At 56.4% G+C, this 57478-nt stretch carries 57 protein-coding genes and 1 tRNA gene (1 of these 58 cut by a window edge); 20 read left to right on the top strand and 38 right to left on the bottom strand.

Annotation, left to right across the window (positions count from 1 at the left end; translation table 11 throughout):
* The 15 genes from lepA to PQR63_RS02705 form a co-directional block, all read right to left on the bottom strand.
* Positions 1 to 617: the 5' end (the start) of a translation elongation factor 4 gene (gene lepA / locus PQR63_RS02775; RefSeq protein WP_408165466.1), read on the bottom strand. It extends 1183 nt beyond the left edge of the window; 617 of the gene's 1800 nt are visible here — the first part of the coding sequence; the start codon lies at positions 615 to 617; its stop codon lies off the left edge, out of view.
* A gap of 265 nt (positions 618 to 882) precedes the next feature.
* Positions 883 to 1146 (bottom strand): glutaredoxin family protein, encoded by a 264-nt coding sequence (locus PQR63_RS02770; protein WP_408165465.1) that lies wholly within the window; start codon positions 1144 to 1146, stop codon positions 883 to 885.
* A 118-nt stretch (positions 1147 to 1264) separates the two neighbouring features.
* Positions 1265 to 2767, bottom strand: a complete 1503-nt coding sequence (locus PQR63_RS02765; protein ID WP_408166122.1) for a DegQ family serine endoprotease — start codon at positions 2765 to 2767, stop codon at positions 1265 to 1267.
* 16 nt (positions 2768 to 2783) lie between these two features.
* Complete coding sequence (locus tag PQR63_RS02760) at positions 2784 to 3809, bottom strand: MucB/RseB C-terminal domain-containing protein (protein ID WP_408166120.1); 1026 nt, start codon at positions 3807 to 3809, stop codon at positions 2784 to 2786.
* Between the two features lies 1 nt (position 3810).
* A complete protein-coding gene (locus PQR63_RS02755) occupies positions 3811 to 4479 on the bottom strand; it encodes a sigma-E factor negative regulatory protein (RefSeq protein ID WP_408165463.1) in 669 nt (222 codons plus the stop codon).
* A gap of 122 nt (positions 4480 to 4601) precedes the next feature.
* Positions 4602 to 5204 carry an RNA polymerase sigma factor RpoE gene (rpoE, locus tag PQR63_RS02750; RefSeq protein ID WP_007881448.1) on the bottom strand — a complete coding sequence of 201 codons (603 nt, stop codon included), beginning with the start codon at positions 5202 to 5204 and terminating at the stop codon, positions 4602 to 4604.
* Between the two features lie 113 nt (positions 5205 to 5317).
* Positions 5318 to 5803, bottom strand: a complete 486-nt coding sequence (locus PQR63_RS02745) for a protein YgfX (RefSeq protein WP_408165461.1) — start codon at positions 5801 to 5803, stop codon at positions 5318 to 5320.
* 56 nt (positions 5804 to 5859) lie between these two features.
* Entirely contained in the window at positions 5860 to 7101 is a 1242-nt protein-coding gene (gene fabF, locus PQR63_RS02740) for a beta-ketoacyl-ACP synthase II (protein ID WP_094564723.1), read from the bottom strand.
* Positions 7102 to 7131: 30 nt separating this feature from the next.
* The gene (gene acpP / locus PQR63_RS02735; RefSeq protein WP_007881445.1) at positions 7132 to 7371 is read right to left on the bottom strand and encodes an acyl carrier protein; all 240 of its coding nucleotides are present in this window, start codon (positions 7369 to 7371) and stop codon (positions 7132 to 7134) included.
* Positions 7372 to 7494: 123 nt separating this feature from the next.
* Entirely contained in the window at positions 7495 to 8268 is a 774-nt protein-coding gene (gene fabG, locus PQR63_RS02730; protein WP_408165459.1) for a 3-oxoacyl-ACP reductase FabG, read from the bottom strand.
* On the bottom strand, positions 8265 to 9197 hold the full coding sequence (fabD, locus tag PQR63_RS02725) for an ACP S-malonyltransferase (RefSeq protein ID WP_408165457.1): 933 nt from the start codon (positions 9195 to 9197) through the stop codon (positions 8265 to 8267). The genes fabG and fabD overlap by 4 nt, the downstream gene beginning before the upstream one ends.
* A 53-nt stretch (positions 9198 to 9250) precedes the next feature.
* Positions 9251 to 10237 carry a beta-ketoacyl-ACP synthase III gene (locus PQR63_RS02720; protein WP_408165455.1) on the bottom strand — a complete coding sequence of 329 codons (987 nt, stop codon included), beginning with the start codon at positions 10235 to 10237 and terminating at the stop codon, positions 9251 to 9253.
* Positions 10234 to 11325, bottom strand: a complete 1092-nt coding sequence (gene plsX / locus PQR63_RS02715; RefSeq protein WP_408165454.1) for a phosphate acyltransferase PlsX — start codon at positions 11323 to 11325, stop codon at positions 10234 to 10236. The genes PQR63_RS02720 and plsX overlap by 4 nt, the downstream gene beginning before the upstream one ends.
* A gap of 145 nt (positions 11326 to 11470) precedes the next feature.
* Positions 11471 to 11653 (bottom strand): 50S ribosomal protein L32, encoded by a 183-nt coding sequence (gene rpmF / locus PQR63_RS02710; RefSeq protein ID WP_006463510.1) that lies wholly within the window; start codon positions 11651 to 11653, stop codon positions 11471 to 11473.
* Between the two features lie 108 nt (positions 11654 to 11761).
* Positions 11762 to 12256, bottom strand: coding sequence for a YceD family protein (locus PQR63_RS02705; protein WP_408165452.1), 495 nt, complete (start codon positions 12254 to 12256; stop codon positions 11762 to 11764).
* A 104-nt stretch (positions 12257 to 12360) separates the two neighbouring features.
* Between PQR63_RS02705 and PQR63_RS02700 the strand changes: the two genes are divergently transcribed.
* A complete protein-coding gene (locus PQR63_RS02700) occupies positions 12361 to 12990 on the top strand; it encodes a Maf-like protein (RefSeq protein WP_408165450.1) in 630 nt (209 codons plus the stop codon).
* 96 nt (positions 12991 to 13086) lie between these two features.
* Here the strand turns inward: PQR63_RS02700 and PQR63_RS02695 are convergent, their stop codons facing one another.
* The 4 genes from PQR63_RS02695 to PQR63_RS02680 all read right to left on the bottom strand — a co-directional run bounded on the left by PQR63_RS02695 (position 13087) and on the right by PQR63_RS02680 (position 15667).
* Positions 13087 to 13752 (bottom strand): cysteine hydrolase family protein, encoded by a 666-nt coding sequence (locus PQR63_RS02695; protein WP_408165448.1) that lies wholly within the window; start codon positions 13750 to 13752, stop codon positions 13087 to 13089.
* Positions 13753 to 13815: 63 nt separating this feature from the next.
* On the bottom strand, positions 13816 to 14007 hold the full coding sequence (locus PQR63_RS02690; RefSeq protein WP_408165446.1) for a DUF1289 domain-containing protein: 192 nt from the start codon (positions 14005 to 14007) through the stop codon (positions 13816 to 13818).
* Between the two features lie 242 nt (positions 14008 to 14249).
* Positions 14250 to 14372 carry a hypothetical protein gene (locus PQR63_RS02685; RefSeq protein WP_408165444.1) on the bottom strand — a complete coding sequence of 41 codons (123 nt, stop codon included), beginning with the start codon at positions 14370 to 14372 and terminating at the stop codon, positions 14250 to 14252.
* A gap of 95 nt (positions 14373 to 14467) precedes the next feature.
* Entirely contained in the window at positions 14468 to 15667 is a 1200-nt protein-coding gene (locus PQR63_RS02680; RefSeq protein ID WP_408165442.1) for an HPP family protein, read from the bottom strand.
* A gap of 140 nt (positions 15668 to 15807) precedes the next feature.
* On the opposite strand from PQR63_RS02680, the gene PQR63_RS02675 reads away from it, so the two are divergent.
* Positions 15808 to 16233 (top strand): MarR family winged helix-turn-helix transcriptional regulator, encoded by a 426-nt coding sequence (locus PQR63_RS02675; protein ID WP_408165440.1) that lies wholly within the window; start codon positions 15808 to 15810, stop codon positions 16231 to 16233.
* A gap of 46 nt (positions 16234 to 16279) precedes the next feature.
* Here the strand turns inward: PQR63_RS02675 and PQR63_RS02670 are convergent, their stop codons facing one another.
* Positions 16280 to 18007 carry a GGDEF domain-containing protein gene (locus PQR63_RS02670; RefSeq protein ID WP_408165438.1) on the bottom strand — a complete coding sequence of 576 codons (1728 nt, stop codon included), beginning with the start codon at positions 18005 to 18007 and terminating at the stop codon, positions 16280 to 16282.
* A 302-nt stretch (positions 18008 to 18309) separates the two neighbouring features.
* Positions 18310 to 18399 (bottom strand) — tRNA-Ser (locus PQR63_RS02665).
* Positions 18400 to 18644: 245 nt separating this feature from the next.
* Between PQR63_RS02665 and PQR63_RS02660 the strand changes: the two genes are divergently transcribed.
* Positions 18645 to 20537, top strand: a complete 1893-nt coding sequence (locus tag PQR63_RS02660) for a GGDEF domain-containing protein (RefSeq protein ID WP_408165436.1) — start codon at positions 18645 to 18647, stop codon at positions 20535 to 20537.
* Positions 20538 to 20631: 94 nt separating this feature from the next.
* Here the strand turns inward: PQR63_RS02660 and serS are convergent, their stop codons facing one another.
* Entirely contained in the window at positions 20632 to 21930 is a 1299-nt protein-coding gene (gene serS / locus PQR63_RS02655) for a serine--tRNA ligase (protein WP_408165435.1), read from the bottom strand.
* A 192-nt stretch (positions 21931 to 22122) separates the two neighbouring features.
* Here serS and PQR63_RS02650 point away from each other — a divergent pair, with 192 nt between their 5' ends.
* Positions 22123 to 22725 carry a hypothetical protein gene (locus tag PQR63_RS02650; RefSeq protein WP_408165433.1) on the top strand — a complete coding sequence of 201 codons (603 nt, stop codon included), beginning with the start codon at positions 22123 to 22125 and terminating at the stop codon, positions 22723 to 22725.
* Positions 22726 to 22747: 22 nt separating this feature from the next.
* Here the strand turns inward: PQR63_RS02650 and PQR63_RS02645 are convergent, their stop codons facing one another.
* Entirely contained in the window at positions 22748 to 24040 is a 1293-nt protein-coding gene (locus PQR63_RS02645; protein ID WP_408165431.1) for a replication-associated recombination protein A, read from the bottom strand.
* A 200-nt stretch (positions 24041 to 24240) separates the two neighbouring features.
* Between PQR63_RS02645 and fdxA the strand changes: the two genes are divergently transcribed.
* Positions 24241 to 24576: a ferredoxin FdxA gene (gene fdxA / locus PQR63_RS02640; protein WP_094564737.1), complete on the top strand. Its 336-nt coding sequence runs from the start codon at positions 24241 to 24243 to the stop codon at positions 24574 to 24576.
* A 28-nt stretch (positions 24577 to 24604) separates the two neighbouring features.
* On the opposite strand, the gene lolA is transcribed toward fdxA, so the two are convergent.
* Positions 24605 to 25240, bottom strand: a complete 636-nt coding sequence (gene lolA / locus PQR63_RS02635; RefSeq protein WP_094564738.1) for an outer membrane lipoprotein chaperone LolA — start codon at positions 25238 to 25240, stop codon at positions 24605 to 24607.
* Between the two features lie 57 nt (positions 25241 to 25297).
* Positions 25298 to 27628 (bottom strand): DNA translocase FtsK, encoded by a 2331-nt coding sequence (locus PQR63_RS02630; RefSeq protein WP_408165429.1) that lies wholly within the window; start codon positions 27626 to 27628, stop codon positions 25298 to 25300.
* 360 nt (positions 27629 to 27988) lie between these two features.
* On the opposite strand from PQR63_RS02630, the gene trxB reads away from it, so the two are divergent.
* The 3 genes from trxB to PQR63_RS02615 all read left to right on the top strand — a co-directional run bounded on the left by trxB (position 27989) and on the right by PQR63_RS02615 (position 30033).
* Complete coding sequence (trxB, locus tag PQR63_RS02625) at positions 27989 to 28942, top strand: thioredoxin-disulfide reductase (protein WP_094564740.1); 954 nt, start codon at positions 27989 to 27991, stop codon at positions 28940 to 28942.
* Between the two features lie 84 nt (positions 28943 to 29026).
* On the top strand, positions 29027 to 29341 hold the full coding sequence (locus PQR63_RS02620) for an I78 family peptidase inhibitor (RefSeq protein WP_408165427.1): 315 nt from the start codon (positions 29027 to 29029) through the stop codon (positions 29339 to 29341).
* Positions 29342 to 29376: 35 nt separating this feature from the next.
* A complete protein-coding gene (locus PQR63_RS02615; protein WP_408165425.1) occupies positions 29377 to 30033 on the top strand; it encodes a Smr/MutS family protein in 657 nt (218 codons plus the stop codon).
* Between the two features lie 39 nt (positions 30034 to 30072).
* On the opposite strand, the gene PQR63_RS02610 is transcribed toward PQR63_RS02615, so the two are convergent.
* Entirely contained in the window at positions 30073 to 30960 is an 888-nt protein-coding gene (locus tag PQR63_RS02610) for a LysR family transcriptional regulator (protein WP_408165423.1), read from the bottom strand.
* A 138-nt stretch (positions 30961 to 31098) separates the two neighbouring features.
* On the opposite strand from PQR63_RS02610, the gene PQR63_RS02605 reads away from it, so the two are divergent.
* Positions 31099 to 32100 (top strand): aldo/keto reductase, encoded by a 1002-nt coding sequence (locus PQR63_RS02605; RefSeq protein ID WP_408165422.1) that lies wholly within the window; start codon positions 31099 to 31101, stop codon positions 32098 to 32100.
* A gap of 40 nt (positions 32101 to 32140) precedes the next feature.
* On the opposite strand, the gene PQR63_RS02600 is transcribed toward PQR63_RS02605, so the two are convergent.
* The 4 genes from PQR63_RS02600 to PQR63_RS02585 all read right to left on the bottom strand — a co-directional run bounded on the left by PQR63_RS02600 (position 32141) and on the right by PQR63_RS02585 (position 36631).
* Positions 32141 to 33319: a PA0069 family radical SAM protein gene (locus tag PQR63_RS02600; RefSeq protein WP_408165420.1), complete on the bottom strand. Its 1179-nt coding sequence runs from the start codon at positions 33317 to 33319 to the stop codon at positions 32141 to 32143.
* A gap of 79 nt (positions 33320 to 33398) precedes the next feature.
* Positions 33399 to 34463, bottom strand: a complete 1065-nt coding sequence (locus PQR63_RS02595) for an ABC transporter substrate-binding protein (protein ID WP_408165418.1) — start codon at positions 34461 to 34463, stop codon at positions 33399 to 33401.
* Positions 34464 to 34569: 106 nt separating this feature from the next.
* Entirely contained in the window at positions 34570 to 34908 is a 339-nt protein-coding gene (locus PQR63_RS02590) for a P-II family nitrogen regulator (RefSeq protein ID WP_007881397.1), read from the bottom strand.
* 109 nt (positions 34909 to 35017) lie between these two features.
* Entirely contained in the window at positions 35018 to 36631 is a 1614-nt protein-coding gene (locus PQR63_RS02585; RefSeq protein ID WP_408165416.1) for an NAD+ synthase, read from the bottom strand.
* A gap of 76 nt (positions 36632 to 36707) precedes the next feature.
* On the opposite strand from PQR63_RS02585, the gene PQR63_RS02580 reads away from it, so the two are divergent.
* Positions 36708 to 37865 (top strand): GNAT family N-acetyltransferase, encoded by a 1158-nt coding sequence (locus PQR63_RS02580; protein ID WP_408165414.1) that lies wholly within the window; start codon positions 36708 to 36710, stop codon positions 37863 to 37865.
* 65 nt (positions 37866 to 37930) lie between these two features.
* Here PQR63_RS02580 and ppa read toward each other — a convergent pair whose 3' ends face one another.
* The 5 genes from ppa to hemC all read right to left on the bottom strand — a co-directional run bounded on the left by ppa (position 37931) and on the right by hemC (position 42839).
* On the bottom strand, positions 37931 to 38470 hold the full coding sequence (gene ppa / locus PQR63_RS02575; protein ID WP_094564749.1) for an inorganic diphosphatase: 540 nt from the start codon (positions 38468 to 38470) through the stop codon (positions 37931 to 37933).
* 178 nt (positions 38471 to 38648) lie between these two features.
* The gene (locus tag PQR63_RS02570; RefSeq protein ID WP_408165412.1) at positions 38649 to 39848 is read right to left on the bottom strand and encodes a heme biosynthesis protein HemY; all 1200 of its coding nucleotides are present in this window, start codon (positions 39846 to 39848) and stop codon (positions 38649 to 38651) included.
* Between the two features lie 17 nt (positions 39849 to 39865).
* Positions 39866 to 41059 carry a uroporphyrinogen-III C-methyltransferase gene (locus PQR63_RS02565; RefSeq protein WP_408165410.1) on the bottom strand — a complete coding sequence of 398 codons (1194 nt, stop codon included), beginning with the start codon at positions 41057 to 41059 and terminating at the stop codon, positions 39866 to 39868.
* Positions 41056 to 41838: a uroporphyrinogen-III synthase gene (locus PQR63_RS02560; RefSeq protein WP_408165408.1), complete on the bottom strand. Its 783-nt coding sequence runs from the start codon at positions 41836 to 41838 to the stop codon at positions 41056 to 41058. The genes PQR63_RS02565 and PQR63_RS02560 overlap by 4 nt, the downstream gene beginning before the upstream one ends.
* A 47-nt stretch (positions 41839 to 41885) precedes the next feature.
* Positions 41886 to 42839, bottom strand: a complete 954-nt coding sequence (hemC, locus tag PQR63_RS02555; protein ID WP_408165406.1) for a hydroxymethylbilane synthase — start codon at positions 42837 to 42839, stop codon at positions 41886 to 41888.
* 166 nt (positions 42840 to 43005) lie between these two features.
* Here hemC and ppc point away from each other — a divergent pair, with 166 nt between their 5' ends.
* The 4 genes from ppc to PQR63_RS02535 all read left to right on the top strand — a co-directional run bounded on the left by ppc (position 43006) and on the right by PQR63_RS02535 (position 48780).
* Positions 43006 to 45903, top strand: coding sequence for a phosphoenolpyruvate carboxylase (ppc, locus tag PQR63_RS02550; RefSeq protein WP_408165404.1), 2898 nt, complete (start codon positions 43006 to 43008; stop codon positions 45901 to 45903).
* A gap of 188 nt (positions 45904 to 46091) precedes the next feature.
* Entirely contained in the window at positions 46092 to 47021 is a 930-nt protein-coding gene (locus PQR63_RS02545) for a DMT family transporter (RefSeq protein WP_408165402.1), read from the top strand.
* A 57-nt stretch (positions 47022 to 47078) separates the two neighbouring features.
* A complete protein-coding gene (locus PQR63_RS02540; protein WP_408165400.1) occupies positions 47079 to 48029 on the top strand; it encodes a dienelactone hydrolase family protein in 951 nt (316 codons plus the stop codon).
* A gap of 262 nt (positions 48030 to 48291) precedes the next feature.
* Positions 48292 to 48780, top strand: coding sequence for a GNAT family N-acetyltransferase (locus PQR63_RS02535; protein ID WP_408165398.1), 489 nt, complete (start codon positions 48292 to 48294; stop codon positions 48778 to 48780).
* Between the two features lie 79 nt (positions 48781 to 48859).
* Here the strand turns inward: PQR63_RS02535 and PQR63_RS02530 are convergent, their stop codons facing one another.
* On the bottom strand, positions 48860 to 49687 hold the full coding sequence (locus PQR63_RS02530) for an HDOD domain-containing protein (protein ID WP_408165396.1): 828 nt from the start codon (positions 49685 to 49687) through the stop codon (positions 48860 to 48862).
* A gap of 395 nt (positions 49688 to 50082) precedes the next feature.
* Here PQR63_RS02530 and argH point away from each other — a divergent pair, with 395 nt between their 5' ends.
* The 6 genes from argH (at position 50083) to PQR63_RS02500 (ending at position 56564) form a co-directional block, all read left to right on the top strand.
* Positions 50083 to 51474, top strand: coding sequence for an argininosuccinate lyase (argH, locus tag PQR63_RS02525; RefSeq protein ID WP_408165394.1), 1392 nt, complete (start codon positions 50083 to 50085; stop codon positions 51472 to 51474).
* A gap of 408 nt (positions 51475 to 51882) precedes the next feature.
* Complete coding sequence (locus PQR63_RS02520; protein ID WP_408165393.1) at positions 51883 to 53058, top strand: ABC transporter substrate-binding protein; 1176 nt, start codon at positions 51883 to 51885, stop codon at positions 53056 to 53058.
* Positions 53059 to 53286: 228 nt separating this feature from the next.
* The gene (locus PQR63_RS02515) at positions 53287 to 54168 is read left to right on the top strand and encodes a branched-chain amino acid ABC transporter permease (RefSeq protein ID WP_408165391.1); all 882 of its coding nucleotides are present in this window, start codon (positions 53287 to 53289) and stop codon (positions 54166 to 54168) included.
* A 4-nt stretch (positions 54169 to 54172) separates the two neighbouring features.
* Entirely contained in the window at positions 54173 to 55072 is a 900-nt protein-coding gene (locus tag PQR63_RS02510) for a branched-chain amino acid ABC transporter permease (RefSeq protein WP_408165389.1), read from the top strand.
* A complete protein-coding gene (locus PQR63_RS02505; protein ID WP_094564761.1) occupies positions 55072 to 55833 on the top strand; it encodes an ABC transporter ATP-binding protein in 762 nt (253 codons plus the stop codon). The genes PQR63_RS02510 and PQR63_RS02505 overlap by 1 nt, the downstream gene beginning before the upstream one ends.
* A 2-nt stretch (positions 55834 to 55835) precedes the next feature.
* Positions 55836 to 56564 (top strand): ABC transporter ATP-binding protein, encoded by a 729-nt coding sequence (locus PQR63_RS02500; RefSeq protein WP_408165387.1) that lies wholly within the window; start codon positions 55836 to 55838, stop codon positions 56562 to 56564.
* Between the two features lie 128 nt (positions 56565 to 56692).
* On the opposite strand, the gene PQR63_RS02495 is transcribed toward PQR63_RS02500, so the two are convergent.
* Both PQR63_RS02495 and PQR63_RS02490 read right to left on the bottom strand, forming a co-directional pair.
* The gene (locus PQR63_RS02495; RefSeq protein ID WP_408165386.1) at positions 56693 to 57139 is read right to left on the bottom strand and encodes a GNAT family N-acetyltransferase; all 447 of its coding nucleotides are present in this window, start codon (positions 57137 to 57139) and stop codon (positions 56693 to 56695) included.
* A gap of 74 nt (positions 57140 to 57213) precedes the next feature.
* On the bottom strand, positions 57214 to 57478 hold a 265-nt coding region (locus PQR63_RS02490), incomplete at its 5' end, for a hypothetical protein (protein WP_408165384.1).

The raw sequence follows: 57478 nt of genomic DNA, 5'->3' as shown, positions 1-57478 counted from the left end.
ACACCGACGTAGTTATCGAACCAGGAGTCGATGATCAGCGCCTGCAGCGGTGCATTGGGGTCACCTTTTGGAGACGGCACCTTGGCAATCAAGGCCTCGATGACGTCTTGCACGCCCAAGCCGGTTTTGGCCGAGCATGGCGTCGCGTCGGAGGCGTCGATACCGATGACTTCTTCAATCTCGCTCTTGGCGTTGTCAGGATCAGCGGACGGCAAGTCGATCTTGTTCAGAACCGGCACAACCTCAACACCCAACTCCAGCGCGGTGTAGCAATTGGCGACCGTCTGCGCTTCCACCCCTTGGGATGCGTCCACAACCAGCAACGCGCCTTCGCAGGCGGACAGCGAGCGGCTGACTTCATAGCTGAAGTCGACGTGGCCCGGCGTATCAATCAGATTGAGATTGTAGATATTGCCGTCAAGCGCCTTGTACTGCAACGCAGCGGTTTGCGCTTTGATCGTGATGCCACGTTCGCGTTCGATGTCCATCGAGTCAAGCACCTGAGCTTCCATCTCACGATTGGAGAGGCCGCCGCAGAGCTGAATGATGCGATCAGCAAGCGTGGATTTGCCGTGGTCAATGTGGGCAATGATCGAGAAATTACGGATATTGTTCATTAAATTGCGGAAAACGATGAAAAAAGGCGCCCCAGAATGGGAGCGTCCCCCAAGTGAGCGCCTTTACAACAGCTTTTGTACAACCCAGCATTCTACCGGATTTCAGGGGCTAAAACCCGAATCACCATTGACGAACCGTCATCAGCGCAGATTCTTTCCGTCATTAGGGCTTTGAAGAAGGTGTTTGCCGGGAATAGCCGATTTACAACCCAAAACGCCCGATGAATATGCTGCTTGCCCAAGTGGTGCCAAATTCAACAAACGATTAATTTCCATCGAGCAAGAACTGTTTTACTGCCGACACATCAAGAAAGTAATGACATAGCTGCACAGGCGGCTGCCCCTCCTTCTTCCCGACCAATACCGGAACCAACTCATCATAAAGCGCGACCAGCGCCTCATCCGCGTCGACATCAATCATTTCGACGTTGAAGTCACAATCAGGGCGCAATGCCTCCAGAGCATTCGCCATGTCTTCGCACAGATGACAATACGACCGGGAATAAACGATGAAGTGAGTGGCTGACATCAAACGCCTCAATCTGCGACAGATAAAAGGCTGCATGCCGTGAAGCATGCAGCCTTTACCAAAATCAAATTACCAGACCAGCCTGAATGAGGCCTGTCCTAGATTGCCCTAACTATCCTTAATTGCCGCTAGTGCTGGGGCGCAATGGAACAAACTGCGACGAATCACCGCGGCGCACCAGCACAGCTGCGCGCTTCTTCGGATCCAGCTTGGCAACCAAACCATTGAATTGCTTGGCATCCTTGATATCGATATCGTTCAGCCGCTGCACGACGTCACCTGCACGCAGACCGGCTGCAGCAGCCACGCCGACAGCAGATTCGACCAGTACGCCGTTTTCGATCTTCAGCTCTTTCTTTTGCGCATCGCTCAAATCACTGACGATCAGGCCCAGGGAATTAGGGACAGCCTCTTGCTTTGGCTTCTTCTCTTCGACCTTGGCAGGCTTGTCCGCCTCAAGTTCCACGACAGTCAGGCTGACGTCACGTGCGCTACCTTTACGCCAGACGTTGACGGTCGCACGCGAACCCGGCTTGATGTTTCCGACCATGCGCGGCAGATCGCTTGGCTTTTCAATTGTGGCGCCGTTGAATTTGAGAATGATATCTCCGGCTTCCAGACCGCCCTTATCAGCAGGACCGCCCGGCTCGACGCGTTGCACCATCGCACCTTGCGCCTTGGCCAAGCCCAGCGACTCAGCGACATCTTTAGTCACTTCGCCAATTTGCACGCCAATGCGACCGCGCGTCACGCGTCCGCTCGCCTTCAACTGATCGGAAACCCGCAGCGCCTCGTCAATCGGCACTGCGAAGGAGATTCCCATGAATCCGCCGGAACGACTATAGATCTGCGAGTTGATACCGATGACCTCCCCCTTGAGATTGATCAACGGACCACCGGAATTGCCGGGATTCACAGCGACGTCGGTTTGAATCAATGGCAGATAGTCGCCGGTGTCACGCGCCTTGGCAGAAATAATCCCTGCTGTCACGGTGTTTTCCAAACCAAACGGAGAACCGATCGCCAACACCCATTCGCCTGCGCGGATTTTGTCCGAATCGCCAATTACCAGACGCGGAAGGTTGGAACCATCAATCTTGAGCAACGCCACATCTGTACGCGTATCAGAGCCAATGATCTTGGCCTTGAACTCGCGCTTGTCGGTCAAGGTGACATACACATCGCTTGCCCCCTCAACCACGTGCGCGTTAGTCATGATGTAACCATCAGCCGAAATGATGAAGCCGGATCCGACACCACGCGGCACTTCTTCTTGCTGCACATTGCCGCCCTTACCCTTATTTCGCGGCGTATTCGGGGTGTTTGGTGTATTGGGTGTATTAGGCTGCTGACGAGGCATTGGCACGCCGAAGAAGCGGCGGAAAAATTCCTGCATTTCTTCGTCATCAGCGCCCGCTTGAGGCTGACCTGTTTTGACGCGCTCCGTGGTGCGAATATTAACGACACCCGGGCCGGTACGATCAACGATGTCTGCAAAATCCGGCAAGCCTGCAACGGCCGGTGCGGCAACTACAGCGCTCAAGCCAAATAGCGAAGGCGACAACGCAAGAACCGACGCACTCAGAAGCGACGACAACAGGACTTTCTTTGCGGGAATCATCATGTGGATTTTTGTATTATTTGGATTTGAACTCTATTGAGTTTGACACTTGTCGAATCGCTGCACCGGGCACTTCACCAACAACGGTGAGCCAATAGTCGCCTTGACGGCGACCAACAATATTCATGGCACCCTGTTGCATGGAACCTTCAGTACGGCTTTGCGAGCCAGGCTCGATGAATACCGAAATCGCAGCAAGACCATCCGAAAATACGATCTGAGAGACTTCACGCTGCGTCGTCACCCCATGCTGAGTTGCAGAAGTACCTGTATTTTGCGTATCGGAGATCAGGCGCTTTACTTCTTGAATCTTCTTGAATCCCGGTGGCGGCGTCACCGCCCAGCCAGAGAGGTTGACCTGACTCATGACGGAGTTCTCAATATGCCAGCCACTGGTATTGGTGAAGGTCGGCTTCACGCGGTTGTGATCGATGTTGCCGATTTCGATTTGCGTGAAGGAGATTTGCTCCACCACCTCATTCTTTCCATCAAAAGTCTGCGCGCGCAATAGCAGCCCGGTAGCCTTGTCCGCCCAGAGCTTGTAGCCATAGCGCAGCTTGTCTTTTGGTTCGAGGATCACTGCCTGGCAGTCATGACCGGCAACGCGCCCGGTTTCACCCATTTTGACGCTGTAGTAATCAACCAGATCGGTGGGATTGGCTGCCAGAATCGCCGGAAATACGTCTCGGGTAATGCGTTTTTCGATCAGAACCGTCTTCGCTTCCGGCACATAACAAGCGACATCATCATTGTTGCGAATGTATTCGCGTGGCTTGCCGTCGAGGACTTCCAGCTTTTCGATTTCATTCTTGCCGGACAGAATGTGCGTGATACGCGACGTACGGATCTGGTTGGACTGCTGATAAACGAAGGTACCGGAATAATTTAACCGCTGAGCAGCGGATTGGATTTTTTTAAGTAAGACCTGCGCGTCCTGATTGTTGCTCACTTTTGCCGGCAGTGCATTCTCCGCCCGAGCGGAGAATGCCATGAATGCCGAAAGGAAAAGAACGACCCGGAGCAAACCTTGTGTCTGCCGCATATTATTTATCTGAGTCAATTGCAAAAGCCGCCGAACGGGCATATTGGACCGAACTGTACATGGAAGGCGAGAAACGCTGGTGGGCCAGCAAATAATCGTCAATACGAGGATCGCGAGCGACCTCGCCCTGTTGCGCCAGGCTGCTGACTTGCGCAGCACTTTGAGGCGCTGAAGTCGCAGCAACTGTCGTAATGCCAGACGGCGCCACGATTGCCGATGCTGCAGTGCCAGTGGCACCACCGTTATTGGCCATCGTCGTAGGCTGCTGCGGAGAGGCCACAAAAACAACCGCCACAACTGCTGCCGCAACCGCCGCACCCGGCATTGCAAAACGTCGCACGAAGCGTCTGCGCATCGAACCACCGTTTGCGGCAGCGGCAGGAACAATGATCTGCTCCGCCGCGACCGTATTCAACTGTGGGGCAATGTGCGGAGCAATAATTACCGGCTCGGCATCCAGAAGTGCGTGCATTTTCGCAGTGAATCCTTCACTGAGTGAAAATGCCATTTCATCGGAGCGCAGAACGTCGCCAATCTGATGATACAGATCCCATGTGATCTGCTCCTCAGGCTGACGCAACACGGCTAATGCTACGTTGACGTGTGCGTCAACAAGCTCACCGTCGGCCAATGCCGAAATCTGTTCTCTGCTAATTTCTTTGGTATCCATAAGTAGTCACCCGGCCACAAAATTCAGTTCCATCACCCACTCTTATTTTTATGTCGCTTACCTACAAAACTCGATACTGCGCATAACCCACTACACCTGCCTTTTGCATACAGCCATCGACGTTACCAGCGCTTGTCGATTGCAGTACCCAACAGCGGCCTCAGTTTCTCCGCGATCGCCTCGCGTGCCCGGAAAATCCGGCTACGCACGGTGCCAATCGGACATCCCATGGCATCAGCGATTTCGTCGTAACTCAAACCTTCAATTTCCCGCAGAGTGATTGCTGTTCGCAATTCCTCCGGCAACGCCTCCATTGCTACGTTGACGGTCTGGGCAATTTGCTTGGTTGCCAGCATTGACTCAGGGGTGTTGATGTCCCTTAGGTGCTCGCCATCGTCAAAAGTTTCAGCTTCTTCGGCATCAGCCTCGGTGGATGTCGGCGCCCGGCGCCCCATTGTCACCAGATAGTTTTTTGCCGTATTGATACCAATACGATACAACCAGGTGTAGAACGCGGAATCACCGCGAAACTGAGGCAGCGCACGATAGGCTTTGATGAACGCCTCTTGCACGACATCCTCAGCTTCAGCCTGATCGCGTACTAAACGCGAAACGAGCCGCATCAGTTTCCGTTGATATTTGGCAACTAATAGCTCGAACGCCTTCTTATCGCCACGCTGTACACGCTCGACAAGCAGTTGATCAATTTCGCGTTCCGTCGTCAAATCCAGGTTCCTTGTTTTTTTATCATTTCTGCACAACCCGAGTCATTGACCAGTTGTGACGCAATAAATTCAGCAAGCGTACTATCTTTTTTGTTTTTAAGTGAATCGCATGCCTAGCGGGCGTCGTTATTATGACTTGCAACCCAGCGGCAAGCCACTTGCAGCGCACGGAAAGTTTCCTTCGAGACAGAGTCCGGCAAGACAGGTATGGTGCGCACTTTGCCGTTTTCAAGTCTCAGACGCAGCAAAAGCAGATTTGGCCACACCGTTGAGCCGGCCAGCAACTGCGCCAAACCACCGCTCATGACGCGCGAACCCGTCTTGGCCCGGACAGCCGCATGGTGCTCTACCAGCCGGATCTGCCCGGTCCCGGAAATATGCAGCCAAACAGCTTTACGATTTTGCAGCACCAGCCAAAATGCCAGCAACGCCGCCACAATACAGACGGCAGCCAGCGACATTCTGACCAGGAAAGACAATTGCCCCACCAGAGCAAAAGCAAAGATAACGCCGATGAGAGCGACGACGATAGCTGCAGCAGCCATCATGAGCAATAGCATACGGGAAGGCTTGATATCCGCGGAGACTGCTATCGACATATAAATTGGAGTGGAGAAACGAACTCGGCTTTCAATTGAAAGCCGAGTTAGGGTATTTACACCTTACCGAACACCAGAGTGCCGTTAGTGCCACCGAATCCAAATGAATTCTTGACGGCAATATCAATCTTCATATCGCGCGCCTGATTGGCACAGTAATCAAGGTCACATTCCGGATCCTGATTAAAGATGTTCATCGTCGGAGGAGAGATCTGATTATGCAACGCCAACACGGTGAACACCGATTCCAGCCCGCCTGCACCGCCCAGTAAATGGCCAGTCATGGACTTGGTGGAATTGACGACCATCTTGTAAGCATGATCACCGAATGCCGCCTTGATCGCATCGGTTTCATTCTTGTCACCAAGCGGAGTAGATGTACCGTGCGCATTCAGGTACTGAACTTCATCCGGATTGACGCCAGCATCGCGCAGGGCCGAAACCACACAACGACGCGGACCATCCAGATTCGGCGCGGTCATGTGATAAGCGTCACCGCTCATCCCGAAACCGAGCACTTCAGCATAGATCTTGGCGCCACGCGCCTTGGCATGCTCATACTCTTCCAGCACCATCACGCCGGCACCTTCGCCGAGCACGAAGCCGTCGCGATCCTTATCCCATGGACGGGATGCAGTCGCCGGATCGTCATTGCGTGTCGACAGTGCACGCGCAGAAGCGAAACCACCGATACCCAAAGGCGAAACACTGGACTCCGCACCACCGGCAATCATCACATCGGCATCGCCGTACTGAATCATGCGGCTGGCCGAGCCGATGCAATGCAGACCTGTTGTACAAGCAGTCACGATGGCCAGATTAGGACCCTTCAGACCGTACTTGATCGACAAGTTGCCGGAAATCATATTGATGATCGACGCTGGAATGAAGAACGGGCTGATGCGACGCGGGCCGCGATTGGTCAGCTCTTCATGCGTTTGCTCGATCAAAGGCAAACCACCAATGCCGGAACCGATAATGACGCCGATACGATCAGCGTTCTCGTCGGTAACGACCAGGCCACTATCCTGCATGGCCTGCATCCCTGCCGCCATGCCGAAATGGATAAAGGTATCCATGTGGCGAGCTTCTTTGGCGGGGATGTAGTCTTCGATATTGAAGCCCTTCACTTCACCCGCAAAATGCGTGGTGAAAGGAGTGGCATCAAACTTCGTGATGGTAGCAATGCCCGACTTACCTTCTTTGACTGCACCCCATGCGTCGGCAATATTATTGCCAACGGGTGAAATGCATCCCAGACCGGTAATGACTACGCGACGTTCACGTGAGCGGCTCAAGCAATTCTCCTGGAGTCGTTCAAAACCAACTTAGGCCTTGACGTGTGCCTTGGCGTAATCGATCGCCTGTTGCACGGTTGTAATTTTTTCAGCTTGTTCGTCTGGGATTTCCATTTCGAACTCATCTTCCAGTGCCATGACCAGCTCGACGGTGTCGAGGGAGTCAGCGCCCAGATCGTCCACGAACGACGATTCAGTCTTGATGTCAGCTTCAGCGACGCCCAGTTGCTCAGCGACGATCTTTTTAACGCGTTGTTCGATATCGGACATAAGTGCCTCCAGTGGATAGGTTACAAAAGTGCGCGCATTTTATCAGGTTTGCACGCCAAAAATTTACTTTTAAGTACTCCCGACAAGAATACTTAATTTGCTGCCAACTGCGCCCAAAGACGCCTAATTCATATACATGCCGCCATTGACATGCAAGGTCGTTCCAGTGATATAGCCTGCCTGTGGTGAAGCGAGGAAGGAAACCGCAGCAGCGATGTCCTCCGGAGCACCAAGACGACCCAGTGGAATTTGCTGCAACAACGCCGCAGTTTGCTGCTCGCCCAATACTTTTGTCATATCGGTATCGATAAAACCCGGTGCAATGCAATTAACCGTAATGTTGCGGCTGCCGATTTCGCGCGCCAGCGCGCGGCTCATGCCGGCAACGCCCGCTTTGGCGGCAGCATAGTTCATCTGCCCCGCATTACCGGCCGAACCGACCACGGAAGTGATGTTGATGATACGGCCATGCCTGGCTTTCATCATGCCGCGCAACACGGCGCGCGACAGACGCCCCACGGCAGTCAGATTCGTGGAAATGACATTATCCCACTCCTCTTCCTTCATGCGCATGGCAAGCTGATCTTGGGTAATGCCGGCGTTATTCACCAGAATCGAAAGACCGCCGAATTCTTTTTGAATCGTGTCAATGACAGCATTACAGGCCGCGACGTCCGTCACATTGAGAACTAGGCCCTTGCCGCAACCCGGCTGCAGTTGCTCCAGATAGTCACTGATGGCGGCAGCGCCTGCCTCAGAGGTTGCCGTACCGATCACCTTGGCGCCCTGACGAACCAGCTCCTGAGCGATGGCGCGACCGATACCGCGGGATGCGCCGGTGACTAGCGCAACTTGATTTTGCAAATTTTGCGTACTTTGCGAATTTTGATCACTCACTTCAATAACTCCAATACTTTGTCCAGAGAAGCCTGATCGACGATTGCTTCGCCAGTCAGATCGCCGTTGATACGCTTGGTCAAACCAGCCAGCACTTTGCCAGGACCGCATTCGACGACATGCGTGATGCCTTCGGCCGACATTTTTTGCACGGTCTCAACCCAACGCACGGCGCTGGCAGCCTGACGCACCAACGCATCTTTAATTGCGGCGGGGTCATTGACGATGGCAACATCGACGTTGTTGATCAACGGCAGTTGTGGCGCAGAGAACGGCACATTTGCCAGATACGCCTGCAAACGGTCCGACGCCGGCTTGAGCAACGAGGAATGGAATGGTGCAGAAACCGGCAACACCAGCGCGCGCTTGGCGCCCTTGGCTTTGGCGATTTCACAGGCACGCTCAACTGCCGCTTTACCGCCGGCGATCACCACTTGGGCCGGCGAATTGTAATTGACAGCCTCAACCACCTCGCCTTGCGCAGCCTCAGCGCATGCAGCACGCACGTCGTCGTCCGACAAACCGAGAATCGCCGCCATGCCGCCCTGACCAACAGGTACAGCTTCCTGCATGGCTTGCGCACGGAAACGCACCAGCGGCACCGCATCCTTGAATGCAATCACGCCGGCAGCCACCAGTGCGGAATATTCACCCAGACTATGACCAGCGACCAGCGCAGGCGCCTTGCCACCCGCCGCCAGCCATGCGCGATAAAAAGCCACGGCAGCAGTCAACATGACCGGCTGAGTATTCGTGGTCAGATCCAGATCTTCCTTCGGGCCTTCGGCAATCAGCTTGCCAAGATCGAATTGCAGTGCATCGGAAGCTTCCGCAACAGTCGCCTTGACGACTTCGTTATCGGCAAATCCGTTCAACATTCCGATGGCTTGTGAACCCTGACCCGGAAAAACAAAAGCAAATTTTGTCATGCTCTATTTTGTCGTTAATAAATCAATTCGTATCAGCGCGGAAAGCGCGGCCGCTACATCCTGACCAGCACGGCACCCCAGGTGAATCCGCCGCCAACGCCTTCCATCATGACGTTGTGACCCGGCTTGACGCGACCGTCGCGCACTGCCTGATCCAAGGCCAGCGGAATCGATGCGGCCGACGTATTGCCGTGCTCATCGACCGTCACCACCATTTTTTCCAGCGGCAGGCCGAGTTTTTTGGCCGTGCCTTGCATGATGCGGATATTGGCCTGATGCGGGATCAGCCAGTCGATTTCCTTGGCATCAACCTGTGCAATGGTCAGCACTTCACGCGCGACCTTGTCCAGTACGGAAACAGCCAGCTTGAATACTGCCGGGCCGTCCATGTAGAGGTACGCATTGCCGGCAACTGCGCCGTCATTGACATTGCCGGGTACGCACAGAATGTGACCATGACTGCCGTCAGCATGCAATTTCGAGGCGAGAATGCCGGGTTCTTTTGACGCTGTCATGACAATGGCGCCGGCGCCGTCGCCAAACAGTACGCAGGTAGTGCGATCTTCAAAATTCAAAATGCGCGAAAACACTTCCGCGCCGATCACCAGCACATTCTTGTGCGCGCCCGATTTGATGAAGCTGTCCGCCACCGACATCGCGTAGACGAAGCCGCTGCAGACCGCCTGCACGTCCATCGCCGCAGCGCCGTTGGTGATGCCCAGCTTGCGCTGAACCACACAGGCCGTGCTTGGGAAACCGCCCAGATGATCGGGCGTCGATGTCGCCATGATGATGAGATCAATATCATTCGGCTGCAGCTTTGCCATCTCAAGCGCGCGTTGCGACGCCGCTACGGCAAGGTCGCTCGACAGCACGTCCGGCTCGGCATAGTGGCGCGCGGAGATCCCGCTGCGCGAGAAGATCCACTCGTCGGAAGTCTCGATGCCTTTTACTGCCAGTTGCTTTGCCAACGCATCATTGGTCACACGCTTGGGCGGCAGATAGCTGCCGGTGCCGACAATTTTGCTATAGAGAGTCATACCGTTTTCTGTTCTGTTAGTTCGGTTGATGTGGCGGCGCGCTCAGCGACATGCAAGGCCTCCACCTGCGGAATCAATTCCGCCATCGTTGTCGTGATGCGCGACAACACATCATATTTGGCCGCATCGTAAGCGCGACGGATCGCCCATTCGAACGCGTACACATCAGCGCCGCCGTGGCTTTTAAAGACCAGGCCGCGCAAGCCCAGCAAGCTGGCGCCATTGTAACGGGAAGGATTCAGCCGACGCGACAAGGCCTTGATGGCGCCGTAAGCAATCAGGGCACCCAGCTTGTTGAAGAAGCCTTTTTTGAATTCCGTGGTGAGAACGATCTTGACGAAGCGCCCCAATCCCTCCGAAGCCTTCAGCGTCACATTGCCGACAAAACCGTCGCACACCACGATATCCGTAGTGCCTTCGAAAATATCGTTGCCTTCGACATTGCCGTAAAAATTAAGTATGCCCTTTTCATGGTCGGCGTGCAGCAACTCGGCGGTCTGCTTGACCACTTCATTGCCTTTAATTTCTTCTTCGCCAACATTGAGCAGACCGATTGACGGCTTGGGCTTGCCTTCCATGGCAGAAACCATGGCAGAACCCATCAATGCAAATTGATGTAAATGCTGCGGCTCGCAATCCACATTGGCGCCCAGATCGAGCATGTAGGTCGGACCGTCTTTTTGATTCGGGAGAATAGTGCAGATAGCCGGGCGATCAACGCCAGGTATCGTTTTGAGTACATAGCGGGAAACCGCCATGAGCGCGCCGGTGTTGCCGGCCGAAACCGCCGCATTCGCCTGGCCGTCCTTAACCAGATTCACGGCAACGCGCATGGACGAGTCTTTTTTGCGCCGCAGAGCAACTTCAATCGGATCGTCCATAGTGACGACCTCAGAGGCGTGCCGGACATGGATCCGAGCGATATCTGCCTGCTTTTGCTTGCGCAAAACTGCGCGCAACAATTCTTCCTGACCGACCAAGATCAACTCGGCGTCGGGTTCGCGCTGCAGAAAAGAAATGGCGGCTGGGATAGTAACTGACGGGCCGTGATCGCCGCCCATACAGTCAATGGAAATTTTGATGGTCATTGTTTTGATTCAGAGCCTTGCCAACCCGCATTATGGGGCAGATTTGGCGCGATTCAAAATGACGCGCTACGCTGATTCAGCATAATAAAAAGCGGCGCCAATTAAAAAATCATTGCGCCGCGTTCCGCCTTAACAGCAATCCCGATTACTCGTCGTTCTTAGTCTTCAGAACTTTACGACCACGGTAGAAACCGTTCGGGCTGATGTGGTGACGCAGGTGTGTTTCACCAGTTGTCGGCTCGACTGCCAGCGGTGGCGCTGTCAGAAAATCGTGTGCACGATGCATACCGCGCTTCGATGGGGTCTTTTTGTTTTGCTGAACAGCCATGATAACTCCTAAACCTTAAGTTCTAAAATTTTAACATATCCGGCTAGCAAATTGACTGACCAACCGAGAATCCGTACTTTGACAAACCCGAAAGCTTGCCTCCAACAATTACTGCTTTAAATTCTTCAATACCGAAAACGGAGAAACTTTCTCTGCCGCAACCACTTCAGCAGGAACATGACCTGGACACACATCGTGCTTGGGCGCCACCGGCAGAGCCAGCAAAGCCTCATCCTCGACCAGAACGCCAACATCCAAGGCTGCGTCACCAACAATGACATCAACCTCTTCATCATCGAGCAATTCTTCGATGGCGTCCGCGGCATCCTCATCCTTGGCCAACACCAGCTTTGAGTCAGACGACACCTGAAACGGCATCGACGTCAAACAACGCTGACAGACCAGATTAACCTGACCAGAAATAGAGAGACTCAATTGCGGATGTCCGAGCTTGTCGACACCGCCGCTCAACGACCACTTAATGGTGCCGGAGCGATCAACCGTTTCACTGGCAAGACGCGCCAGATCGGCTACCGATAACTCGCCTTCGGCTTGCTCTTTGAGCCGACTAAAGTCAAATGCGTCGATCACAAAAGTGCTCATGGCGAAAGCAGAATCCGGAAAACCTGCGATAATACCAGCGTTTTCCCTTATTCGTCAAAGTGTTAGCGCATTTTTCGCAAACACTTCCACCCTGTTGTCGCATAATGCACAATCCAGCACCTCTTCCCCGCCTGATTCTCGCCTCCAGCTCCACCTACCGGAAAGAGCTGCTATCCAGGCTGCAACTGCCTTTCGAGGCGATTTCACCCGATATCGACGAGACGCCCGCGGCAGGGGAAAGCCCCGAAGCCACCGCCCTGCGCCTGGCCCGGCAAAAAGGCGAGGCCATCGCAAAGACCAACCCGAACTCGCTTATCATCGGCTCCGACCAGGTCGCCACGCTTGATGGCGAACAAATCGGAAAACCTGGCACTCACGACAATGCCCTGAAACAACTGATCCGCATGCGCGGTCGACGCGTGACATTCCATACAGCATTATGCCTGTTGAACAACCGCAATCCCGGCGAGCCATTCATACAAATCGAGAATGTCCAGACCTTCGTCACCTTCCGCGATCTGCCCAATGCCGAGCTCGACGCCTATTTGCGCATTGAACAACCTTACGACTGCGCCGGCAGCGCCAAAAACGAAGGCTTGGGGATCGCCATCCTTGAAAAAATCGAGAGCACGGACCCTACCGCTCTGACCGGCCTGCCCATGATTGCCCTGACCGGCATGCTGCGCAAGGCAGGCATGCCGTTTTTTGGCATCGACAATACCACTCACGCCTGATCAGCAGTAAAGACAAGGCGCGCAATGCAATAAGGGGCAAAAGCCCCTTATTGCCCACGCCGGCTCAGAGATAAAATCTCTGAAACCTATCAGTGCTTACTTGAATGTAATCAGATCGCCGCGGCTGAGGGTAACCTTCTTGTCGGCCAACGGCGTATTGGCGGCATTGATAAAACCGGGTTGGTTCAGCACTTGATAACGCGCCACCTGCGTACTGATCGCGGCGGGACTGGAGATGCCGTCGTCCGCCACCACCACGGTAAATCCGCGGGTATTGGCATGAAAGGACGTGTACATCACCGCGCCATTGGCCGCACTGCCGACGATCACCAGCGTCTCTGCCTTGAGCTGCTTCAGGAGCTCCTCCAGATTGGTGCCGGTGAATTTGTTAGCACGTGTCGAAACCACAGGCTCGCCCGGCTGCGGCGCAACCGCCGACAACATTGGCGGTGGACCCGAAGGGCTGACGGTAGTGGAATACAAAACAGGAACCTTGGCTGCACGCGCCTTGCTGATGAGCGACACGATCGCCGGCACGGTCGCCAGGCAAGCAGGATTAGGCTGACACACGGCCGAATTGATATCCAGTACCAGCAATGCAGTCGTGCCAGCAGCCAGCGTCACCGGCGCGGGCGCAGGAATCTCGGGCAGCGTATTGACGCCTACTGTTGCGGGCGCACTAGTCGGGACAGCACTACAGGCAGCCAACGCGACGAGCATGAGCGCCGAAGCGGCTTGATAGGCAAAGCGTTTTTGCATCATGTTTGCAACTCCTTAAGTGGAACGTACTTCATCATCAATGACATTGACATGCAGGCGAGCAGCTTATTTCTGGCGACGCGGATAACCCTCGATGGTAATGCGCTTCCAAACCACATCTTTCTCCTCCTCGGTCATGAATACCCAGTGCGCCACTTCAGACACGGTGCGACCGCAGCCGCGACAAACATCATCAAAAGTTGTTGAGCAGACTGCAACACAAGGAGTATCTGGGCGTTCCGGAGGAGTTTGGGGCATGAATATCTTTAGAGGACTACGTGATAACTGGCCGACATCTTACCAAGAAGCAGAGCCGCAGTCTTTTGAGCTAATTTTTGGACAAAAAAAAGCCCGCGAACCAGAGGTTGCGGGCTGAATCCAATTTCTTAAGGAGGAAAATTGGAGGAGACAGGTGCAACTATAGCGATCACCTTCATCCTCGTCTGCTTTATTGTTCCAATAGCAGATATTCACAAATCCAATAACTTATATGCCAAGTCCTAGCCTGCACGCGCTGCAACGGTCACCAGCGATACGGTCGGCTTCGGTGGCTCACCTTTACGCTGGCATGCTGTCGTCAGAAAAGCGGCGAGAATGATTGAAATCAGAGCAGCTTGGCGCATGGCATCCTCCTTGAACGATTCAGATATTTGCGTTGCAGGTTCTCTCTATTTTAGACGCCATCAGATCAAATCGTTCGATGCAGGCAGCAAACCACTCAGGAAGCTACCGCACGCAACCCCGCTGAAGCCCGCGCCAGATTATTCACGTACAACGCTGCGACCATGTCCGCCTGCGTCACCATGCCCGCCAAGCGCTTTTCATCATCAATCACCGGAATCTGATGCACGCCTTCGTCAGCCATCAGCGGCACCAATTGCACGATGGGAAGGCGCACCGATGCAGTCCTTACCTTAGCACTCATGATCTGTCCGACAACTTCCGGCTTGATGGAATGCGTATGCGGCGTGCGTTGCAAGAAGGCGCGCAATTTGTCGCCGAGACCCAAATAGTCATGCGGGCCGGCGTGATGCAGAAAATCCGTCTTGGTAACAATACCGATCACCCGGCGCGCCCTGTCGATTACCGGCAAAGCCTGCAAGCGATGCTCTCGCATCAAACGCCAGGCTTCAGCCAACTCAGTCGAGAATTCGACGGCAACGACATCGCTCGACATGATGTCCGCGCAGACCGTTTCGCCAAAGCGGCGACGATAGGCCTCCATCTCCGTTTGCAAAAAGATCTCTTCCAGATCGTCGCGACTGATATCCAGCACCTGGTTATAACGCCGCAGCACAGCATCCAGATCATCATGCGAGAAACCCAATCGCGCTGTCGGTGCAGCATCAGCCGTACCGTGCGTATTGTTGCGATGCTCGTTTTGCTGAGCATGGGGATAGCGGCGTCGTGTCGCATTGTTGAAAAACAAAGCCATCGCCAGCAACAAAAAAGAATTGAGCAGCACCGGCGTTACGACGAATCCATATCCCATCGCATGCACGGTCGGGCCGCCAAGCACAGCGGTCAATGCGACCGCACCGCTGGGTGGATGAATACAGCGCAGTGCAAACATGCAGGCGATGGCCAACGCTATCGCCAGAGCCGCTGCCAATGCAGGCTCAGCGACCAGCTTCGCGCATGACACGCCTACCAACGCCGACACCAGATTGCCACCGATGATCGACCACGGCTGCGCCAGCGGACTGGCCGGCACGGCGAACAGCAATACCGCCGACGCTCCCATCGGAGCAATCAACCATACCGTTGCCGCCTCATGCGGCAGAATCGACACGCTCAGCAGTCCCGTGAGCAAAATCCCGAACAAGGCGCCCACGCAGGCGCGCATGCGCTCAAAGCGATCTACCACCGATCGTTGCGGAACAAAACTCCTCAGCCATTGCAGGATAGAATCGCGCATGCCCCAACCCATTCTTGAATGTAATCAAAAAGCCATAAACCGCAATTACATCACAAGATGATATATTTTGCTGCAACAAGGCATTACTATGCTGAATTGCCGGGACACCAGCCCCACCCATCCGCCCCACCACACCAATAATGAAAACACCCTCACGCCTGCAAAAAGACGATTTCGAAGCCCTGTCGGAATTTCGCTATCAATTGCGCCGCTTCATCCGCTTCAGCGAAGACGCGGCACAAAGCGAAGGACTCACACCGCTGCAATATCTGCTGATGCTGCATATCAAGGGATTTCCGGGACGCGATTGGGCCAGTATCAGCGAACTGGCCGAGCGCTTGCAGTCACAGCATCACGGCGTGGTGGCATTGGTGACGCGATGCGAAAAGGCGGGATTGGTGACGCGCACGCAAGACGACAAAGACAAACGCCTGGTACAGGTGAGACTGACGGACATCGGAGAACAGTATTTGCATCGGCTGGCTGAGCTGCATCGCAACGAACTGCACTCATTGTCCAGCGTCTTTCAGGTATCGAACATCTCGGCCTTCAACGACCGCGACTAAACTCCACCAACCACTCCTCAGCAATCAAGTCGGTATCGGCGCAAACCTAGCTCGCGCGCACAACCTGATTGCGTCCGTTATTTTTTGCGACGTAAAGTGCTTCGTCAGCCAGACGAATCATGTGGTCAAGATTTGCTGTGCCGACAAGCGCACTGACGCCAAAGCTGGCAGTAATGGAGATTGGCGACCCATCTTCAGCGGCAATGGTATGGGACGCCAATGTCGCGCGCAACTTTTCGGCCACCACAAGCGCCTGCTCCAGATCAGCCTCCGGCAGCAGAATGATGAACTCCTCCCCACCATAGCGCGCGAGAATATCCACCTTGCGCAGCAGCTGCGCGATCAGTTGTACGGCATTGCGTAAAATACTGTCACCGGCAAGATGACCATAGCTGTCGTTGATGCGTTTGAAGTGATCGATATCCAGAAGAACAAGTGCAAGATTGCGCTTATAACGCTGCGCCACCGCCAACTGCTGCTCACTGTGAGCGAAGAACGCGCGGCGGTTGAGCACCCCCGTTAAAAAGTCCGTATTCGACGACACCTGCAATTGCTGAATCAGCATCTCGCGCTCGCCGGCCAGGCTGATACGCTCCAGACTTCTCGCCTTCAACACCTGCAACGCACGCAGCATGTCGCCGATTTCATCCTGATAGCGCGCCTGAGGAATTTCCACCTCATGATTATCAACCGCCAGCCCGGTCACCAGCGTCGTTGCCCGCAAAATCGGCGCCAACACGCGCTGACGCACCAGATACATCAGCACGAAGAAAAAGATCACCGCCACCGTCGCCATGACCACCGTCGCAATCAGATAGTTGCGCGCGTGGCGATTGCGAATTTCCGCGTCGCGAATCAGATCGGCCAGAATGACATCCCGCAAACGCAAAATAGAGGCCATCGGTGGGACATAACGCGCAGCCAATTCGGCCGTCGTCAATTCATAGCCGCCGGAGATCAGCCCCACCTGCAACAACTGACCTAAAATCGGCAAACCCTTGCCGAAGTATTGCGCATCAAGATCGGACAACGCCGCGTTATACGCCGGGTTATTCCTGTAAGCACGCATCTGGATGTTGAGCAAGGAGCGTAATTGCTCGATTCGGCCATAAAGCTTGCCGATCTCGATGACTTCATCCTTGGTCAACGGACGCTGGGTAACAATGGGCGCAGTGAATTTCGAGCCGACCTGTCCTGCATATTCGCGCAGGCTCGACGCCACGCGCATGCCGGTCAAGCCATCCAGCAACTCAGGATCGGATTGGATCGCGATGCTCGTCAAATCGGCAACTGCCGTCACAAAAGGGGGGATCAGATCAATCATTCCACTCACGGCCACCGAGACTTCATCCGAAGAGCGCTGAGAACGCGGCACCTCAACCTGACGATCCACATTGGAACGGGCCGGCTCCAGTGCAGCCTTGACGTATTCGATATTCCGGATAGCCGGCGCGTAGCGCACGTCAGCATCTGCGCGCAAGGCGTTGAGCAAGATAGCAATGGACTGATCTGTTTGCGCGCGCGCAGCCTGAAGTTTTTGGGACAACTGCGGCAGGTCGGCGATTTCTCCACCCATCAGCGCATTGGAAGGACCCCGTTCGATGGAGGTCTTTTCCATGGCGATCATGATGAGTTGCACCACCCGCACGGTCTCGACGCTGCGAGCGCCACGGCGATACTCGCCCCACTCGCTGGAGACAATCCTTGCAGTCAGTGCAAGCAAAATCAACATGAGTGCAACCGAGATTAACCAGAACAAGCGATTCAGCGACATCTTATTACCTTCGAAATACCTGGAGAATGATGAAAGTTGCATATTAGGCAACTTTCAGCGGATGCCATTATAGGGCAGCACTTCGCGATTACTCATTCTTCAGGCACAAAGCAACAAACCTGACCTCTGGAGCCAGCCATGACCCAGGCGCGATCAACAACAAGAAGCGATTTTTCTGGAAGCAGCAGAGGCAGCAACAAATGCGATAGACCCGCACCAAGTCCGCAATAGATTGGTAGTAACCGCACACTGCGACTCTGGATAGCAAAACGCCCGCATAAAGCGGGCGTTTTACTTGTATCTGGCGGAGAGGGTGGGATTCGAACCCACGGTACGATTTAACGTACGCCTGATTTCGAGTCAGGTACATTCGACCACTCTGCCACCTCTCCGGTTAACCTAGTCGAAATTACTGCCCGAAGGCAGCAAAGCAAAAGATTATAGCAGAATCATTTTAGAGATGGAAATAGGTCTAAGATGTTTTTCTATAAATTTAATTCTCGGTGGCTGTCGAAAACGCGCCGAAAATAATTTACGTATCATCATCTTGTCATAAATCTCCACTAGGATCAGATGTTGCCCGCCGTTCGGATGGGGCATTCATACTTACTGATGGTTGGACCCAGTGGACCTGACAATGGCACCTTTTGCCGCACATGATTTCGAAAGCAGCCTTCCGCCCTTTCCGCCCGCGCATGCAGGCGAGGCAGACGGTCTCAGCCATGCTCGCCAAACAGAAGAACAGCAAGATTCGCAACTGCTGTCTCATCTTCACGAAATCATTGCGCAACGCAGCCTGACGGCCCTGTTCCAGCCGATCATTCGCATGCGCAGCGGCGAAATCGTCGGCTACGAAGGCTTGATTCGCGGCCCCTCCAATAGCCCTCTGCATTCGCCGCTGAATCTATTCAAAGTCGCGCGCGCCAACAAGCTGTCGGTGCAGGTCGAACATCTGTGCCGCCATATCGTCATGGCGCAGTTCGCGCAATCGGGGTTGCCGGGCAATCTGTTTCTCAATGTCAGTCCGGGCGCCCTGGTGCAACCGGAAGCCATTCAGGGCGAAACGCTGCGTCATCTGGAAAAACTCGGTATCAATCCGCAACGCATCATCATCGAGCTGACTGAAAACGAACCGACCTACGACTACCAGTTGCTGCGCAATGCCGCCATGCATTACCGCGACATGGGATTTCAGATTGCCATCGACGATCTTGGCGAAGGTTTCTCCAGCCTGCGCCTGTGGTCGGAATTGCAACCGGAATACGTCAAAGTCGACATGCACTTCATCCAGGGCATCAACAACGACCCGATGAAACTGCAGTTCGTGCGCTCCATTCAGGAAATCGCCGAAAAGTCCGGCTCCATCGTCATCGCCGAAGGCATTGAAACACAAGCTGAATTGCTGACCATTCGCGACCTCGGCATCGCCTGCGGCCAGGGTTATCACATCGCACGGCCGCACGCCAATCCAAAGACCGTGGTCGGCGACGACATCAGCAAGATCCTGCGCCGCGACAAGGTGCCGCTGGTCACACAAAAGCATGGCCCGACCAAAAAGAGCGCTACCGTCTTCAAGCTGCTGCGCGAAACACGCTATGTCTCCCCTGTCGTCCCTAACGATGAGGTGTACGACCTGTTCGTCAACGACCCGCAGTTGCAGGCATTACCGGTTGTCAGCAACGGCATTCCGGTTGGCCTGATCAATCGTTACAGCATGGTGGAACGTTTCGCACGCTTGTACGGCCGCGAACTGTACGGCAAGAAGTCCTGCACCTTCTTCATGGATCCGAATCCACTGCTGACCGAGCAAGACACCAGCCTGCAAGACCTCAGCCACATGCTTGTTCAAGCCGAATCACATCACTTGTCGAACGGCTTCATCATCGTCGACCAAGGGCAATATGTCGGCATGGGCACCGGTCACGATCTGCTGCGTGAAATCACGCAGATGCAGATCGAAGCGGCACGCTATGCTAACCCACTGACGCAATTGCCCGGCAACGTGCCGATCAACGAACATATTGAGTTCCTGCTGCAGAGTGGCGTGGAGTTCTGCATCTGCTACTGCGATCTGGACAACTTCAAACCTTTCAATGACGTCTATGGTTATCGCAAGGGCGACGACATGATCCAGCTGACCGGTCGTACATTGAGCCAGTATTGCGACCAACAACTCGACTTCATCGGCCACATCGGCGGCGACGACTTCCTGATCATGTTCCAGAGCGAAGATTGGGAGCACCGGTGCCAGGCAATGCTGGACGCTTTCAGCACGGCCTCACAGAGCTTCTACTATATGGAAGACAAAGAACGCGGCGGCTACTACAGCGAGGACCGTCAGGGCAATCGGGTACTGCATCCACTGGTCAGCCTGTCGCTGGGCGCGGTCAAGATCGAACCTTCGCAATATTCTTCGCCGCATCAGATCGCCTCAGCCGCCACCAAAGCCAAGAAGCAAGCAAAGAAAACACCCGGCAACAGCCTGTTCATTGAGCGGCGCGTTCCGGCAACTTTCTCGTGGGCAATGTAAACGATCACAAATCCCTTCGCAGTTCGATGCGCGCGACAAAAAAATGGCTGATGCCCCTGCGGACATCAGCCATTTTTTCATCACCGGGCCAGGATTACGGCGCCAGCTTTTCCAATCCGCCCATGTAAGGACGCAGCACTTCCGGAATCACCACACTGCCGTCGGCTTGCTGGCCGTTTTCCAGTACTGCGACCAGCGTACGGCCGACCGCCAGGCCTGAGCCGTTGAGCGTATGCACCAACTCAGGCTTGCCTTGGGCGTTACGGAAACGCGCTTGCATGCGGCGCGCCTGGAAGGCTTCGCAATTCGATACCGACGAAATCTCACGGTAGGTATTTTGCGCCGGCAGCCAGACTTCAATATCGTAAGTCTTGGCTGCGCCGAAACCCATGTCGCCGGTGCACAGCGTGATCACGCGGTAAGGCAGGCCGAGCTTCTTGAGGATATTTTCGGCGTGGCCGAGCATTTCTTCCAGCGCTTCGTAGGATTTCTCCGGATGCACGATCTGAACCATTTCGACCTTGTCGAACTGATGCTGGCGAATCATGCCGCGCGTGTCGCGGCCGTAGCTGCCCGCTTCAGAACGGAAGCATGGGGAATGCGCCGTCATCTTCAGCGGCAGTGTGTCACCGGCAACGATCTCGTCGCGTACCAGATTGGTCAGTGGCACTTCGGCTGTCGGGATCAGATACAAGGCCGTGTTGTCGCTGGTATCGCCTTCCTGACCACCCTTCTTTGCTGCAAACAGATCGGCTTCAAACTTCGGCAACTGACCGGTACCGCGCAGCGAATCGGCGTTGACGATGTAAGGCGTATAGCACTCGGTGTAGCCGTGTTCCAGCGTATGCGTATCGAGCATGAACTGCGCCAGCGCGCGATGCAGACGAGCGATACCGCCCTTCATGACGGCAAAGCGCGAACCGGTCAGCTTGGTGGCGACATCAAAATCCAGACCGAGCGCAGCACCGACGTCGACGTGATCCTTGACTTCAAAGTCGAACACTGGCGGCGTGCCGACCTTGCGTACTTCGACGTTACCGCTTTCGTCAGCACCGGCAGGCACCGATTCGTGCGGCAGATTCGGTACGGTCAGCAGGAAATCGCTCAGTTGCGTCTGCACTTCTTCCAGACGGGTAGCCGATGCCTTCAGCTCATCGACGATGCCGGACACTTCTGACATCACTGCCGATGCGTCTTCGCCCTTGCCTTTGAGCATGCCGACTTGCTTGGACAGGCTGTTGCGCTTGCCCTGCAATTCCTCGGTACGGGTCTGAATCTGCTTGCGCTCGCCCTCGAGCGCATTGAAAGCGGCGACATCGAGCTGAAATTTGCGCGCGGCCAGACGGGCGGCGACATTGTCGATGTCTTTACGAAGAAGTTGGATGTCGATCATGGAATGCCAATGTAGAAAATGCGGTAAAAACGAGATTGTACCAAGGACATTGCCTGTCCTCGCCGTCAGGCGGCTTATTGGCGGAAATAATGCGGTAAAAATAGCATCAACCGTGATCAACGACGCTCCAGCCTGCGTTACCATTGCCGCCAATCGCTTCATTACACCGCAAGAACATCACAGGAACGCGCCATGTCCGACACGCCTTTGCAGCCGCCGTTATTCGCCTACATTATCGGTTTCGCCCTTGCCGCCTGCTGCGCCATCTGGGCAGGTTCGCAATTCGCGCTGACCGGCTCCAGCATTGGCTACGGCGTATTGACCGGCCTCAGTTTCGGCGCCATGTTCGCCTTCGGCCAACGCGTCAAGAATCGCCTGTTCCCGACACCGGAATCGACCAAATGGAAGATCAATGCCGGGCCGACCGCTGCTGACCTGCGCCCTGCACGCCGTGCCGCCGCGCGTGCCAAACCGATGACAGTCGCATTCGATGCGGAGTTCATCAAGACCTCGCGCGCCGGGGCCGAGCTGGAAAGCATCGCCTGGCAAGATATCAACCGCATCATCATCACCATCGGCGACGATTTCCTGCCGATGCCTTACTGGATGATTGCCACTACCAAGGGCGGCATCCGCCTGCCCAATGACACGCCGGGATTGGAAGCTCTGATGGAAGAGTTCAAGGTGAAGCTGCCGGGCTATGACAACGATGCGACCTACAACGCGGTGATCAGCGCCATGGGTGCGATGGAAGGCACGTTCGAGGTTTGGAAGAAGGCAACCCCGGCAGCGTGATCACCGAAGAGCCGCCAGGCGCTTACTTATTATTCTTTTTATATTCCCGATCAAGATCACGCAGATGCGCCATCTTGTCGCCGATCTTGGCTTCCAGGCCGCGCGGCACCGGCTGATACCAATGCGGATCGGAAATGCCATCCGGCAGATAGGTTTCACCGGCGGCATAGCCTTCGGGCTCGTCATGGGCGTAGCGATACAGCTTGCCGTAACCCAGTTCCTTCATCAGCTTGGTCGGCGCATTGCGCAGATGTTCGGGTACGCCGCGCGACTTGTCTTTGGCGACAAACGCGCGCGCCTGGTTGTACGCCATGTAGCCGGCATTGCTCTTGGCTGCAATCGCGAGATAAATCACCGCCTGCGCCAAGGCCAGCTCACCTTCGGGCGAGCCGAGACGTTCGTAAGTGGCGGCAGCGTCATTGGCGATGGTCATGGCGCGCGGATCGGCCAGGCCGATATCTTCCCACGCCATACGCACGATACGACGCGCCAGATAGCGCGGATCGGTGCCGCCATCGAGCATGCGTGTCAACCAATACAAAGCGCCGTCAGGGCTGGAGCCGCGCACCGATTTATGCAACGCGGAAATCTGGTCATAGAAAGCGTCGCCGCCTTTGTCGAAACGGCGCAGAGCATCCCCCAGGCATTCCGCCAACACTTCGGGACCGACGATACCAAGATTTTTTGCCTGCGCTGCACGCGCCACGATTTCGAGATTGTTGAGCAGCTTGCGGCCATCGCCATCGGCGCTGGCGATCAGCATTTCTTTTGCTTCCGGCTCGAACTGCAAACCGTCCAATTCTTCGCGACAGGCGCGATCGATCAGTGCGCCGAGATCGTCTTCCGTCAACGATTTGAGCACGTAGACAGCTGCGCGCGACAACAACGCACCGTTGACTTCGAAGGATGGATTTTCGGTTGTCGCGCCAATGAAAGTGAACAAGCCACTCTCCACATGCGGCAGGAAGGCATCCTGCTGACTCTTGTTGAAGCGATGCACTTCATCGACAAACAGGATCGTGCGGCGGCCGGAATTGGCGCGTGTGACCTGCGCACGCTCCACGGCTTCGCGGATGTCCTTGACGCCCGACAGCACCGCCGACAAGGCGATGAATTCGGCATTGAAACTGTCCGCCATGATGCGCGCCAGCGTAGTCTTGCCGACACCCGGCGGCCCCCACAGAATCATCGAATGCGGCTCGCCCGATTCGAACGCCACGCGCAGCGGCTTGCCCGCGCCAAGCAGATGCTGCTGGCCGATGACATCGTCAAAGGAATGCGGGCGGAGACGTTCAGCTAACGGCGCGGAATTCATGCGGTTGTAAAAATGGAGAGTTAAGATCGGACGGCTTGCAGGATCGCTAGTCTAACCGATCCGACAGCAGTACATCGGCTCAGATGCTAGAATCCTGCCGGGTTCGCCGGTATGGGACGGTTTTAAACCGGTTCAATACAGCAATACAGCGGACTTGCCATTCTGCTTACATCACTTCACGCCTCAGGGCGTTTCTGCTCATGCCTTTTGTTGTCACTGATTCCTGCATCGCCTGCAAATACACCGACTGCGTCAGCGTCTGCCCCATGGATTGTTTTGTCGAAGGACCCAACTTCCTGGCGATCGATCCGGACGGCTGCATCGATTGCTCGATGTGCGTACCGGAATGCCCGGTCGGCGCGATCTATAACGAAACCGACCTGCCCGACGCCTTGAAGCATTTCACCGACCTGAATGCAAAGCTGGCCAAGCATCCGGGCTGGAAGCCGATTACCCAGGCACAGGCGCCGATGCCGGATCACGAGCAATGGCGCGATGTGGAAGGCAAGATCGACATGCTCAAGATGTCGACCTGAGATAAAAAACTGATCAGTTGTTGAATGATCAGTTATTGAACACGTCGGCGCCCTTGGGCACGACGAAGGTGAAGCTGGTGGCCTTGAGCGGCGGGTTCTTTTCAAAGTTCGTGAACGACAGCAGCGAAGTCTGACCGAACGAATCGCGCAGCTCCATTGCCTGCGGCACGCCGTCCTTCAAACCGATGCCGATACGATCGAAGGTTGTATCCTTGCTCTTGGGCGTGGCTTCCAGCCATTCCATGCCATCCTTGGCACCGCCCTCTTTCAGTGTGAAATTCTTTTCCAGATCGTTGCTGCCGAACAGAATCGCTGCAGGCGACGAACCGAGCGCGTTGCCCAGCTTTTTGGTGGTGACCTGATTCAAGTCCTTGTCGTAGATGAACAGCTTGTCGCCATCGGCTTGCAAGACTTGCTCATACGGCTTCTGATAGGTCCAGATGAATTTGCCCGGACGCGAGAACACGAAAGTGCCGCTTGAGGTATTGGAGACCTTGACGGTGCCGCTGTCGGTCTTCACAAGACGCTGTACGAACTGGCCTTTGGCCGATTGCGTCGACGAGACGAATTGCTTGAATTGCTCCAACGCGCTTGCTGAAGCCTGCGCGGAAAACAGCGCTGCGCTCAAACCCGCCACCGCAGCAGCGAGTTGCCATTTTTTCATGCGAGGTAATGCCGATTTCGTGTTCTGCGTTGCTTCTTGTCTTGTTGTTTGCATAGATTATTCCGAGGTATTTCCTGCCGGCACGAGGATTTCGCGATTGCCGTTCGATTGCATGGTCGATACCAGACCGCTTTGCTCCATCTGCTCCAGCAGACGCGCCGCGCGGTTGTAACCGATGCGCAAATGACGTTGCACCAGAGAAATCGATGCCCGGCGGTTTTTCAGCACGACAGCAACGGCCTGATCGTAGAGTTCATCGCCTTCACTGCCGCCCGCAGCGCCACCGCCGATTGCCCCTTCGGCATCGTCGGCAACGCCTCCTTCTAGGATGCCCTCGATGTAATTCGGTTCCCCCTGCTCTTTCAGATGGTCAACCACGCGGTGGACCTCTTCATCGGAAACAAAGGCGCCATGCACGCGGATCGGCAGGCCTGTCCCCGGAGGCATGTACAGCATGTCGCCCATGCCGAGCAGCGCCTCCGCGCCCATCTGGTCGAGAATCGTGCGCGAGTCGATCTTGCTGCTGACCTGGAAAGCAATCCGCGTCGGCACGTTGGCCTTGATCAGGCCGGTGATGACGTCAACCGAAGGACGCTGCGTGGCCAGAATCAAGTGGATGCCGGCGGCACGTGCCTTTTGTGCGATACGGGCGATCAGTTCTTCCACCTTCTTGCCAACCACCATCATCAGGTCGGCCAATTCGTCGATGATGATGACGATGGTTTCGAGCTGCTCCAGCGGCTCCGGTGCGTCAGGCGTCAGGCTGAATGGATTGGGGATCTTTTCGCCGCGCTTTTCGGCGTCGGCAATTTTCTGGTTGTAACCGGCCAGGTTACGTACGCCCAGCTTGGACATGCGTTTGTAGCGACGCTCCATCTCGGCCACAGCCCAGTTGAGCGCATGGCCGGCCTGGCGCATGTCGGTCACGACCGGCGCCAGCAGATGCGGGATGCCTTCGTAGATCGAGAGTTCCAGCATCTTCGGATCGATCAGAATCAGGCGTACCTGTTTCGGCGTCGATTTATACAGCAGCGACAGGATCGTGGCATTGATACCCACCGACTTACCGGAACCGGTCGTACCCGCAACCAGCAAGTGGGGCATCTTGGCGAGATCGGCCACCACAGGGTTGCCGGCGATATCTTTGCCGAGCGCAATCGTCAGACTGGAATGACTGTCGTTATAAACCTTGGAGCCGAGAATTTCGGTCAGGCGCACGATCTGGCGCTTGGGGTTAGGCAACTCCAGACCCATGAAATTCTTGCCCTGGATGACTTCCACCACGCGGATCGATGTCAGCGACAACGACCGCGCCAGGTCGCGCGCCAGGCCGACGATCTGGCTGCCCTTGACGCCGGTGGCAGGTTCAATTTCGTAGCGTGTAATCACCGGGCCGGGATAGGCCGCGACGACCTTCACTTCGACGCCGAAGTCGGAGAGCTTTTTCTCGATCAGACGGCTGGTGAATTCCAATGTTTCAACCGTGACCGTCTGCTGTGCCGGCGGCGCCTCATCCAGCAGCGACAACGGCGGCAGGCTGGAATCGATATCCTGGAACAGGCTGGTCTGGCGTTCTTTCTCGATGCGTTCCGATTTGACTACGGCCACGACTTGCGGCTCGATACGGATCGGGGGCGCTTCGACGATCTTAGCGCGTTCCTGCACCACGACCTCTTCCCGCTTGACGGCGGCAACGTGGCCGACCTTGCGGTCTTCGCGCGCAGAATAAAAATTACGAACCCAGAAAATACCGTCTTCGATGGCACCGCCAATGCGTTCCACCGCGGCCAGCCAGGACACATGGAAGAACAGGCTGAAGCCCAGTCCGAACAACAGCAGCAACAGCAGCGTCGCACCGGTAAAGCCCAGCGACGATTGCGCCGCGCTGCCGATCATTTCACCCAGCACACCGCCCGGTGCTCGCGGCATTGGCGCCTTCATCGAATACATGCGCATGTATTCGATACCAAGACTGCCGGCCAGCAGAAACACAAAGCCGATAGCACGGATCAAGCCTTCCTGATGATGCTCAGGCTCTGCCTGCTTCTGCACCAGAAAGCGATTCGCAAGTTTGCGGTAGCTGCGCCAGATGGAATGCGCCAGCAGCACGCACCACCACCATGCCGACATGCCAAAAATATAAAGCATCAGATCCGCCAGCCAGGCGCCGATACGGCCGCCCCAGTTGTGCAGATGGGGCACGGTATTGGCCACCGACCAACCGGGGTCGTTGCGCGAATAAGTCAGCAGGATGATGGCAAGGTAGGCAAGCAAAGTCGCCATGGCCAGCCAGCGTGCTTCGTAGAGCAGGCGTACCAGCCTGCTGGGCAGCGGCGGCGCTTCGGCGGCTTTGGTCGTACGGGTGTAGGCTTGGCTGGTTTTAGTCATAAATCTTTATCTGGCGCACTTCTAATGCATTTTTGAAACTCAGACGACATTGTAACGGCGATTACCGGCCAGAAAACCGGCTAGCGGAAATCACCCGCAGATTGCGCCGTTCCGGCCCTATTGAATGGATAGCGTAATTCCATCAGGCCGGTCCGGCGGTTCGTCTATAATCTTAACCGTTTTGCAGCGCAATATAGGACAAACGGCAACATAAGCCGTATAAGCCGCCAAGGGCAGCCATCAGCGGCTTCCGGCTTCAGGCCTTCTTGCCTTGCATTGAAATTCAGCAGACCGGCATCATGTACTTTATGTTGCTGCTGCGTCTACTTCTGTTCAGTTCACTAAGAGTAAGAGTACTTTATGACCACGTCCAAACACGCCAAGGTTTTGATTCTCGGTTCCGGCCCCGCCGGCTACAGCGCCGCCGTCTACGCAGCGCGCGCCAACCTCAATCCGGTGCTGATCACCGGCGTCGAGCAAGGCGGCCAACTGATGACCACCACCGACGTCGAAAACTGGCCGGGCGACCCGATGGGTGTGCAAGGTCCGGAACTGATGCAACGTCTGCTGCAGCATGCCGAACGTTTCAATACTGAAATCATTTTCGACCACATCCACACGACCAAACTGTCGGAAAAACCATTCCGCCTGATCGGCGACTCCGGCGAGTACACCTGTGATGCCCTGATCATCGCCACCGGCGCATCGGCGCAATACCTCGGCCTGCCTTCCGAAGAAGCCTTCATGGGCAAAGGCGTGTCGGCTTGCGCAACCTGCGACGGCTTCTTCTATCGCGGCAAGGAAGTCGCCGTGGTCGGCGGCGGCAACACCGCCGTGGAAGAAGCACTGTACCTGTCGAACATCGCCAGCAAGGTCACCATCATCCATCGTCGCGACAAGTTCCGCGCCGAGCCTATTCTGATCGACCGCCTGCTGCACAAAGTCACTGAAGGCAAGATCGATATCAAATGGCATCACACCCTCGATGAAGTCATTGGCGACGACAGCGGCGTGACCGGCATCAAGATCAAATCGACACAAGACGGCAGCGTCACGCCGATCACTTTGCACGGTTTGTTCATCGCTATCGGCCACAAGCCGAACACCGGCATTTTCGACGGCCAGCTCGATATGCATAACGGCTACATCAAGACCCGTACCGGTCTCGAAGGCTTCGCCACTGCCACCAGCATCAATGGTGTGTTCGCTGCCGGCGATGTGCAGGATCATATCTATCGCCAAGCCATCACCAGCGCCGGTACCGGCTGTATGGCCGCGCTCGATGCCCAGCGTTATCTGGAAGGTCTGGAATAAGTCGGATTGAAGTTGAATTGAAGTGCGTCAACACTGAACAAGCCGCCCATGGGGCGGTTTGTTCATTTCAGGAAGGATAAGACGATGCCGTTGCGCCCACTGCTACGCCCACTATATTCCGTCGTGCTTGTCTCGCTGCTGACACTGTCGGCTTGTACCGCGACCGAAACCAGCAGCGCATCGCCCCCGCTTGTTTCCGGCTGCAACGCTGATGCCGTCAAAAACCTGATCGGCAAACCTGCTGATGAAAAGCTCCAGCAACAAGCGCAGACAAAGGCCGGAGCAAGCAGTGCGAGAACGTTGGGTCCGCACGACGTTGCCACCATGGATTACAATCTGCAGCGTCTCAATCTCTATACCGACGACAAGAGAATCATCATCCGCATCTCCTGCGGCTGACCCGCTTACATTGCATTCGCAGCGTCCGTCCCGCCATGACCACGTTCAAAGACTTTTCTTCACTACGATCCCTGCGCAAGGATTTGCAAGCGCAGGAAGAGTTGCGCGCCAAAGAAGAAGCTGAACGCTTGCGTGCCGAACAGCGCCTGCGCGAAGAGGCCAACATTTTTCGTGACAGTATCGGCAAGGTTGCCCCGCTGCGCACCAGTGAAAAAGCCAGCCTCACGCCACCGCCGCCGTTACCGATTGCACGCCATCACATCGCCGACGAACAAGCGGCACTCATGGAATCGCTTTCCGACGAGTTCACCTTCGACACGCTGCTCAATAGCGATGAAAACCTGAGTTTCGCCCGTCCCGGTGTAGGCAGCGACGTACTCAGCAAGCTGCGCCGCGGTCATTGGGTGATTCAGAATCAACTTGATCTGCACGGCTTGCGCCGCGATGAAGCACGGGAAGCACTCGGCGAATTCCTGCGTCAGGCGCGCCGCCGCGGCCAGCGCTGCGTGCGTATCATCCACGGCAAGGGACTCGGTTCAGTCAACAAGGAACCGGTGCTGAAACAAAAAGTCCGAAATTGGCTGGCGCAGAAAGACGAAGTCATTGCCTTCTGTCAGGCACGTCCGGCTGACGGCGGTTCAGGCGCGCTGGTTGTGTTGCTGCAATCGAGCACGCCCTCCAACGCGGGCTAAAGACGCTGCTTCTGTTACTCTGCGTTGGCGCCAGGCAGTTCAGCGTATTTTCAGCATTTCTGCCAGCCAGTCGACGAAAGCGCGCACGCGCGGCGACAAGTGCCGGTTGTGCGAATACACGATCGATACCGGCATAGGCGGCGGTTTGAACGCCGGCAGCACTTCCTCCAGTACACCCTGCTCCAGCAAATCCTCCACGCCAAAGCGCGGCGCCTGCACGATGCCTAATCCCGCCAGACAACATGCCATATAGGCTTCGGAACTCGCCACCGACACCTGCCCTTGCAGCTTCAAGGTTTTGAGCTCACCGTTCTGCATGTACTCCCACGGCAAATCGCGACCGGTGCGGCTGGAGAAATAATTGATCATCGTGTGCTTGTCCAGCTCCGCCAGCGTGTGCGGACGGCCATGACGATCCAGATAGGTTTTCGACGCGTAAGTAATCTGCTCCATAGAACCGATATTGCGGGCGATCAGCGTCGAATCGCTGAGGATGCCCACACGCACCACGCAATCGACACCCTCGCCGACCAGATCGACGAAGCGATCGCTGGCATTGAGCTTCAATCGGATGTCCGGATAACGGGCAAAGAACACCGGTAATTGCGGAATCACCACCTTGTGCGCCAGCCGTTCGGGCAAGTCCACGCGTACGATGCCTTGCGGCTGTTCGCGGTCGAAGAGGTTTTCCACGTCCTGAAATTCCGCCAGCAGACGTTGGCAGCGCTCCAGATAGGCGGCGCCATCGTCGGTCAGCGTCACCTTGCGCGTGGTTCGCTGCAAAAGGCGCACGCCCACGCGTTTCTCAACGGACTGGATCGCATTGGTTACGGTGGCCGCCGGCAAACCCATCTGCTCGGCAGTCTTGCTGAAACTCCCCAGTTCGGCGACGCGCACGAACACTTCCATAGCCTGAAGACGGTCCATTTTTATAATTATCCATTTTCGAATAAAGAAATCATTTTAACGCCATTTATTCGAAAACCAATAAGCCCAATAATACGATCCAAGCGCTCAGGCATATCGCCAGACAAGCGCGTCACTTTATTGACTGGAAGAAATATCATGAAAAACCGCACACTCGGCCGCGACGGCCTCGTCTCCTCGGCGCTCGGTCTGGGCTGCATGGGCATGTCGGATCTCTACGGCCCGGCCAACGAGCAAGACGGCATCGCCACCATCCACGCCGCGCTGGAAGCCGGCATCACGCTACTCGACACCGGCGACTTCTACGGCATGGGTCACAATGAAATGCTGATTCGCGATGCACTGCGCGAAGCTGGAAGCAAGCGCGACAATGCGCTAATCAGCGTCAAATTCGGCGCTATGCGCGACGCCGGTGGCAACTGGGTCGGAATGGACAATCGTCCGGCCGCGGTCAAGAACTTCCTCGCGTATACGCTGCGCCGTCTTGGCACTGACCACATCGACATCTACCGCCCTGCACGTCTCGATCCGAATGTGCCGATTGAAGAAACCGTCGGCGCCATTGCGGAAGAAGTCAAAGCCGGCCGCGTTCGCCATATCGGCCTATCTGAAGTCGGTGCAGAAACATTGCGCCGCGCGCATGCAGTGCATCCCATTGCCGACTTGCAGATTGAGTATTCACTGATCTCGCGCGGCATTGAAAAAGACATCTTGCCGACTTGCCGCGAACTGGGTATCGGCATCACCGCTTACGGCGTGTTGTCACGCGGTCTGATCAGCGGCCATTGGGATCCGTCGCGTCAACTCGCAGCCAACGACTTCCGCAGCACCAACCCACGTTTTTCCGGAGACAACCTGAAGCACAACCTGTCCCTGATCGACGTGCTGCGCGCCGTTGCCGCCGACAAGCAGGCCACGCCGGCACAGGTCGCCATCGCCTGGGTGCTGGCGCAGGGCAGCGATATCGTGCCGCTGGTCGGTGCACGCCGCCCCGAACGTCTGGCCGAATCGTTGGGCGCGTTGAAGCTCACACTGACAACACAGGATCTGGCGCGCATCGAAGAAGCCATTCCAGCCGATGCCGCAGCGGGTGATCGCTATGCCGCCTACGCGATGGCGCATCTGGACAGCGAAAAATAAGCAGCACGCCCCACCAAGCTTTGCTTCCGGCCGGAAGCGATCAGAAGAGATTGAACTGGCCGGACAGCGAGGCCCGCGGCGGATGCGCAGGTGGAACGAATTGCGACGCATCGAGCATGTCAAACCACCCGCGCTGATGCATGGCGCTGCGCTGTACCGCCTTGTCAAAACGCTGACGAATCAGATCCGCCCAGACGCCTTCGCCACGCATGCGTGTCGCGAAATCCGAATCGTTATCTTTGCCGCCGCGCATCTCGCGAATGCGATTCATCACGCGATTGGCGCGATCGGGAAAATGCGTCAGCAACCACTGCTGAAACAGGGGATTGACCTCCCAAGGCAAGCGCAACACGGTATAACCGGCGCGATGCGCACCCGCGTCAGCAGCAGCCGCGATGATGCTTTCCAATTCAGGTTCGTTGATAAAGGGAATAATCGGTGCAATGCTGACGCTGACCGGAATACCGGCATCGGCCAAGGTACGGATCACGCGCAGACGCCGTGTCGGGGTTGCTGCACGCGGCTCCAGCTTACGCGCCAGTGCCGGATCGAGCGTCGCAATGGTCACTGCCGCAATCACCTGGCGCCGCGAGGCCATCGCCGCAAGAATATCCACGTCGCGCTCTATCAATGAAGACTTGGTGATCAGTGCCGCCGGGTGACGGCATTCGTCGAGTACCTGCAAAATGCGCCGGGTAATCTGCAGCTCGCGCTCGCAGGGCTGGTAGGCATCCGTATTGATCCCGACGGTGATGGTCTCCGCAACATAAGACGGCTTTGCCAGCTCCTTGCGCAGCAATTCCGGGGCATTCACCTTGGCGAAAATCCGGCTCTCAAAATCCAGCCCCGGCGACAAACCCAGATAGGCATGCGTGGGGCGAGCGAAGCAGTAGACGCAACCGTGCTCACAACCACGGTAGGGATTGAGCGACACATTGAAAGGCAAGTCGGGGGACTTGTTGCGGCTGATGATGGTCTTGGCGATTTCTTCCGTGACGATGGTACGCAGCGCACCAGTTTCTCCATCAGCGTCATCTTCTTCACCGGCACCCCAACCATCGTCAAATCCTACGCGTTGTTCGGTTTCGTAACGACCTTGAATATTGCTGACGGCGCCGCGGCCCTTTCGCGCATCGAATACCTGCGAAAACGTCTCGCCGGCACTCTCCAGCGTGCGCGTCGTCTGCAGCGGCACCGGTCGGTAAGTTGACTTTGCCATGGCGATCCTTCAATATAATATACTGTACAAATATACAGTATATCGCATCAACAAAATCCCATGCGCCCGTCCGCAATATTCAGTTCAAAAACCGCGCCCCGCTGGTCATGGTCGCCATATCCACGTACGAGGATGCATTATGATTCTGCGGGGAAAAATTGATCGCATGCCCGCCACCGTTGTAGTTGCGGGCATTGATGCTCTCCAGCGCGCGTATCAGTTTCTCGCGGGTCAGGTCGCGGCTCGCCCGCTGCAAACCTTCCACCAACACGCGCGCGGCGATGTAGCCTTCAAGGCTGCTGAAAGTCAGGTCTTCATAACCTGCTTCGGACATGCTTTTGCGATATTCCGCGACCAACGGCATGGAGACGCGCCACGGAAACGGCACCACCTGCGTCACCAGGATGCCACGAGCAAGATCGCCAAGCTCTTCTGCCAGGGCTTTATGCCCGACAAACGAGCTACCGTAAAACCGCCCGAGAAATCCCCGGGCACGCAGAGCCCGGACGATACGCGCACTGATGAGGTAGTTCCCACTGAGCAGCATCACGACATCGCTGCGCGCAGCAAGTATTTTGTCGACGACCGGTTCAAGATTCATCACATCGGCATCAATATCGACACTGATCAGGTCGATTGCTTCGGCCTTGGCCTTGCTCTCGGCAGTGTGCTTGATCGACATCCCGTATTGGTCGCGTTGATACACCAGCGCAAACTTATGCAAGCCGACGCAACTGAGTTGGTGCAAAGCATAGGCGAACTCGTCAGCATAGCTGGCGCGCACTGTGAAGAGATAGCGACTGGATGAAGAGTGAAGAAACGTGCCGCCGGTCATCGGCGCAAAGAAGGGAATTTTGGCTTTGGCGGCGATGGGAAATGCCGCCTGGCTGGTCGGCAAACCAACAAAACCGAACAAGGCGAATACCTTTTCGCTTTCGATGAGTTGACGGGTATTGTAGGCAGCGAGAGAAGCCGTGTACTTATCGTCGCGTGTGATCAGCTCAATGCGCCGGCCATACACGCCGCCCTGCTTGTTGATCTTATCGAAATACACCTTGGCGCCGATGAGCAGTTGCCGCGACATCTGCGCCGTAGGCCCGGACAGTCCCGCAGACTGCCCAAGCAGAATACGGGTATCGGTCACACCCGTTTCGGCATGTGCAGGAGAGAATAACCACACTAACAGCACCGGAAAAATTCGAAACAACCAACTTCGATGCCGTTCCTGCATGCGCTCTCCCCTTCATGGTTTAGACCGCTTCCGCTCCTGTCTCACCGGTACGGATGCGAATGACTTGTTCAACTTCCTGAACGAAGATTTTGCCGTCGCCAATCTTGCCGGTGCGCGCCGCCTTGATGATGGCGTCAACCACAGGCTCGACCACGCTGTTGTCGACGACAACTTCAATCTTCACCTTGGGCAGGAAATCGACCACATATTCAGCGCCGCGATACAGCTCAGTGTGGCCCTTTTGACGACCGAAACCTTTGACTTCGGTCACGGTGAGGCCAGTAACGCCGACTTCAGCCAGCGACTCGCGCACCTCGTCCAACTTGAACGGTTTGATGATAGCAGTGACTTGCTTCATGACAACTCCCTCCTTATAAAATGTCGCAAAAAATCGAATTAAATCTATGAAAGTTTTTGGCACGCACACTTAAATGCCCGCACCGAAACCCCGCGTACTGAAATACTAATTACTCACGAAATCTCGATGTGATCGGATAACGCCAATCGCGTCCGAACGCCCGATGCGTCACACGAATGCCAACCGGAGCCTGCCGGCGTTTGTATTCGTTGATCTTGATCAGGCGCGTGATGCGTTCAATATCTTCCATACGATAACCGGCGGCTTCGATTTCGCCAATGCTGCGGTTTTCTTCCATGTACATTTGCATGATGCCATCGAGCACCTCGTACGGCGGCAGCGAATCCTGGTCTTTTTGATCAGGACGCAGCTCGGCCGAAGGCGGACGCGTCAGGATGCGCTCCGGAATCACAGGCGAAACACTGTTGCGATAGGCACACAAACGGTACACCAATGTCTTGGCAATATCCTTGATCACCGCGAAGCCGCCGGCCATGTCGCCGTACAGCGTGCAGTAACCGACCGCCATCTCACTCTTGTTGCCGGTGGTGAGGACGATGGAACCATACTTGTTGGACATCGCCATCAGCAGCGTGCCGCGGATGCGCGCCTGAATGTTTTCTTCCGTCGTGTCTTCCTTGAGCCCCTTGAATTCTTCAGACAAGGTATTGCGAAAAGCCGTGAAGCAATCGTTGATGGAAATCTCGTCGTAGCGAACCTTGATGCGCTCGACCATATCACGTGAATCAAGCCATGAAATGTCAGCCGTGTAAGGCGACGGCATCATGATCGCGCGGACTTTGTCGGCACCCAGCGCATCAACCGCGATAGCCAGTGTCAGCGCGGAATCGACACCCCCTGACAAACCGATCAACACACTCGGAAAACCATTCTTGCCGACATAATCGCGTACACCCAGCACCAATGCCTGATAGACCTGTGCTTCGATGGACAGCGCCGGCGCCATCTTTGGATGTCGGATTTGCACGCCGTCAAACTCGATCAGTTGCAGATCTTCTTCTGCGTGCGCCAGACTCGCGACCAGTTCGCCGGCGATGTCCATGACGAAGGAATTGCCGTCGAAAATCAGTTCATCCTGCCCACCAACCAGATTGGCAAATACCAGCGGCATACCTTGTTTGGTCACATTCGCGCGCATCACATCCAGGCGCAGCAATTGCTTGTTCATGTGGTACGGTGATCCATTGAGAATCAGCAATACCTGTGCACCGGCTTCTTTAGCCAATGCGGGGGCACGTGGAAACCAGGTGTCCTCGCAAATATTGATACCGAACTTAGTCCCTTTGACGTCGAATACCAGCGCCTGTTCCGACGAAGTGAAATAGCGTTTTTCATCGAAGACGCTGTCATTCGGCAGTTCCAGCTTGCTATAAGTGCCGGTGATGCGGCCGTTGAGCAGAATCGAGGCTGAATTGAATCGTGCACCATCTTTGAGCGTCGGATGACCGACCACGACATGCACGTCTTTCAGTGGCGCCAGCTCAACGGCGAGCGCCTGCAACGCTTCTTCGGTTTTTGCGTAGAATGCCTGGCGCAGCAAGAGATCTTCAGGTGGGTAACCCACCAGCGACAATTCAGGCGTAAGGACAATATCGGCGCCCTGCTCCGCGGCACGACGTGAAAAATCGGCGATTTTGTTGCGATTACCCGAAATATCCCCAACTGTACTGTTGATCTGGGCGATGGCGACTTTGACTGACATGATGGCAGGTAAGAATGAGTAAGAAAATGATGATGAAGACCAAAGGCAGAACACCGATGCCAGGGAGCTGCACGCAGTGAACGCAGAAGTCCATTATCGCACGCGAATCATTTCTTCTCTGGCCGAAATTGGCCAAAGCCCGTGGGATTCGCTGGTCGCGGCGCAGCCGGACGCGACGCCCTTTTTATCCTATGCCTTCCTGCATGCATTGCATGAAAGCGGCTCGGCCGCCAAAGACACAGGCTGGGAGCCGCAATACCTGACGCTTTGGCAAGACGATCAACTCAAGGCCGCGCTACCGCTTTACCTGAAATATCACTCCTATGGCGAGTACGTCTTCGACTGGGCGTGGGCCGAAGCCTACGAGCGCCACGGCTTGCCGTATTACCCAAAGTTATTGTCCGCGATTCCCTTTACGCCGGTGAGCGGAGGACGTTTTCTGGCCCATGACGACACCGCACGGCAAGCGCTGGTGCATGCTCTAAGCGAATTGCAAAGTGCCGCGCAAACATCGTCGACGCACATTCTCTACCCGCCCGAAGCGGAAGCGGCGACGCTGGCCGAAGCCGGATTCATGCTGCGCAGTGGCGTGCAATTCCATTGGCATAACGAGGGCTACCGCGACTTCGACGAGTTTCTGTCGACACTGGAACGCAAGAAGCGCAAGAATATCCTCGCCGAACGGCGCAAGGTCACCGAGGCCGGCGTGACTTTCCGCCATTTCAGCGGCGGCGAGGCAACGGAAAAGGACTGGCGCTTTTTCCATCGTTGCTATCGCCATACCTATTCGGCCCACTATTCAACGCCGTATCTGAACCTGGATTTCTTCCTTCGCATCGCCGCCGATATGCCACAACACCTGCTGTTGACGATTGCCTATCGCGACGGCAAGGCGATCGCCTCGTCGCTGGTAGTCCATGATCAACAATCGCTGTATGGCCGCTATTGGGGAGCGCTCGAAGAAGTCCCTTGCCTGCATTTCGAAACCGCTTACTATCAGCCGCTGGAGTTTTGTATCGCCAACAAGATCGCCTGGTTCGAAGGCGGTGCACAAGGCGAACACAAGATGGCACGCGGCTTTCTGCCGCAAAAAACCTGGTCGGCGCACTGGCTTGCGCATCCTTCCTTCGCCGATGCGGTGGAACGCTTCCTTGAACGCGAAGGCGGTGGCATCAACGATTATCTGAGCGAACTCAACGAGCGCAATCCGTTTCGCAGCGCATCTCAGACCTGATGATTCGCCCAGCACGGACGTAAAAAAGCGCACCCTTGAGTGCGCTTTTTATTGGCAAGACCAAATTACTTGGCTTGTTGCTTCTTGAAGGCTTCGACGCCAGCCAGGATTTCGGCCTTGGCGGATTCAGGACCTTCCCAACCGTCGATCTTGACCCATTTGCCCTTTTCCAGATCCTTGTAGTGTTCAAAGAAATGCTGGATCTGCTTCAGACGCAGTTCGTTCATGTCTTCCGGCTTTTGCCAGTGCGTGTAAATCGGCAGTACCTTGTCGACCGGCACTGCCAGCAACTTGGCGTCAATACCGGATTCGTCGGTCATCTTCAGCACGCCGATAGGACGGCAGCGCACCACAACGCCTGGGAACAGCGGGAACGGTGTGATCACCAGCACATCGACCGGGTCGCCGTCTTCCGACAGTGTTTGCGGGATGTAGCCGTAGTTGCACGGATAGTGCATGGCGGTGCCCATGAAGCGATCAACGAAAATCGCGCCAGTATCCTTATCCACTTCGTACTTGATCGGATCGGCGTTCATCGGGATCTCGATGATCACATTGAAGTCGTTAGGCAGGTCGCGGCCGGACGGGACGTTATTCAGGCTCATGGTGCTTTCTCGTAAAGAAATGAAGAAATGGGGAAAGCCGAGATTATAACGGCATTCAGATCATCAGCCAGAACATCCGGCCCGAATATACGCGGTCTTGAAGCCGGGCAATAAAAATCGCCGCTGAATCCAGGTCAGGATGCAGCGGCGATTTTGTACAAATGTTAATGCTGAGGTTTTAGCGAATTGCCGTGGCCAATGCACATTGTTTGTAATGCGCAGCAGCTTGTTCATGCTGATCCAGCGCGTCGTGCAATTGCGCCAGGCTCAGATGCGATTCACGCACCGTGCGCGGCTCCAACGCGTCTGACAAGGCCTGTTCCAGATGACGTTGCGCCTTGCCCCATAGTTTTTGACGCAAGCAAAACATACCCAGCGTCAATGCCAGTTCGGCATCGGTTGGACGCTTTGCCAGCCACGATTCGCAACGCTCGATCTGCGCCAGCAAAGCCGGTGAACCCGCTTCTGCCGTCGACTCGCGATAGGCGCGAATCAGGCGATCATCCCAATCTGCCGCCAGTGCACGCTCCAGCAAGGTGCGGGCTTCGTCATGCAGGCTGCGGCTGCTGAAAGCCTGTGCAGCACGTGCAGCGATGAAAGGCTTGAGACGATCGGCGTTCGGCACCTCGGCCCACAGACGGCGGATCGATTCAGCGTCGTGAGAACGATCCGACAACAAGGCGTCGTAAGACATTTCGCGCAGGCGATTGGACAGAGCCGGATGCAGCGCGTTGCGCTTGTCCAGCGTCTGCACCAGACGCAACACTTCAGGCCAGTTCTTCGCTTGCTGGTTCGCCTTGAGCGCCCATTGCAATGCCTGAATATGGCGCGTGCCGTTGGCGTTAAGTTCGTCGACGGTTTCCAGCGCGGCTTTGAACTGGTGGTCATCAACCAGCAATTCGAGACTAGTCATCAGGCGTGCCGCCTTGAGTCCGTTGTCGCCGTCGGTACTGGCCAGCCAGATGTCGCGACGCTCGGTCTGGCGCATGCGATGCGCTGCACGAGCCCCGACCAAAGCGGCGATACCTGTGTTCTCAGGCAATTCGGCGGCGCGTGTCGCGGCTTTTTCAGCGTGACCGAAGCGGCCTTCGAAGAATGCTTTCAGAGAATCGCGCAAGGCCTTGTTGCCTTCGTTTTCGCGCTTCTGACGGCGATAGGCCATCACGCGGCCAGGTAGTTTTTGCGTCAGACGCACCGCACGGATCAACACGTACAAGGCGATGAACAGAACAATGACTGCCAGCAGGAAGAAGTTCAGCGACAGGTCAACCCGGTAAGGTGGATAGAACAGCACCACATTGCCGGGATTGAAGCGTGCCACTACCGCCAGGCCGATGGCGGAGGCAAACAGGGTAAGAAGCCAGAGGAGAATTCGCATATAACTGTTAGGCCGCTTTAATTGGTACGCCGGCTTTTGTAATTACGCACCGCGTTGATGCTTTCGCTGAGCGTCGGCATCTGGATCGACAGGTTGCTGCCCTGAACTTGCTTCAACAGCGCTTGCGTGGTCTGCACTTGCTTGGCGCGGGTGTCGAAGTATTTGGCAATCGTGTCCTGTGCTGCACTCAGGTCATTGCGGAAAGCAAACTCATTGCGTGACAACAGCGCCAGGCGCGCATTGAGCAAGCGCAGCTTGAGGTTTTCACGTGCGTAGTAAGCCTGGGTCGGCGACAACAGCAATGCGTCAGGCGTATCGACGCTGCGGATGCGAACCAGTTGCTTCAACTCTGTCCACATCTCCGAGCTGATGCTTTGCCACTTGTCTTGTGCATTCGCCAGCCAGTCGTTGGCGGGTGCGGCATCTGCTGTATCGACAGACTGACCTTTACCGTTTGGCTTGGCGCTGCTGCTTGGCTTCGGCGCCTGACGAACCGGTTGCTTCTTCGGCTCGGTGACAGAGACGACCGGCTTTTCGTCGGACAGCAAAGGCATGCTGTCGATCTGGCCGATGACGCTGTCGAGGCGCACGGCAATACCGGGAACGTCAACGGTCGGCAGCGCTTTCAGACGATCCTGATCGCGCGCGATGGCGCGGCGGATGGCGATGAATTGTGGCTTGTCCGAGCGCGAAAGGCTCTTGTCGGCGTTGCCCAGTGCGATCAAGGCACCCTGCACGTTACCGGCCAGTTCCAGTTGCTGGCTTGCGGTCGACAAGACTTCTTCGATTTCAGACAAGGCCCAGTCGTCGCGATTTTTGGAGAGATCCTGATAGAGCTGCTCAAGCGCCAGTTGCTGGCTTTGCGATTCAGCCTGCTTGCTATCTAGGACGCTGACCTTGGCCTGTAATTCCTTGGTGCTTTCCTGGACGTTCTTCAGCACGCCTTTGACTTCGGTATTGGCAACGTCGCCGGTTTGCAGCCGGCGCGCGACTTCTTCCCGCAGGCTGCGAATTTCGGAATGCGACATCCACCATTGCGCCGCCAGCACGATGGCCAGCAAGACAACGAGAAAAGTTAGCAGCCGCAGGCGCTTTTTCAGCACGCCGTTGTCCGAAGGTGTGAAGGAAGGGAGCACCATGCTCGCCTGCAGTCCGGGATCCGCTTTCGCGTCCGGCTGGTTCTGGTCGGGGGAGGATTGCAGTTCGTTCATGGTCGGGATTGTAACGCGGCAAGCAGTCGTTCGTCGCCTGATCCGGTCATGGTCACATGGGTGAAAGCCAGCGATCGCGCTGTTTCAGCGATCCTCTGGTGCGAAACGATCATTTTGTTACGTTGTAGTTTTACCACACACTCGGCGCCGAGTACATCCGTCGTGATCTGCAACAGGTTACGCAATGCTTCGGAACTGGTGACGATCCACTCGCTGTCGGCGTCGATCAAAGCCCGCAATTGTGCGATTTTTGTTGCGTCCATCTGCGGCGTCAGACGCTCATACGCGGTCACATGTTCCACCGTGACCCGTTCGGCTCGCAACATATCCGTTAAAAAATCGCGTCCGGCCTGACCGCGCACGATCAGCACACGCCTGCCGCGCAAGCCGTCGAGGTCGAGTGCCTTGAACAACTCTTCCGAATCCATCCGCTCGCTATTACGCGGCGCATGGATGGTCGCGTTGTCATCGCCCACGCCGTAGCGCTGCAACGCCAGCCGACTGCCCTCACCAACGATGCCGATGGCGACATTGTTCGGCCAGGCCGGGATGAAGCGAAAAGCCGCATCGATCGCATTCGGACTCACAAACACGACCAAGGCGTACTGATCAAGCGAGGACAAGACCGTTTGCAGTTCGCTAGTCTCAGCCACTGGCGCGATTTCCAGCAAAGGAAAGATCACAACCTCGCGGCCTGTCGCCGCGACTACTCCCGCAAAGGCTTGCGCCTGCGCCAATGGACGTGTGATCACGACCGGTCGGGAACCGAGATCCGCCACAGCGCTCCTTTCAGAGTGGAATTCTGGGATCGGGTAAGTCGGGATAACTATTCCGCCCCAGCCGATTCAGCCTTGCATGCGGCCAAAATAGCTTCTGCACCCTGCGCTTGCAACAGATTCGCGACTTGTTTGCCCAACGCTTCGGGTGCGTCGGCAGGGCCGCTGGCTTCGGCAGCGGCAATCTGCTTGCCGTCGGGTGTGGCGACCATTGCGCGCATGTGCATCTTATCGCCGTCGATTGTGGCGAAGGCCGCCAGCGGAATCTGGCAACTGCCGCCGAAAGTGCGCGACAGCGTGCGCTCTGCCGTTACGGTGCGATCGGTCGCAAGATGATTGATCGGGGCCAGCACGCGTTGCAGATCGGTACGGTCGGCAAGGATTTCGATCGCCATCGCACCCTGCCCCGGGGCAGGCAGACTTTGTTCCGGAGAAATCGCCGAGCGGATGCGCGACTCCAGTCCAAGCCGCTTCAGACCGGCGACGGCCAGAATGATGGCGGCATAGTCGCCGCGATCAAGCTTGCCCAGACGCGTGTCGAGATTGCCACGCAAAGGCTTGATGACCAGATGTGGATAGCGCGCAGCGATCAGTGCCTGGCGACGCAGACTGCTGGTGCCGACCACGGCGCCGGCGGGCAGATCATCCAGTCCGGCATAGTCGTTGGAGACGAACGCATCGCGAGGATCTTCGCGTTCCAGAATGCCGCCCAGCACAAAACCTTCCGGCAGTTCCATCGGCACATCCTTGAGCGAATGTACCGCCAGATCGGCGCGGCCCTCGGCCATGGCGACTTCCAGCTCCTTCACAAACAACCCCTTGCCACCTACTTTGGACAAGGTGCGATCGAGGATTTGATCGCCGCGCGTGGTCATTCCGAGGATAGTTATGCTGCACTGCGGATATAATGCGGCTAACCGGTCGCGTACATGCTCGGCTTGCCACATGGCGAGGCGGCTTTCGCGCGAAGCGATGACCAGCTTGGAGGGAGGAAATTCTTTCAAGAGGGCTCTTCCGGTAGTCGCCGAGTCATCTGTGAAGGTGCCCGGCGCATAAAAATATAAAAATAGTGGAGGCAAACAAGTGAGCCAAATTCTAGCACGCAGCACCACTGACAGTTCGACCAGCACGCCCGACTTTCTCCTCTGAAAACCGTAGCAATTGTTGATCATGCCAACTAAACCACAAACTAAAACTTCTGCTCGCAACACCCCTAGCCCTGGCTCCAGCTCCACCGAAAAACGTCCCGTCAAGTCCGCAGACAAGGACGCTCCGCTCAAAGAAGACATCCGCCTGCTCGGCCGTCTGCTTGGCGAAGTGCTGCGCGACCAGGAAGGCGACGCCGTTTTCGAGGTGGTCGAAACCATACGCCAGACGGCCGTGCGCTTCCGTCGCGAATCCGACGCCAAGGCCGGCGCCGAACTCGACAAGCTGCTCAAGAAGCTGACCCGCGACCAAACCAATTCGGTGGTGCGCGCGTTCTCGTACTTCTCGCATCTGGCCAATATCGCCGAAGACCAGCACCACAACCGCCGCCGCCGCGCCCACTTGCTGGCCGGCTCGGCGCCGCAGCCTAGCAGTGTGGCCTACGCGCTGTCGCGCCTGGACAATGCCGGCGTCTCCGGCAACACCGTGCGCAACTTCCTGTCGGAATCGTTGATCTCGCCGGTGCTGACGGCCCACCCGACCGAAGTACAGCGCAAGAGTATTCTGGATGCAGAGCGCGAAATCGCCCGCCTGCTGGCGCTGCGCGACAGCCCGCTGACGCCGAAGGAATTGCGCGACAACACCGAGCTGCTGCGCGCGCGCATCGCCACGCTGTGGCAAACCCGCATGCTGCGCTATACCAAGCTGACCGTTGCCGATGAAATCGAAAACGCGCTGTCCTACTACCGCATTACCTTCCTGCGTGAACTGCCCGCGCTGTACGACGACATCGAAGAAGAAATCAATGCGCAGTTTCCATCGCGCTCGCGCTCCCGTACCACGCCGGCAGAACTGCCGCCCTTCGTGCAAATGGGTAGCTGGATCGGCGGCGACCGCGACGGCAACCCCAATGTCAACGCCGGCACTATGCAGCGCGCACTGCAACGCCAGTCGACCACGATCTTCGACTTCTACCTCGATGAAGTCCATGCGCTTGGCGCCGAATTGTCGATCTCGACCCTGATGGTCGACGCCAGCGCTGAACTACTGGCGCTGGCCGACACCTCGCCCGACACCTCCAACCATCGTGCCGATGAGCCATACCGCCGCGCACTGATCGGCGTCTACGCGCGTCTGGCGGCTACTGCCCGCAATCTCGGCGTGGTCAACATCCTGCGTCAGGAAGTCGGCGCCGCTGCGCATTACGACACGCCAGAAGAATGCATCAAAGAACTGCAGGTGCTGATCGATTCGCTCAACGCCAATCACGGTGCGGCGCTGGTCAAGCCGCGTCTGGCGGTGCTGAAGCGTTCGATTGAAATTTTCGGTTTCCACCTCGCCACGCTGGACATGCGTCAAAGCTCCGACGTGCATGAGCGCGTGCTCGGCGAACTGTTCGCCAGCGCACAAGTGGAGACATCCTATGCAAACCTGAGCGAAGAAAAGAAGATCGCGCTGCTGCTGGCGGAGCTCTCCAAGCCGCGCCTGCTGTATTCGCCTTACCTGACGTATTCGGATGAAACCAATTCCGAGCTGACCATCCTGCGCGCAGCGCGCGAGATCCGCCAACGCTATGGCGCGCGCGCGATCCGCAACTACATCATCTCGCACACGGAAACCGCGTCCGACTTGCTGGAAGTGCTGTTGCTGCAAAAGGAAACCGGTCTGCTGCATGCCGACGCCAAAGACCCATCGAAGTTGGTCGAACTCGAACTGATGGTGATCCCATTATTCGAAACCATCCCCGACTTGCGCTGCGCCGCCGACATCATGGAACAATGGCTGTCGTTTCCGCTGGTGGCGCCGCTGATCGCCAAGCAAGGCAAGCTGCAGGAAGTGATGCTGGGCTATTCCGACTCCAACAAGGACGGCGGCTTCCTCACGTCCAACTGGGAGCTCTATAAATCTGAAAACCGCCTGGTGGAATTGTTCAACCGCGCCGGCGTCAAGCTGCGCCTGTTCCACGGTCGCGGCGGCACCGTCGGTCGCGGCGGTGGCCCGAGCTATCAGGCCATCCTGGCGCAACCTCCAGGTACGGTCAACGGCCAGATCCGCCTGACCGAGCAAGGTGAAATCATTGCGTCCAAGTTCTCCAACCCGGAGATCGGCCGCCGCAATCTGGAACTGCTGGTCGCGGCGACGCTGGAAGCCAGCCTCATGCCGGAAACCACCGACGCCAAGGAAACCCGCAAGCTGGCCGAGTTTGAGCGCGTGATGGAGGATCTGTCGGAACGCGCCTATCAGGCCTACCGCAATCTGGTCTACGAAACACCGGGCTTCACCGACTACTTCTTCGCGGCGACACCGATTGCGGAAATCGCCGAACTCAACATCGGCTCGCGCCCCGCGTCGCGCAAATCGACACGCCGCATCGAAGACCTGCGCGCCATTCCATGGGGCTTCTCGTGGGGTCAATGCCGTTTGCTGTTCCCGGGCTGGTATGGCTTCGGCAGCGCGGTGTCGGAGTGGCTGCAGGAAGGCGGCACCAAAGAGAGCGCCAAGAAACTCGCGACCCTGCGCGCCATGTGTAAAGAATGGCCGTTCTTCGCCGCCCTGCTGTCGAACATGGACATGGTCTTGTCCAAGACTGATCTGGCCGTCGCCTCGCGCTACGCCGGACTGGTGGCCGACCGCAAGCTGCGCAATGCGATCTTCGGACGCATCGTGAGCGAGCATGAGCGCACCAGTCACCTGCTCAGCTCAATCACCGGCAACAAGGATCGCCTGGCCGGCAATCCGCTGCTGGCGCGTTCGATCAAGAACCGCTTTGCCTATCTTGACCCGCTGAATCACTTGCAGGTTGAGCTGATCAAGCGCCATCGCAGCACGGCCGCAGCAGGCAAGAAAGTCGAGGAACGCGTGCAGCGCGGCATCCACCTGACCATAAACGGCGTGGCTGCCGGTCTGCGCAATACCGGCTGACGCTATAAGTTGTTCTGCGCGTACACCGGCGCGCTGCAAGCCTGTGTACGCGATCACTATCGTGATTCGCCCTATCCGTTTCGCTTCCCGATATCTATCAGGAAAAACACGATAGCAAGTTTCGGAGTGTCCGGGCATCATTCCCCTCCGAGAATGATGTCCCTCCTCTTTCTCCCTTCGGAATGCCGATGAAACCCGCCGACCTGCTCCGCCTGTTCGCCTTGTCCGCCATTTGGGGCGCAAGCTTTCTGTTCATGCGCATCGTCGTGCCGGAACTGGGCGCCTTGAATACCGCGTTTTTCCGGGTATTGTTCGGTGCACTAGGCCTGTTACTCATCCTTGCGGTACTGCGCGTAAAATATCGGTTTCAGGGAAAACTGCGCGCAGCGATGATGCTGGGCGCAATCAATTCCGGCATTCCTTTCGTGTTGTACAGCCAGGCCGCCAAGGTGTTACCGGCCGGTTATTCGGCCACGCTCAATGCCACCACGCCCTTGATGGGGGCCATCATCGGCGCCTTGTTTTTTGGCGACACCATGACCTGGCGCAAGTTTGCAGGCGTGCTGCTGGGCCTGGCCGGCGTTGCCGTGCTGACAATAACCGGGCCGACAGAACATGATGCAGCGACCGTTTTGGGTGCATTGGCCTGCTTGCTGGCGACCAGTTGTTACGGTCTGGCCGGCTTTCTGACCAGGCGCTGGATCACCGACCGCGGCGGACTGGACAGCAAATTGGTTGCGTTTGGCAGCCAGTTGGGGGCGGTTGCGCTGCTGTTGCCGTTTTTTGCCATCTCGACAAGCACAGCGGGCAGCCCGTTTCATGGCGGCACTGGTACGTGGTTTGCTTTGTTGGCATTAGGATTTGTGTGTTCGGCGCTGGCGTACATTTTATTTTTCCGATTAATTGCCGATATAGGACCAGTGAGGTCGTTAACCGTTACTTTTTTGATACCGCTATTCGGTGTCTTGTGGGGTTGGCTGTTTCTCAATGAACAATTGTCCTGGGCCTACGCTGTGGGAGGCGTATTGATCGGGGCGGCGTTGCTGCTGGTGCTGAAGCCGGTAACAGCAGCAGTATCCAAGCAAAACAGAATCGACAGCACATCAACGTCGTCCTGACCGCAAACCGACAGGACGACCTATGGTTGCACACACAAATATTTGGGGAAGTTCACCATGCGTACCTGGGGTAAAACTATTGCATCGCTCTGTCTGGCAGGGCTGTGTGCACCACTCGCCGCTATTACCGCTACCGTTGCGGTAGCTGCCGCGCCAGCTGCCAAAGCGCCTCCGCCGCTGCCGCCTTTGCGTACCGAGCGCGTCTTTCTGACCAGCGTCGAGTCGCCGGGCGGCAAGGCAACGGCCCTGTTCGGCTTCTGGTTCAAGGGCAAAGGCAAGTCGGACAAGAAACCGACCATCATCGCCATGCACGGCTGCGGTGGACTCTACAGCAGCGTCAATAAAGAAAAGATCGAATTCACGCCACGCCATATCGCCATGGCTCGCGCGCTGACCGATGCGGGCTATAACGTGTTGTTCCCCGATAGCTTCACACCGCGCGGTCGCCGCTCGATCTGCCAGGAAACCCTGGCCCAGCGTGAAGCCAGCAGCGCCAATCGCCGTTACGACGTGCAGATCGCCATGCGCTGGCTCGCCACGCAAGATGACGTCGACTACGCACGTATCGGCATGGTCGGCTGGTCACACGGCGCCACTACCATGCTCGCTGCATTGAATCTGGCGCAGACCGATGTTGCCGTACGCAAGGTTCAACCCAAGGCGGCGGTAGCCTTCTACCCGACCTGCACACCCTACGCCGGCAGCCGCACACCGTATAAGCCTGCTGCGCCGATGCTGATTCTCATGGGCGAGAACGACGACTGGACGCCGCCGGAAGCTTGCGAGTCTCTGGAAAAGAAAACTGAAGGCAGCGATACCGGCATCACCTTGCGCCTCTATCCGGACACCTACCATGACTTCGATGCCCCCGGCCTGCCTATCCATGTCCGTATGGATATCCCGGGTGTCGGCAAACGCGGTGAAGGTGTCACCAGCGGCGGGAATGCCGATTCGCGCGCAGAGGCCTATCGCGAAATGCTGAAATTCCTGAAAGACAAACTGGAATAAGCCAAGCCCGACAACATGAAAAAAGCGGATGAGACGCAAGTCCCATCCGCTTTTTTATTGCACGGATATGTATGACCTCTTCGATTGGAGAGAGGCATTTGTAGCCAATCAAATTCCGCACCCGTTACGGTAAGCGCTGAGTTCTGACGTAAAGCTTTGGAATTCTCCGAGATCGGTGATGTCAACCTTTCGATGAATGTATCTGGACACGCTTTCGTTTGTAACTCTCGAGAGCACCGCACCCATTTCTGGAAGGATGCCCATGCAGCACCAGCTCAAGATGATTCCGATGACGACTACCGACTTCGAACGCTTTGTCGAAACCTCCTCCACCGACTATGCCGAACAATGCCGCCTGACCGGCTTGCCCTCGCTCATCACCAGCCAGCCGCAGGCGCGTGCAAACCTGCAAGCCTTGCTGCCGCTGGGCGTCGCTACACCAGGCCACTACCTGATGCTGTTGCAGGAGGAGGAAAGCGGTGCCAGCGTGGGCGAGATCTGGTTTGGAGAAGTGACGGAAGACGGTGACACGTCGGCCTTCCTTTACGACCTGACGATCGATGCGGCACATCGCCGACGGGGTTTTGCCAGCGCTGCATTGGACTTGTTAATGGAAGAAGTCAGGCTGCGCGGCCTCAACAGCCTCAGCCTGAATGTATTTGCGCACAATGAAGCGGCGCAGGCGCTGTATCGCAAGGCGGGATTCGTCGCCAGCGAGATAACCATGGTACGGACACTGTCGCTTGATTAAGAAGGATAAAGCGAGAGCGCAAAAAAAGCGGCCGGCAATGCCGACCGCAATTTCCGAGAAGCAACTCCTAATATTCTGATCAGGAAATTAACTCTTCCATCCCTGCGCCCAATTCGGCCAACGGTGGCAACTCATCGAGCAGTACCTCTGGCTTCACCCCCAGTTTGGCGGCGACGTCGTTCGGGAAAGTTGATTCCATTTCCTCACGGGAATATTTGTTTTCTTCCGCACGCGCACGCCATGCCGCGATGTGAATAACGGCAGCAATTTTGTTGAAAGGCTCAGCTTTCAATGGTGTCGGGAAGGCTTTGATGGCATCCGAGAACTCATCCGGGAAGCGCCACCGCTTGGCCAGCTCTGCGCCGACATCGGAAAAGTCATAGCCGAACGTAGTGCGCTCCACATCCAGACGACGCGCATCGATAGGGCTGGCGATCTTGTCGATCTGCAAGGTTTGCTCCGGCATGACCGCATGCATGACCAATTGACCGATGGCGTGCATCATGCCGACCGTAAAGGCGAGATCAGAGTTGACGCCCTGCTTCTTCGCCAACCATTTCGCGACGATCGCGGTGTGCAGGCTATAGCGCCAGAACAGTTTGAGATCGACGCCCGACATGGACTTGAAGCTGCCGGTCAGGCCGGTGCTGACCACCAGCGTGCGTACAGTCATGAAACCCAGCATCAACACGGCGTCATCGACGGTGCCGATGCTGCGCGAAACGTGATAATAAGAGGAGTTCGCCAGGCGCAATAGTTTGGCGCTCAGCACCTGATCGGCACTCAGTTTCTTGGCAATGTCTTCGATCGATACATTGTCGTTGTTGAAGCTTTCAATGACTTCCTGTACGACCTTTGGAATACTTGGCAGTGCTGCTTGTTGTTGAAACAGTGCTTCAAAATTCATGAGACCTCTCCCCGGATGAGACCACGTGGGCCTGTCAGACTTCTGGTTAACAGACTCAGCAAATCGAATTAGTTGGATTTACAAAACAGCAATTTGAGTATCTTCAAGATTTGGCAAGAGTGCAATGTTTTTTATACTACTCCCCCTCTATATTCCGGCGATGTTGCAATGACGTTGCGATGATATTGCCAAAGCGATGACACTCTCATGACACGATGTTGACATCACATCGGTATCCACACCATGTAGAAAATTCCCTATTGACTCAGGCCCTGCTTGCCGCCAATTTGCGCCCCATGCCGGATCCGCACCATGCTGGAGCAGGTCCGGCATGGTGCGGCGTGGCTCAAATGTCATCGACTTGCTATAATCGCGTATTCTCCGGGACCCCCACTATGACTGCTCAATTATCGAAAAAAGGCGAAGCCTGGTCGGCTCGCTTTTCCGAACCTGTTTCCGATCTGGTGAAACGTTACACCGCCTCTGTCTTTTTCGACAAGCGCCTGGCGCAGTTCGACATTCAAGGCTCGCTTGCCCATGCAGAAATGCTGGCGCACCAGCAGATCATCAGCGCACAGGATTACGCCGATATCCAGCGCGGCATGACACAAATCAAGGGTGAAATCGACGGCGGCCAGTTCGAATGGCTGCTCGACCTCGAAGACGTCCACCTGAACATCGAAAAGCGCCTGACCGAACTGGTCGGCGATGCCGGCAAGCGTCTGCACACCGGCCGCTCGCGCAACGATCAGGTCGCCACCGACATCCGTCTGTACATGCGTTCGGCCATCGACGACATCAGCGGCCTGCTGCGCGATCTGCGCGCTGCGCTGGTGGATCTGGCCGAGCAACACGCCGACACCATCCTGCCTGGCTTCACCCATATGCAAGTGGCGCAGCCGATCACCTTCGGCCACCACGTACTGGCTTATGTAGAAATGTTCGGCCGCGATGCCGAGCGCATGGCCGACGCCCGCAAGCGCGTCAACCGCCTGCCGCTGGGTGCTGCGGCGCTGGCCGGCACCACCTTCCCGATCGACCGCCTGCGCGTTGCCAAGACACTGGGCTTCGACGACGTCTGCCGCAACTCGCTGGACGCCGTTTCCGATCGCGACTTCGCCATTGAGTTCTGCGCTGCCGCTGCGCTGGTGATGACCCATATTTCGCGCATGTCCGAAGAACTGGTGATCTGGATGAGCCCGCGCGTCGGCTTCATCGACATCGCCGATCGTTTCTGCACCGGCTCGTCGATCATGCCGCAAAAGAAAAACCCGGACGTGCCTGAACTGGCCCGTGGCAAGACCGGCCGCGTCAACGGCCACCTGATCGCGCTGCTGACCTTGATGAAGGGCCAGCCACTGGCCTACAACAAGGACAACCAGGAAGACAAGGAACCGCTGTTTGACACCGTCGACACGCTGACCGACACGCTGCGCATTTTTGCCGACATGGCGAGCGGCATCACCGTCAAGCCGGAAGCCATGCGCGCCGCCGCGCTGCAGGGTTACGCCACCGCGACCGACCTGGCCGACTATCTGGTCAAGAAGGGTCTGCCCTTCCGCGACGCCCACGAAGCTGTCGCCCACGCCGTACGCACCTGTGTCGACCGCAACTGCGATCTGTCGGATCTGACCTTGGATGAACTGCGCGTCTATTCGCCATTGATTGAAAACGACATCTTCGGCGTCCTGACACTGGAAGGCTCTGTTGCCGCCCGTGACCATATCGGCGGTACAGCACCGAATCAGGTGCGTCTGGCGATCGCGGAAGTGCGCAAGTCGCTGTAAAGAATGAAGCTGCAAAAAATAAAGCAATAAAGAAATTCCAGCGGAATCCGAACTGCCAACGCGACCCGGATGCCGCTGTACTGAGTCTGTACCAAAAGTAGCAGTGCGAGGTAATCAGCAGGACCGGTCTGTCTCCGGAGAGACCAGCATCAAATCTGTCATCAGCATCACCTCCGCCTCGGCGGAGTCTGCATACGGCTGCAAGGCAACTTATCAGGTTGCAGTGCAGCAGTGTGTTTAAGCCGGTTTACGGTATTCTTGACCGGTTGTATCCCAAAGACCCCACGACGGTCTAAAGAGGATGGAGCAAAATAGGGCGGTCCACCAAAGACTTCCTGTGCCGGTTACCTCCGGTTCATATTTCGCGTCATCCTCTATAAGAATATCTAAATCTAAGGAGAGAACCCGATGCGATTCAACATGCTTAAAACCGCTTTAAAGACCTTGCCTGCACTGATGATCGGTGCAACTCTGGCCGCTTCTGCCAACTCAGCAATGGCTGCCGACGTCAAGCTCGGCCTGGCCGCAGCACTGACCGGCCCTGCCGCCAAATATGGCGTTGCCATCAAGAACGGCTTCACGCTGGCCGCTGACGAAGTCAACGCCAAGGGCGGTGTCAACGGCAACAAACTGGTTCTGATTGCAGAAGACGAACAAGGCAAGAAAGAAGAAGCCATCAATGTCTTCAAAAAATTGATTTTCCAGGACAAGGTGCTGATGGTCTTCGGCCCAACCCTGTCCAATTCCGCTTTTGCTGCTGACCCGATCGCCAACGCCGCCAAGGTCGTCGCTTTCGGTACCAGCAACACCGCCGACGGCATCACTGCCATGGGCCCGTTCACCTTCCGTAACTCCGTCATGGAAGCCGACGTGTTGCCAGTGACCGTCAAGGCCGCCGTCAAGCACTTCAGTATCAAGAAGGTCGCTGTGATCTACGGTAACGACGATGCGTTCACCAAGTCCGGCTACGACGTCTTCAAGGCGACGCTGGAACAGCAAAAAGTGCCGGTCACCACGACCGAAGCGTATGCCAAGGGCGACGTCGACTTCAAGGCACAGCTGACCAAGATCAAGGCCGGCAATCCTGACGCCATCGTCTGCTCCTGCCTGGCTGAAGAAGCTGCGAACATCATTCTGCAAACCCGCGCGCTGGGCATGAAGCAACCGTTCATCGGCGGCAACGGCCTGAACTCGCCAAAGCTGTTTGAAATCGCCAAGGACGCAGGCGACAACACCCTGATGGGCAGCCCATGGTCGTCGGAAAACCTGACGCCGGCCAACAAGGCGTTCATCGCTGCGTACAAGGCCAAGTTCGGTTCCGATCCCGACCAGTTCTCCGCACAAGCCTACGATGCACTGCACGTGGTTGCCGAAGCACTCAAGAACGTCAAGCTGTCCGGCGCATTGGACAAGGACCGTGACGCTCTGCGTCTGGCCCTGCCTGCCGTCAAGATTGACGGCGCGACCGGCAAGTTCGCGTTCCGCGCTGCGCCTGCCGTCGCCGGCAAGCAAGTCGGCTTCGATGCACAACAGGAAGCTGTCGTCAGCATCGCCAAGGGCGGCAAGTTCACTCTGCTGAAGTAATTTTCAGCAGCAAGAACGAGCTCAAAGACTCCGGTATTTTTTACCGGAGTCTTTTTGTTCCCACTGCTCAGTTAGTGTCACCAGTTTTACCCAATCGCGAAAAAGAACAGGCTAGCCAAAAGCCGCTTTTCTGATGTAACGAGGGATACATCGCCAGCCTGCCAGTTTGCCAAAATGCGCAACTGACGGATGAGACCGGCGCTCCTCACCACTCTATTCGCAGGCTCTATGTTAGAACAACAACTTATCAATGCCCTTTCGCTAGGCAGCGTCTACGCGCTCTTTGCGCTTGGGTTCACGCTGGTATTCGGCGTGCTCGGCGTCATCAATCTGTCGCACGGCGCGATCTTCATGCTGGGCAGCTATGCAGCCCTGCTGCTGGTCGAGCAACTGGCGTTGCCGCTCTGGCTGGCCATGCTTTCGGCAATGGTCGCCACCGGACTGATCGGCCTCATCGTCGATTTCCTGGTGCTGAAACCGCTGCGCAAACGCAATGCACCCCACCTGATTCCCATGATCGCCACCATCGGTGTCGCGATCATGCTGACCAATCTCGCGCAAGGTCTGTTCGGCGCCGAGAACAAGCGCTTCCCGGTCGGCACCATTCCGGAAGACAGCGTCACCATCGGCAACATGCACGTCACCGCAGTACAAGTCGGCATCGTCGTCATCGCCTTCGTGCTGATGGTCGTGCTGCTGGCCGTGATGCGCCGCACGCAACTGGGCCGCGCGCTGCGCGCCATTGCTGAATCGCCGAAGGCCGCTTACCTGCTGGGCATCAACGTCGAAGGACTGTTCTACCTGACTTCGTTTGCCGCTGCCGCACTGGGTGGCGCAGCGGGCGTGCTGGTCGGCTTGTCGTTCAATGCGATCTCCCCCTTCATGGGCCAGCCGATGCTGCACAAGGGCATCGCCGTCATCATCCTAGGCGGCATGGGCGACATCCGCGGCGCCATGATCGGCGGTTTGTTCCTCGGCTTTGCCGAAGTGCTGACCGTGGCGTACATTTCGAGCGACTTCCGCGATGCGGTGGCGTTCGGTCTCCTGTTTTTGATTTTGTTGGTCAAGCCTTCCGGCATGTTCGGCAAAGTGCTCGAAAGAAAGGCTTAATCCCATGAGTATGATGGAATGGTGGGATGGATTCTGGGCGACGTATAACACCGTCATCTTCAGCGTCGGCGTCAACGCCATGCTGGCCCTGTCAATCTACGTCACGCTGTCGTGCGGCCTGCTGTCGCTGGCCAACGCAGCGTTCATGGGGATCGGCGCTTACGCCGCGTCCCTGATAACCATGCAGGCAGGTCTGCCCTTCCCGGTTGCGCTCGCAGCCGGCGGCATCCTGCCGGCGCTGGTGGCACTGGTAATCGGTATCCCGACGCTGCGCCTGTCCGGCGTCTACCTCGCGATGGCCACACTGGGTTTCGGCGAAGTGGTGCGCGTGGTCGTGCTGAACATGGAAATCACCGGCGGCCCGATGGGCCTGAACGGCGTTCCGCCGGTCACCGAGTGGTGGCACATTGTTCTGCTGTTGGGCGTGACGGTGTATTTCCTCGCCCGCGTACGCCGCTCCAAAATCGGCCGCGCATTTGAAGCGATCAAGGAAGACGAAGTCGCCGCTCGCCTGATGGGCGTCAACGTGGCCGGCTACAAGCTGCTGGCCTTCGTCATCGGCGCTGCGATTGCTGGCGTTGCCGGCGCGTTGAATGCGCACTTCACCTTCACCATCGGCCCCAACAACTACGGTTTTGAAAACGCCGTGGATATCCTGACCATGGCGGTGTTCGGCGGCACCAGCAACCTGATCGGCCCGATGATAGGCTCGACCATCCTGTCGCTACTGCCGGAAGTACTGCGCCACTTCAAGGACTTCCGCCTGGCCGCCAACGGCCTGATCCTGATCCTGGTCGTGCTGTATCTGCCGAAGGGTATCTGGGATCCGCGTCGCATTCGCGCGTTCATGCAACGCCGTAATGCAAATAATGCCGGTAAAACTGCAAGCAAGAAGGTGAACTGATGCTTTTACAATTCAACCAGATCAGTAAAAACTTCGGCGGTTTGCAGGTTCTGCAAGGCGTCCAGTTTCATGTGCCCGAAGGCGGCATCTTCGGTCTGATCGGCCCCAACGGCGCCGGCAAGACTACCGTGTTCAACCTGATCACCGGCCTGCTGCGCGCCTCCTCCGGCAACATCGTGTTCGACGGCCAGGACATCGGCAATGTCGCCCCGCACAAGATTACCGAACGCGGCATTGCGCGCACCTTCCAGAACATCCGCGTGTTCAAGGAAATGACACTGCTGGAAAACGTCGTGGTCGGCATGCACGATCACCTCGACTACGGTTTCGGCGGCTTGCTGCTGAACCTCGGCTCGTTCCGCAAGATCGAAAAGGAAGCCCGCGAACGCGCGCTGGAGCTGCTGTCCTGGGTACGCCTGGACCACAAGGCCGACATGCTCGCCGACAGCCTCTCCTACGGCGAACAGCGCAAGCTGGAATTTGCCCGTGCGCTGGCGACCAAGCCCAAGCTGCTGCTGCTGGACGAACCGGTGGCAGGCATGAACCCGGCCGAAAAGACCGAGCTCATGGCTGAAATCATCAACATCAAGCAGCGCGGTTTCTCGATCTTCATGATCGAGCACGACATGCGTTTCGTGATGGGCCTGTGCGACCGCGTCGCCGTGCTCAACTTCGGCAAGATCATCGCCGAAGGCACACCGGATGAGATCAAGAACAATCAGGAAGTGATCGAGGCCTACCTCGGCAAGGAAGAAGCATAACCATGAGCCAGACAGTCCCTAAAGTCATTCTGCAAGTCCAGGATCTGGCGGTTTCCTATGGCCACATCGAAGCCGTCAAAGGCATCAGCCTGACCTTGAACGAAGGCGAAATCACCGCGCTGGTCGGTGCCAACGGTGCCGGCAAAAGCACCTCCCTGCTGGCCATCTCCGGCCTCGTTAAAGCGGCGCGCGGCAAAGTGCTGTTCAACGGCGCAGACATCACCCAACAGTCCCCGCACCGCATCGTCGGCAGCGGCGTGGTGCAAGTCGCCGAAGGCCGCGCCACGCTGACCACGCTCACCATCGAAGAAAACCTTGCGCTGGGCGCCTACACGCGCAAAGACAAAGCAGCAGTGGCCGGTGATCTGGAGTGGGTTTATTCACTCTTCCCAGTCCTCAAGCAACGCGCCAAAGGCCTTGCCGGCAACCTCTCCGGCGGCGAACAGCAAATGCTCGCCATCGGTCGTGCGCTGATGGCCAAGCCCAAGGTCTTGCTGCTGGACGAACCGTCGATGGGCCTGGCCCCGCTGATCATTCAGGAAATCTTCCGCATCGTGAAAGAGATCAACAAGACCGGCATGACGGTTCTGCTGGTCGAACAAAACGTGCGCCAGGCGCTGCGCATCGCGCAACGCGGCTACGTACTCGAAACCGGCAAGATCGTGCTGGAAGACACCGGCGCCAACCTGCTGCACAACCCGAAAGTGGTCGAAGCCTATCTGGGCGGCTGATAGTTTCGGTTTTGTCATCATCAAAAACAGCGGCCTGATGGTCGCTGTTTTTGTTTATCAACATCCCAAATAAGTCACTAGACAGACCCTCGCAGACTCGCAAATCTGAAAAATCTCAACATACCCATTTAAAGCGTCTTCGCCATCTCTGTGCTCGTAGGAACAAAGCCCAATTCAGAATACAAAGCTTGCGCAGGACGGTTATGGCTAAACACATTCAGACGGATTTTAGTAAATCCGAATTCAGGCGCCATTCTCTCCAATTGCTGAATACTGCACTTGGCGTAGCCCAATCTCCTGAATTGCGGATAAATATTGATCGCATAAATAAACGCCGTTTTTTCTACAAAATCCACTGCAAACCAAAGCTCACCTATACTCCTTTTAATACCTATTTCAAAAAGAATGTGAAAATAATGCCCTTCAGTATTGCGTCCATTCGGCAATATCTTTGAGAATAATGAACATGCTCTGACCTTCGCATGTTCAAGCCCCCAATCTCCAGACAAAACCCGGTTCTGAGCATAATCATCCATTGTCGACAAAGAAAAGGTAGCGAATTGCTCTTCGTTCATCTGGATAAGTGACACCATTTTTAATTAGTCAAATTTGTATGGTTAAAAATTGCGGAAGCGACTCATCACATAAATTATGAATTCAAAACGGAAGGTAACGTAGCCTGTCTTTTCAAATAGAAGAAAATAATCGCACTCGCTACGGTCGCAAGCATAACGGTCAAACATAAATTCCCAACGGTATTACTACCCAATGCACTCACGACACCACTAATAATGCCTCCTACAACAAATCGGATCGTACCTCCGGCAGAGGCTGCTGTACCCGCCAATTCACCAAATAAACTCATTGCTTCCGTTCCGGCGGCCGGTCTTACTATCGTCGCTCCCGCCGTACAA

The sequence above is a fragment of the Herbaspirillum rhizosphaerae genome (genome assembly GCF_046025915.1).
GTDB classification, from domain to species: Bacteria; Pseudomonadota; Gammaproteobacteria; order Burkholderiales; family Burkholderiaceae_D; genus Herbaspirillum; species Herbaspirillum rhizosphaerae_A.
Note: the sequence above shows the minus strand (reverse complement) of the source record. Positions and strands in the feature narration are given on the sequence as shown.

Bases quoted from the DNA above. Each gene is read 5' to 3' on its own strand.
- PQR63_RS02770 (WP_408165465.1), bottom strand. From the start codon at position 1,146: ATGTCAGCCACTCACTTCATCGTTTATTCCCGGTCGTATTGTCATCTG.
- PQR63_RS02765 (WP_408166122.1), bottom strand. From the start codon at position 2,767: ATGATTCCCGCAAAGAAAGTCCTGTTGTCGTCGCTTCTGAGTGCGTCG.
- PQR63_RS02760 (WP_408166120.1), bottom strand. From the start codon at position 3,809: ATGCGGCAGACACAAGGTTTGCTCCGGGTCGTTCTTTTCCTTTCGGCA.
- PQR63_RS02755 (WP_408165463.1), bottom strand. From the start codon at position 4,479: ATGGATACCAAAGAAATTAGCAGAGAACAGATTTCGGCATTGGCCGAC.
- PQR63_RS02745 (WP_408165461.1), bottom strand. From the start codon at position 5,803: ATGTCGATAGCAGTCTCCGCGGATATCAAGCCTTCCCGTATGCTATTG.
- acpP (WP_007881445.1), bottom strand. From the start codon at position 7,371: ATGTCCGATATCGAACAACGCGTTAAAAAGATCGTCGCTGAGCAACTG.
- fabD (WP_408165457.1), bottom strand. From the start codon at position 9,197: ATGACAAAATTTGCTTTTGTTTTTCCGGGTCAGGGTTCACAAGCCATC.
- PQR63_RS02720 (WP_408165455.1), bottom strand. From the start codon at position 10,237: ATGACTCTCTATAGCAAAATTGTCGGCACCGGCAGCTATCTGCCGCCC.
- plsX (WP_408165454.1), bottom strand. From the start codon at position 11,325: ATGACCATCAAAATTTCCATTGACTGTATGGGCGGCGATCACGGCCCG.
- rpmF (WP_006463510.1), bottom strand. From the start codon at position 11,653: ATGGCTGTTCAGCAAAACAAAAAGACCCCATCGAAGCGCGGTATGCAT.
- PQR63_RS02705 (WP_408165452.1), bottom strand. From the start codon at position 12,256: ATGAGCACTTTTGTGATCGACGCATTTGACTTTAGTCGGCTCAAAGAG.
- PQR63_RS02700 (WP_408165450.1), top strand. From the start codon at position 12,361: ATGCACAATCCAGCACCTCTTCCCCGCCTGATTCTCGCCTCCAGCTCC.
- PQR63_RS02695 (WP_408165448.1), bottom strand. From the start codon at position 13,752: ATGATGCAAAAACGCTTTGCCTATCAAGCCGCTTCGGCGCTCATGCTC.
- PQR63_RS02690 (WP_408165446.1), bottom strand. From the start codon at position 14,007: ATGCCCCAAACTCCTCCGGAACGCCCAGATACTCCTTGTGTTGCAGTC.
- PQR63_RS02685 (WP_408165444.1), bottom strand. From the start codon at position 14,372: ATGCGCCAAGCTGCTCTGATTTCAATCATTCTCGCCGCTTTTCTGACG.
- PQR63_RS02680 (WP_408165442.1), bottom strand. From the start codon at position 15,667: ATGCGCGATTCTATCCTGCAATGGCTGAGGAGTTTTGTTCCGCAACGA.
- PQR63_RS02675 (WP_408165440.1), top strand. From the start codon at position 15,808: ATGAAAACACCCTCACGCCTGCAAAAAGACGATTTCGAAGCCCTGTCG.
- PQR63_RS02670 (WP_408165438.1), bottom strand. From the start codon at position 18,007: ATGTCGCTGAATCGCTTGTTCTGGTTAATCTCGGTTGCACTCATGTTG.
- PQR63_RS02660 (WP_408165436.1), top strand. From the start codon at position 18,645: ATGGCACCTTTTGCCGCACATGATTTCGAAAGCAGCCTTCCGCCCTTT.
- serS (WP_408165435.1), bottom strand. From the start codon at position 21,930: ATGATCGACATCCAACTTCTTCGTAAAGACATCGACAATGTCGCCGCC.
- PQR63_RS02650 (WP_408165433.1), top strand. From the start codon at position 22,123: ATGTCCGACACGCCTTTGCAGCCGCCGTTATTCGCCTACATTATCGGT.
- PQR63_RS02645 (WP_408165431.1), bottom strand. From the start codon at position 24,040: ATGAATTCCGCGCCGTTAGCTGAACGTCTCCGCCCGCATTCCTTTGAC.
- fdxA (WP_094564737.1), top strand. From the start codon at position 24,241: ATGCCTTTTGTTGTCACTGATTCCTGCATCGCCTGCAAATACACCGAC.
- lolA (WP_094564738.1), bottom strand. From the start codon at position 25,240: ATGAAAAAATGGCAACTCGCTGCTGCGGTGGCGGGTTTGAGCGCAGCG.
- PQR63_RS02630 (WP_408165429.1), bottom strand. From the start codon at position 27,628: ATGACTAAAACCAGCCAAGCCTACACCCGTACGACCAAAGCCGCCGAA.
- trxB (WP_094564740.1), top strand. From the start codon at position 27,989: ATGACCACGTCCAAACACGCCAAGGTTTTGATTCTCGGTTCCGGCCCC.
- PQR63_RS02620 (WP_408165427.1), top strand. From the start codon at position 29,027: ATGCCGTTGCGCCCACTGCTACGCCCACTATATTCCGTCGTGCTTGTC.
- PQR63_RS02615 (WP_408165425.1), top strand. From the start codon at position 29,377: ATGACCACGTTCAAAGACTTTTCTTCACTACGATCCCTGCGCAAGGAT.
- PQR63_RS02610 (WP_408165423.1), bottom strand. From the start codon at position 30,960: ATGGACCGTCTTCAGGCTATGGAAGTGTTCGTGCGCGTCGCCGAACTG.
- PQR63_RS02605 (WP_408165422.1), top strand. From the start codon at position 31,099: ATGAAAAACCGCACACTCGGCCGCGACGGCCTCGTCTCCTCGGCGCTC.
- PQR63_RS02600 (WP_408165420.1), bottom strand. From the start codon at position 33,319: ATGGCAAAGTCAACTTACCGACCGGTGCCGCTGCAGACGACGCGCACG.
- PQR63_RS02590 (WP_007881397.1), bottom strand. From the start codon at position 34,908: ATGAAGCAAGTCACTGCTATCATCAAACCGTTCAAGTTGGACGAGGTG.
- PQR63_RS02585 (WP_408165416.1), bottom strand. From the start codon at position 36,631: ATGTCAGTCAAAGTCGCCATCGCCCAGATCAACAGTACAGTTGGGGAT.
- ppa (WP_094564749.1), bottom strand. From the start codon at position 38,470: ATGAGCCTGAATAACGTCCCGTCCGGCCGCGACCTGCCTAACGACTTC.
- PQR63_RS02570 (WP_408165412.1), bottom strand. From the start codon at position 39,848: ATGCGAATTCTCCTCTGGCTTCTTACCCTGTTTGCCTCCGCCATCGGC.
- PQR63_RS02565 (WP_408165410.1), bottom strand. From the start codon at position 41,059: ATGAACGAACTGCAATCCTCCCCCGACCAGAACCAGCCGGACGCGAAA.
- ppc (WP_408165404.1), top strand. From the start codon at position 43,006: ATGCCAACTAAACCACAAACTAAAACTTCTGCTCGCAACACCCCTAGC.
- PQR63_RS02545 (WP_408165402.1), top strand. From the start codon at position 46,092: ATGAAACCCGCCGACCTGCTCCGCCTGTTCGCCTTGTCCGCCATTTGG.
- PQR63_RS02540 (WP_408165400.1), top strand. From the start codon at position 47,079: ATGCGTACCTGGGGTAAAACTATTGCATCGCTCTGTCTGGCAGGGCTG.
- PQR63_RS02535 (WP_408165398.1), top strand. From the start codon at position 48,292: ATGCAGCACCAGCTCAAGATGATTCCGATGACGACTACCGACTTCGAA.
- PQR63_RS02530 (WP_408165396.1), bottom strand. From the start codon at position 49,687: ATGAATTTTGAAGCACTGTTTCAACAACAAGCAGCACTGCCAAGTATT.
- argH (WP_408165394.1), top strand. From the start codon at position 50,083: ATGACTGCTCAATTATCGAAAAAAGGCGAAGCCTGGTCGGCTCGCTTT.
- PQR63_RS02520 (WP_408165393.1), top strand. From the start codon at position 51,883: ATGCGATTCAACATGCTTAAAACCGCTTTAAAGACCTTGCCTGCACTG.
- PQR63_RS02515 (WP_408165391.1), top strand. From the start codon at position 53,287: ATGTTAGAACAACAACTTATCAATGCCCTTTCGCTAGGCAGCGTCTAC.
- PQR63_RS02510 (WP_408165389.1), top strand. From the start codon at position 54,173: ATGAGTATGATGGAATGGTGGGATGGATTCTGGGCGACGTATAACACC.
- PQR63_RS02505 (WP_094564761.1), top strand. From the start codon at position 55,072: ATGCTTTTACAATTCAACCAGATCAGTAAAAACTTCGGCGGTTTGCAG.
- PQR63_RS02500 (WP_408165387.1), top strand. From the start codon at position 55,836: ATGAGCCAGACAGTCCCTAAAGTCATTCTGCAAGTCCAGGATCTGGCG.
- PQR63_RS02495 (WP_408165386.1), bottom strand. From the start codon at position 57,139: ATGAACGAAGAGCAATTCGCTACCTTTTCTTTGTCGACAATGGATGAT.